The sequence below is a fragment of the Mycobacterium angelicum genome (assembly GCF_002086155.1).
Taxonomy (GTDB): domain Bacteria; phylum Actinomycetota; class Actinomycetes; order Mycobacteriales; family Mycobacteriaceae; genus Mycobacterium; species Mycobacterium angelicum.
Genome location: NZ_MVHE01000023.1, coordinates 1 through 57,671 on the forward strand (window position 1 = coordinate 1; position 57,671 = coordinate 57,671).

Annotated in this window: 53 protein-coding genes (1 of these 53 running past the window's edge); 15 read left to right on the plus strand and 38 right to left on the minus strand. The window is 66.3% G+C overall.

What is annotated here, in order from left to right:
• Positions 1-509 (plus strand): HNH endonuclease signature motif containing protein (locus tag BST12_RS15270; RefSeq protein ID WP_139801699.1); only part of this gene is annotated, 509 nt, incomplete at its 5' end.
• A gap of 16 nt (positions 510-525) precedes the next feature.
• Here BST12_RS15270 and BST12_RS15275 read toward each other — a convergent pair.
• From BST12_RS15275 to BST12_RS15305, 7 genes are all read right to left on the minus strand, one after another.
• Positions 526-1,914, minus strand: a complete 1,389-nt coding sequence (locus tag BST12_RS15275) for a WS/DGAT/MGAT family O-acyltransferase (protein ID WP_083113970.1) — start codon at positions 1,912-1,914, stop codon at positions 526-528.
• Positions 1,915-1,980: 66 nt separating this feature from the next.
• Positions 1,981-2,958, minus strand: coding sequence for a DNA-binding protein WhiA (gene whiA, locus BST12_RS15280; RefSeq protein WP_083114024.1), 978 nt, complete (start codon positions 2,956-2,958; stop codon positions 1,981-1,983).
• Positions 2,955-3,995: a uridine diphosphate-N-acetylglucosamine-binding protein YvcK gene (gene yvcK / locus BST12_RS15285; RefSeq protein WP_083113971.1), complete on the minus strand. Its 1,041-nt coding sequence runs from the start codon at positions 3,993-3,995 to the stop codon at positions 2,955-2,957. Before yvcK ends, whiA begins: the two co-directional genes overlap by 4 nt.
• On the minus strand, positions 3,992-4,876 hold the full coding sequence (gene rapZ, locus BST12_RS15290) for an RNase adapter RapZ (protein WP_083113972.1): 885 nt from the start codon (positions 4,874-4,876) through the stop codon (positions 3,992-3,994). Before rapZ ends, yvcK begins: the two co-directional genes overlap by 4 nt.
• Positions 4,873-6,825, minus strand: a complete 1,953-nt coding sequence (gene uvrC / locus BST12_RS15295) for an excinuclease ABC subunit UvrC (protein ID WP_083113973.1) — start codon at positions 6,823-6,825, stop codon at positions 4,873-4,875. Before uvrC ends, rapZ begins: the two co-directional genes overlap by 4 nt.
• A gap of 63 nt (positions 6,826-6,888) precedes the next feature.
• A complete protein-coding gene (locus tag BST12_RS15300) occupies positions 6,889-7,362 on the minus strand; it encodes an Rv1419 family lectin (protein WP_083113974.1) in 474 nt (157 codons plus the stop codon).
• Positions 7,359-7,832 (minus strand): Rv1419 family lectin, encoded by a 474-nt coding sequence (locus BST12_RS15305; protein WP_083114025.1) that lies wholly within the window; start codon positions 7,830-7,832, stop codon positions 7,359-7,361. The genes BST12_RS15300 and BST12_RS15305 overlap by 4 nt, the downstream gene beginning before the upstream one ends.
• 355 nt (positions 7,833-8,187) lie before the next feature.
• Here BST12_RS15305 and BST12_RS15310 point away from each other — a divergent pair, with 355 nt between their 5' ends.
• Positions 8,188-9,123 (plus strand): sulfotransferase domain-containing protein, encoded by a 936-nt coding sequence (locus BST12_RS15310; protein WP_083113975.1) that lies wholly within the window; start codon positions 8,188-8,190, stop codon positions 9,121-9,123.
• An 8-nt stretch (positions 9,124-9,131) separates the two neighbouring features.
• Here the strand turns inward: BST12_RS15310 and BST12_RS15315 are convergent, their stop codons facing one another.
• From BST12_RS15315 to BST12_RS15340, 5 genes are all read right to left on the minus strand, one after another.
• Complete coding sequence (locus BST12_RS15315) at positions 9,132-11,204, minus strand: MDR family MFS transporter (protein WP_083113976.1); 2,073 nt, start codon at positions 11,202-11,204, stop codon at positions 9,132-9,134.
• Between the two features lie 1,435 nt (positions 11,205-12,639).
• The gene (locus BST12_RS15325; RefSeq protein WP_083113978.1) at positions 12,640-13,122 is read right to left on the minus strand and encodes a PH domain-containing protein; all 483 of its coding nucleotides are present in this window, start codon (positions 13,120-13,122) and stop codon (positions 12,640-12,642) included.
• Positions 13,119-13,601, minus strand: coding sequence for a 6,7-dimethyl-8-ribityllumazine synthase (ribH, locus tag BST12_RS15330; RefSeq protein WP_083113979.1), 483 nt, complete (start codon positions 13,599-13,601; stop codon positions 13,119-13,121). Before ribH ends, BST12_RS15325 begins: the two co-directional genes overlap by 4 nt.
• The gene (locus BST12_RS15335) at positions 13,598-14,875 is read right to left on the minus strand and encodes a bifunctional 3,4-dihydroxy-2-butanone-4-phosphate synthase/GTP cyclohydrolase II (protein ID WP_083113980.1); all 1,278 of its coding nucleotides are present in this window, start codon (positions 14,873-14,875) and stop codon (positions 13,598-13,600) included. The genes ribH and BST12_RS15335 overlap by 4 nt, the downstream gene beginning before the upstream one ends.
• Before the next feature lie 82 nt (positions 14,876-14,957).
• The gene (locus BST12_RS15340) at positions 14,958-15,560 is read right to left on the minus strand and encodes a riboflavin synthase (protein WP_083113981.1); all 603 of its coding nucleotides are present in this window, start codon (positions 15,558-15,560) and stop codon (positions 14,958-14,960) included.
• A gap of 85 nt (positions 15,561-15,645) precedes the next feature.
• Here BST12_RS15340 and BST12_RS15345 point away from each other — a divergent pair, with 85 nt between their 5' ends.
• Together BST12_RS15345 and BST12_RS15350 are read left to right on the plus strand one after the other, a co-directional pair.
• Complete coding sequence (locus tag BST12_RS15345) at positions 15,646-16,347, plus strand: LppX_LprAFG lipoprotein (RefSeq protein WP_083113982.1); 702 nt, start codon at positions 15,646-15,648, stop codon at positions 16,345-16,347.
• A 5-nt stretch (positions 16,348-16,352) separates the two neighbouring features.
• Positions 16,353-17,903 carry an MFS transporter gene (locus tag BST12_RS15350; RefSeq protein WP_139801700.1) on the plus strand — a complete coding sequence of 517 codons (1,551 nt, stop codon included), beginning with the start codon at positions 16,353-16,355 and terminating at the stop codon, positions 17,901-17,903.
• Here BST12_RS15350 and ribD read toward each other — a convergent pair.
• The 4 genes from ribD to fmt are packed head-to-tail and all read right to left on the minus strand — an operon-like array spanning position 17,900 to position 21,950.
• On the minus strand, positions 17,900-18,934 hold the full coding sequence (gene ribD / locus BST12_RS15355) for a bifunctional diaminohydroxyphosphoribosylaminopyrimidine deaminase/5-amino-6-(5-phosphoribosylamino)uracil reductase RibD (RefSeq protein WP_083113984.1): 1,035 nt from the start codon (positions 18,932-18,934) through the stop codon (positions 17,900-17,902). The two genes, BST12_RS15350 and ribD, sit on opposite strands and share 4 nt — an antisense overlap.
• A gap of 7 nt (positions 18,935-18,941) precedes the next feature.
• Entirely contained in the window at positions 18,942-19,637 is a 696-nt protein-coding gene (gene rpe, locus BST12_RS15360; protein ID WP_139801705.1) for a ribulose-phosphate 3-epimerase, read from the minus strand.
• Positions 19,638-19,641: 4 nt separating this feature from the next.
• The gene (locus BST12_RS15365) at positions 19,642-21,021 is read right to left on the minus strand and encodes an RsmB/NOP family class I SAM-dependent RNA methyltransferase (protein WP_083113986.1); all 1,380 of its coding nucleotides are present in this window, start codon (positions 21,019-21,021) and stop codon (positions 19,642-19,644) included.
• Complete coding sequence (fmt, locus tag BST12_RS15370) at positions 21,018-21,950, minus strand: methionyl-tRNA formyltransferase (protein WP_083114026.1); 933 nt, start codon at positions 21,948-21,950, stop codon at positions 21,018-21,020. Before fmt ends, BST12_RS15365 begins: the two co-directional genes overlap by 4 nt.
• Positions 21,951-22,130: 180 nt before the next feature.
• Here fmt and BST12_RS15375 point away from each other — a divergent pair, with 180 nt between their 5' ends.
• Entirely contained in the window at positions 22,131-22,955 is an 825-nt protein-coding gene (locus tag BST12_RS15375) for a class I SAM-dependent methyltransferase (RefSeq protein WP_083113987.1), read from the plus strand.
• Positions 22,956-22,976: 21 nt separating this feature from the next.
• Here BST12_RS15375 and BST12_RS15380 read toward each other — a convergent pair whose 3' ends face one another.
• On the minus strand, positions 22,977-23,462 hold the full coding sequence (locus tag BST12_RS15380) for a MarR family transcriptional regulator (protein ID WP_139801706.1): 486 nt from the start codon (positions 23,460-23,462) through the stop codon (positions 22,977-22,979).
• Between the two features lie 215 nt (positions 23,463-23,677).
• On the opposite strand from BST12_RS15380, the gene BST12_RS15385 reads away from it, so the two are divergent.
• A complete protein-coding gene (locus BST12_RS15385) occupies positions 23,678-24,517 on the plus strand; it encodes a class I SAM-dependent methyltransferase (RefSeq protein WP_083113989.1) in 840 nt (279 codons plus the stop codon).
• A gap of 6 nt (positions 24,518-24,523) precedes the next feature.
• On the opposite strand, the gene BST12_RS15390 is transcribed toward BST12_RS15385, so the two are convergent.
• Complete coding sequence (locus BST12_RS15390) at positions 24,524-26,461, minus strand: primosomal protein N' (protein WP_083114027.1); 1,938 nt, start codon at positions 26,459-26,461, stop codon at positions 24,524-24,526.
• 58 nt (positions 26,462-26,519) lie between these two features.
• Positions 26,520-27,257 carry a lysoplasmalogenase gene (locus BST12_RS15395; RefSeq protein WP_083113990.1) on the minus strand — a complete coding sequence of 246 codons (738 nt, stop codon included), beginning with the start codon at positions 27,255-27,257 and terminating at the stop codon, positions 26,520-26,522.
• On the opposite strand from BST12_RS15395, the gene BST12_RS15400 reads away from it, so the two are divergent.
• A complete protein-coding gene (locus BST12_RS15400; protein WP_083113991.1) occupies positions 27,256-28,221 on the plus strand; it encodes an alpha/beta hydrolase in 966 nt (321 codons plus the stop codon). The two genes, BST12_RS15395 and BST12_RS15400, sit on opposite strands and share 2 nt — an antisense overlap.
• Before the next feature lie 25 nt (positions 28,222-28,246).
• On the plus strand, positions 28,247-29,203 hold the full coding sequence (locus tag BST12_RS15405; RefSeq protein ID WP_083113992.1) for an alpha/beta hydrolase: 957 nt from the start codon (positions 28,247-28,249) through the stop codon (positions 29,201-29,203).
• A gap of 7 nt (positions 29,204-29,210) precedes the next feature.
• Here the strand turns inward: BST12_RS15405 and BST12_RS15410 are convergent, their stop codons facing one another.
• Entirely contained in the window at positions 29,211-30,230 is a 1,020-nt protein-coding gene (locus tag BST12_RS15410; RefSeq protein WP_139801701.1) for a helix-turn-helix transcriptional regulator, read from the minus strand.
• Positions 30,231-30,306: 76 nt separating this feature from the next.
• Here BST12_RS15410 and BST12_RS15415 point away from each other — a divergent pair, with 76 nt between their 5' ends.
• Together BST12_RS15415 and BST12_RS15420 are read left to right on the plus strand one after the other, a co-directional pair.
• Positions 30,307-31,704, plus strand: coding sequence for a cytochrome P450 (locus tag BST12_RS15415; RefSeq protein ID WP_083113993.1), 1,398 nt, complete (start codon positions 30,307-30,309; stop codon positions 31,702-31,704).
• Positions 31,701-33,185 (plus strand): flavin-containing monooxygenase, encoded by a 1,485-nt coding sequence (locus BST12_RS15420; RefSeq protein ID WP_083113994.1) that lies wholly within the window; start codon positions 31,701-31,703, stop codon positions 33,183-33,185. The genes BST12_RS15415 and BST12_RS15420 overlap by 4 nt, the downstream gene beginning before the upstream one ends.
• On the opposite strand, the gene BST12_RS15425 is transcribed toward BST12_RS15420, so the two are convergent.
• A complete protein-coding gene (locus BST12_RS15425; RefSeq protein ID WP_083113995.1) occupies positions 33,182-34,546 on the minus strand; it encodes an alpha/beta fold hydrolase in 1,365 nt (454 codons plus the stop codon). The two genes, BST12_RS15420 and BST12_RS15425, sit on opposite strands and share 4 nt — an antisense overlap.
• A gap of 180 nt (positions 34,547-34,726) precedes the next feature.
• On the opposite strand from BST12_RS15425, the gene BST12_RS15430 reads away from it, so the two are divergent.
• Entirely contained in the window at positions 34,727-36,847 is a 2,121-nt protein-coding gene (locus tag BST12_RS15430) for a PPE family protein (RefSeq protein WP_083113996.1), read from the plus strand.
• 16 nt (positions 36,848-36,863) lie between these two features.
• Positions 36,864-37,436 (plus strand): pyridoxamine 5'-phosphate oxidase family protein, encoded by a 573-nt coding sequence (locus BST12_RS15435; protein WP_083113997.1) that lies wholly within the window; start codon positions 36,864-36,866, stop codon positions 37,434-37,436.
• Here the strand turns inward: BST12_RS15435 and metK are convergent, their stop codons facing one another.
• From metK to mihF, 5 genes are all read right to left on the minus strand, one after another.
• Entirely contained in the window at positions 37,437-38,648 is a 1,212-nt protein-coding gene (metK, locus tag BST12_RS15440) for a methionine adenosyltransferase (RefSeq protein ID WP_083113998.1), read from the minus strand.
• A gap of 127 nt (positions 38,649-38,775) precedes the next feature.
• A complete protein-coding gene (gene coaBC, locus BST12_RS15445) occupies positions 38,776-40,029 on the minus strand; it encodes a bifunctional phosphopantothenoylcysteine decarboxylase/phosphopantothenate--cysteine ligase CoaBC (RefSeq protein ID WP_083113999.1) in 1,254 nt (417 codons plus the stop codon).
• A 20-nt stretch (positions 40,030-40,049) separates the two neighbouring features.
• The gene (gene rpoZ / locus BST12_RS15450; protein ID WP_083114000.1) at positions 40,050-40,382 is read right to left on the minus strand and encodes a DNA-directed RNA polymerase subunit omega; all 333 of its coding nucleotides are present in this window, start codon (positions 40,380-40,382) and stop codon (positions 40,050-40,052) included.
• Between the two features lie 46 nt (positions 40,383-40,428).
• Entirely contained in the window at positions 40,429-41,058 is a 630-nt protein-coding gene (gene gmk / locus BST12_RS15455) for a guanylate kinase (RefSeq protein WP_083114001.1), read from the minus strand.
• Positions 41,059-41,073: 15 nt separating this feature from the next.
• A complete protein-coding gene (mihF, locus tag BST12_RS15460) occupies positions 41,074-41,391 on the minus strand; it encodes an integration host factor, actinobacterial type (protein ID WP_003407240.1) in 318 nt (105 codons plus the stop codon).
• 436 nt (positions 41,392-41,827) lie between these two features.
• On the opposite strand from mihF, the gene BST12_RS15465 reads away from it, so the two are divergent.
• On the plus strand, positions 41,828-42,238 hold the full coding sequence (locus BST12_RS15465; protein ID WP_083114002.1) for a TOBE domain-containing protein: 411 nt from the start codon (positions 41,828-41,830) through the stop codon (positions 42,236-42,238).
• Here the strand turns inward: BST12_RS15465 and pyrF are convergent.
• The 7 genes from pyrF to pyrR form a co-directional block, all read right to left on the minus strand.
• The gene (pyrF, locus tag BST12_RS15470) at positions 42,226-43,050 is read right to left on the minus strand and encodes an orotidine-5'-phosphate decarboxylase (protein ID WP_083114003.1); all 825 of its coding nucleotides are present in this window, start codon (positions 43,048-43,050) and stop codon (positions 42,226-42,228) included. The two genes, BST12_RS15465 and pyrF, sit on opposite strands and share 13 nt — an antisense overlap.
• Positions 43,047-46,400 (minus strand): carbamoyl-phosphate synthase large subunit, encoded by a 3,354-nt coding sequence (carB, locus tag BST12_RS15475; protein WP_083114004.1) that lies wholly within the window; start codon positions 46,398-46,400, stop codon positions 43,047-43,049. The genes pyrF and carB overlap by 4 nt, the downstream gene beginning before the upstream one ends.
• 82 nt (positions 46,401-46,482) lie before the next feature.
• Complete coding sequence (gene carA / locus BST12_RS15480) at positions 46,483-47,601, minus strand: glutamine-hydrolyzing carbamoyl-phosphate synthase small subunit (RefSeq protein ID WP_083114005.1); 1,119 nt, start codon at positions 47,599-47,601, stop codon at positions 46,483-46,485.
• Entirely contained in the window at positions 47,598-48,101 is a 504-nt protein-coding gene (locus BST12_RS15485; protein ID WP_083114006.1) for a PH-like domain-containing protein, read from the minus strand. The genes carA and BST12_RS15485 overlap by 4 nt, the downstream gene beginning before the upstream one ends.
• Positions 48,098-49,390, minus strand: a complete 1,293-nt coding sequence (locus BST12_RS15490) for a dihydroorotase (RefSeq protein ID WP_083114007.1) — start codon at positions 49,388-49,390, stop codon at positions 48,098-48,100. Before BST12_RS15490 ends, BST12_RS15485 begins: the two co-directional genes overlap by 4 nt.
• On the minus strand, positions 49,387-50,340 hold the full coding sequence (locus BST12_RS15495; protein WP_083114008.1) for an aspartate carbamoyltransferase catalytic subunit: 954 nt from the start codon (positions 50,338-50,340) through the stop codon (positions 49,387-49,389). Before BST12_RS15495 ends, BST12_RS15490 begins: the two co-directional genes overlap by 4 nt.
• A complete protein-coding gene (gene pyrR, locus BST12_RS15500; protein ID WP_083114009.1) occupies positions 50,337-50,897 on the minus strand; it encodes a bifunctional pyr operon transcriptional regulator/uracil phosphoribosyltransferase PyrR in 561 nt (186 codons plus the stop codon). The genes BST12_RS15495 and pyrR overlap by 4 nt, the downstream gene beginning before the upstream one ends.
• A gap of 325 nt (positions 50,898-51,222) precedes the next feature.
• On the opposite strand from pyrR, the gene BST12_RS32015 reads away from it, so the two are divergent.
• Together BST12_RS32015 and BST12_RS15510 are read left to right on the plus strand one after the other, a co-directional pair.
• Complete coding sequence (locus BST12_RS32015) at positions 51,223-51,381, plus strand: hypothetical protein (RefSeq protein WP_170062132.1); 159 nt, start codon at positions 51,223-51,225, stop codon at positions 51,379-51,381.
• A gap of 216 nt (positions 51,382-51,597) precedes the next feature.
• Positions 51,598-52,251 carry a class I SAM-dependent methyltransferase gene (locus BST12_RS15510; RefSeq protein ID WP_083114029.1) on the plus strand — a complete coding sequence of 218 codons (654 nt, stop codon included), beginning with the start codon at positions 51,598-51,600 and terminating at the stop codon, positions 52,249-52,251.
• A gap of 6 nt (positions 52,252-52,257) precedes the next feature.
• Here the strand turns inward: BST12_RS15510 and BST12_RS15515 are convergent, their stop codons facing one another.
• From BST12_RS15515 to BST12_RS15535, 5 genes are all read right to left on the minus strand, one after another.
• Positions 52,258-53,238 (minus strand): sulfotransferase domain-containing protein, encoded by a 981-nt coding sequence (locus BST12_RS15515; protein ID WP_083114011.1) that lies wholly within the window; start codon positions 53,236-53,238, stop codon positions 52,258-52,260.
• Entirely contained in the window at positions 53,232-54,146 is a 915-nt protein-coding gene (locus tag BST12_RS15520; RefSeq protein ID WP_139801707.1) for a sulfotransferase domain-containing protein, read from the minus strand. The genes BST12_RS15515 and BST12_RS15520 overlap by 7 nt, the downstream gene beginning before the upstream one ends.
• 57 nt (positions 54,147-54,203) lie before the next feature.
• Positions 54,204-55,382, minus strand: a complete 1,179-nt coding sequence (locus BST12_RS15525) for a type III polyketide synthase (RefSeq protein WP_083114013.1) — start codon at positions 55,380-55,382, stop codon at positions 54,204-54,206.
• Positions 55,379-56,854, minus strand: a complete 1,476-nt coding sequence (locus tag BST12_RS15530; RefSeq protein WP_139801703.1) for a fatty acid desaturase — start codon at positions 56,852-56,854, stop codon at positions 55,379-55,381. The genes BST12_RS15525 and BST12_RS15530 overlap by 4 nt, the downstream gene beginning before the upstream one ends.
• A gap of 154 nt (positions 56,855-57,008) precedes the next feature.
• Positions 57,009-57,671: the 3' portion of an LppX_LprAFG lipoprotein gene (locus tag BST12_RS15535; RefSeq protein WP_083114014.1), read on the minus strand. Its footprint extends 186 nt past the window's final position; the window shows 663 of its 849 coding nt (coding positions 187-849); the start codon falls outside the window, past its right edge; its stop codon occupies positions 57,009-57,011.

Here is a 57,671-nt window from a genome sequence, read left to right on the forward strand (position 1 = left end):
CCTCGATCATCGTCACCACCACACTCAAGGACTTAGAAGCTGCGGCCGGGCGCGGCCTCACCGGCGGCGGCACCATCCTGCCCATGTCCGACGTGATCCGCCTGGGCCGCCAGGCCAGCCACTATTTGGCGATTTTCGACGACGGCAAGCCCCTGGCGCTGTATCACACCAAACGTCTGGCCTCACCAGGACAGCGAATTGTCTTGTACGCCAAGGAACGTGGCTGCTCGGCACCGGGCTGCGATACGCCCGGGTACTACTGTGAAGTGCACCATTGCATCCCGTATGCCCAGTGCGGCAGCACCGACGTCGACCAGCTCACCTTCGCCTGCGGCGGCCATCACCCGCTGGCCGAAAAGGGCTGGGCCACCCGCAAGAACGCCCACGGCGACACCGAATGGATTCCGCCGCCCCACCTCGACCACGGCCAGCCACGAACGAACACCTTCCACCATCCGGAGAAACTCCTGGTGGAAGAAGACGACCCCGATGACGAGGACGACCCGTAGCCCGCGACTGCGTCGCCTAGAGCGCTTCGGCGGCGCGCTCGAGTTCGACCAATGCCGGCTCGATGAGATCGGCCATCTCGTCGATGTCGTTGGCGACCTCGGGTGTCGTCACAAAACCGAAGTCCAGGTGTTCCTGGTAGGAGAAGCAGGTGATGTTCAGTGCGACGTCCATGACGGGCGGCCCGAGCGGCACCAGCGATTCCAGCTTGGCGCCGGCCATGTACAGCGGGATCGGCGGCCCGGGAACATTGGAGATCACCAGGTTGATCGGGGCCAGGTTGTGCGAGAGTCCGGTAGCGGTGTAGGCGCGGGCAGCCAGCTGCAGCAGGCCGGGCGGCGTGGTTTCGGTGAGCCCCATGATCTGATGGGCCGACAACGCTTTGGCCATCTCCTTGGCGCTCTGCGTGCTTTCGTGAATGGCCCGGAGCCGCTCGGCCGGATCCTCCACGTCGGTGGCAAGCGACGCCGTCATCGAGCTGATCTGATTGCCGACGTCCTCCTTGGTCTGGTCGGTGCGGGTGGAGACCGGGATCTGGGTGATCAGCGGCTTGGTGGGCAGCTCGTTGCGTTTGATCAGGTATTCGCGGGCCGCCCCGGCCACCAGCGCGAGCACGACGTCGTTGAGTTTGACGCCGAAGGCATCCTTGACGGCCTTGGCCCGCGCCAAGTCGACGCGGGTTCCGGTGATCCTGCGGTGCGGCGAGACCGACGCATTGAACCGGGTCTTGGGCGCGTCGAAGTATCGCGGCGGCTTGCTGCGCACGCCGAGGACCGCGATCTGCTGGCGCACGGTTTGCTCCAGCAATCTGGCAATCCGGAACGGCGTCATGATTCCGACGTTGATCAGAGCGCTGATGGCGCGACGCTCCAGGCCGGGGATCTGGAACCCTACCAGCGATCCCACCTTCTCCGTTTGCGGCGGTCGTGGTTCCGGCGTTATGTCCAGCAGGATTTCGCCCAGCCCCGCGCCGGAAACGCCGTCGACAATGGCGTGATGCATTTTGGTCAGCGTGGCGAAACGGCCGCCCTCCACACCCTCGATGACCCACAGCTCCCACAACGGGCGGGAGCGGTCCAGCTTGTAGGACATCAGGCGGCCGACGAGCTCCTCGAGTTCGCGTCGGCCTCCGGGCGCCGGCACGCCGATGCGACGGACGTGATAGTCGACGTCGAGTTCCTCGTCCTCGACGAACCACGGGCGGTCCAGGCCCAACGGGGCGCCCGTCACCCGCCAGCGCAACTGCGGGAGCTCGGCAAGTCGCTCGTTGATCAGTTCGCGGAGTCGATGAAAGCTGTAGTCGGCCGCGTCAGTGGGATCGCAAACGGCCAGTGCACCCACGTGCATGTGCCAGCCTGCTGTCTCTGCTGACCAAAACGCCGCATCAACGCTCGAGAGCCGCTTCATGCCATGAACCGTAGCCCCGAACGGCTGGCGGCGGGAAGGCGGTTAGCTACGCGGCGCGCATCGTCGTTAGGCGTCTTCCAACAGATCCGGGGTCACCGCCGACTCAGTGTCCGGAATTCCCTCGACCTTCGCCTTGCGATCGGCCATCGACAACAACCGCCGAATACGCCCCGCCACAGCATCTTTCGTCATCGGCGGATCGGCGAGCCGGCCCAACTCTTCCAGCGACGCCTGGCGGTGCTCAACCCGCAACTTGCCGGCCGAGGCCAAGTGCTCGGGCACCGTATCCCCAAGGATCTCCAGCGCCCGCTCCACCCGGGCGGCCGCGGCGACCGCGGCCCGCGCCGAACGGCGCAGATTCGCGTCGTCGAAGTTGGCGAGCCGGTTGGCCGTCGCCCGCACCTCGCGGCGCATCCGGCGCTCCTCCCAGATCAGCCTGGTGTCCTGCGCCCCCATCCGGGTCAGCAATGCGCCGATCGCCTCGCCGTCGCGCACCACCACCCGATCGGCGCCACGCACCTCTCGCGCCTTCGCGCTGACTCCCAGCCGGCGGGCGGCACCCACCAGCGCCAGGGCCGCTTCCGGCCCGGGGCAACTGACCTCCAGCGCCGACGAGCGGCCCGGCTCGGTCAGGGACCCGTGCGCCAAAAAGGCTCCCCGCCAGGCGGCTTCGGCGTCACCGATGCTGCCGCCGACAACCTGGGCCGGCAGACCACGCACCGGCCGACCCCGCATGTCCAGCAGTCCGGTCTGACGGGCCAGCGCCTCACCATCATTGGCGACCCGCAGGACATACCGGGTGCTCTTGCGAATCCCGCTCGCCGACAACACATGCACCACCGCGTTGTAGCCGTACAGATCGAAGATGTCCTTGCGCAGCCGGCGGGCGATGCTGCCCAGGTCGACTTCGGCCTCGACCACCACACGGCCGGCCACGATGTGCAAACCGCCGGCGAACCTGAGCAGAGACGTGACTTCGGCGCGGCGCGCACTGACCGATTTGACTACCAGACGGCTCAGCTCGTCCTTGACTTCGGTCGTCATCGCCACGCGTCGTCACCCCTTGGTCGTCCACCGTCCATCGGCCGCTCTGCCGTGGCCGTCACCGGAGGCGTCGCCGGGTCTTTCTCGCCGACCCTGTCACGCGCCCGCACCCCGTCCAGCACGGCTGCCAGCTTGCCCGGGTCATGTAAAGGTGTACCAGGTCGGGCCACGTCGGCGAAGTGGACCTCGGCATGGAGCAACGTGGCGGTACGGCGCAGTTGCTCACGTTCCCTGTCGCTGGGCACTCGCTCGGCGTCGATGATGATCTCGTCCACAGTGAATTCCGGCGCGTGCTGAGCCAGCACGTGCAGATGGCGCTCCACCGAGAAGCCCGCCGTCTCCCCCGGCTCGGCCACCAGGTTGAGCACCAGCGCCTTGCGGGCGGTGGTGCTTTGCAGCGCGGTGAGCAGCCCCGGCACCAGCACGTGCGGGATCACGCTGGTGAACCACGACCCTGGCCCCAGCACCACCAGGTCGGCCGCCATGATGGCGTCCACCGCCTGCCGCGTCGCCGGCGGATCGGCGGGCAGCAGCCGCACCCGGCGCACCTTTCCGGGGGTGCTGGCAATCGCCACCTGACCCCGAATCAGCCGGAACATTCGCGGATCGGACTCCAGGCCGGAGACGTCGGCCTCGATCTGCAGCGCGATCGGGCACATCGGCAGGACCCGGCCCTTGACGCCCAGAATGCGTCCGAGTTCGTCGAGGGCCGCGACCGGATCGGCCAGCACCTCGTTGAGGCCGGCCAGCAGCAGGTTGCCGATCGGGTGGCCCGCCAGCACGCCGCTCCCCCCGAATCGGTGCTGCATGATGGTCGCCCACAGCCGGCCATAGGGGCTGTCGGATGCCAACGCCGCCAAGGCCATTCGCAGATCCCCCGGCGGTACCACATCCAATTCGCTGCGCAGCCGGCCGGACGAGCCGCCATCATCGGCGACGGTGACGATGGCGGTGACATAAGGAGTCAGCCGACGGGCCGCCGAGAGCGTCGCATACAAACCGTGTCCGCCACCCAGCGCGACAATGCTGTCCGTCATTCGCGGCCCAGATCCCGGTGCAGTACCCGTACCGACAATTGCGGGTTGGATCCCAATAGCCCCATCAGGGCCTCTGCGATCGCCACGCTGCGATGCTTGCCGCCGGTACATCCGATGGCGACCGTCATGTATCGCTTCCCCTCCCGGCGGTAGCCGTCGACAACCAGGGATAGCAATCGATGGTAAGTCTGCAGGAACTCAGCCGCGCCGGGCTGGCCCAGCACGTAGTCGCGGACAGCCGGTTGCTGGCCGGTGAGCGGCCGCAGTTCGTCAACCCAGTGCGGGTTGGGCAGGAATCGCACGTCCATGACCATGTCGGCGTCCATCGGCAGTCCGTACTTGAAGCCGAACGACTCCACGGTGACGCTCGTCGTCGCACCGCCGTTTCCGCCGAACGCACGCTCGATGCTTTCCCGCAGCCCCCGCACCGACAGCGTGGACGTGTCGATGATCAGGTCTGCGGTGGCGCGAACCTGCGCGAGCATCCTGCGCTCGGCGGCGATGCCCTCGGCCAGGGTCTGCTGGCCCTGCAGCGGATGGCTGCGCCGATTCTGTTCGTAACGGCGCACCAACATGTCGTCGGAGGCCTCCATGAACACCACGCGCGGGGTGATGTTGCGGGTGGCCAGTTCGTTGCGCACCTCGTCGAGGTCGCCGGTGAACCCGCGCGACCGCACGTCCATCACCACCGCCAGCTGTGTGATTCGGGATCCGGCCGCCAATCCGAAATCCACCATGCGGGTGATCAGCTGGGGCGGCAGATTGTCGGCGACATACCAGCCGAGGTCTTCGAGCACTTTGGCCGCCGTGCCGCGCCCGGCTCCGGATAACCCGGTGACCAGGACGACGTCGATGCCGGCGGGCACGTCTTCGCTGGTCATGCTCCGGCTCCAGAGGGTTCCGGCTCGTCTGGTCGCAGTGCCTCGAGCACTGCCGTGGCTGTGGCCAGGCCGATGCCCGGGACGGCGGTGATCTGGTCGACGGTGGCCTCCTTGAGGCGGGCTATGGATCCGAAGTGGGTGACCAGCGCCTTGCGCCGATGCTCGCCGAGGCCGGGCACCGAGTCCAGGGCCGACGCCGTCATCCGCTTGGATCGTTTGCTGCGATGGTAGGCGATGGCGAATCGGTGCGCTTCGTCGCGCACCCGCTGCAATAGATAGAGCCCCTCGCTGTTGCGCGGCATGATGATTGGATCAGGCTCCGCCGGCACCCATACCTCTTCCAGCCGCTTGGCCAGGCCGATCACCGCTACGTCGGTAATGCCGAGCTCGTCAAGCACGGCTTTGGCCGCGTTGACCTGCGGTGCGCCGCCGTCGACGACGTAGAGATTCGGCGGATAGGCGAACCGGCGTGATTTCCCTTCGGCCGAAAGCAGATTCGGATCGTTCTGGTCGCTCAGATGTCGGTAGAAGCGCCGGCGGGTGACTTCGGCGATGGAGGCGACGTCGTCGGAGCGGCCGTGCCCGGCGGCTTCCCGAATCCCGAAGTGACGGTAGTCGGATTTGCGCGGCAGGCCGTCCTCGAATACCACCACGGAGCCCACCACATCGGTGCCCTGCACATGGCTGATGTCGACACATTCGATTCGCAGTGGCGCATCGGCAAGACCCAACGCGTCCTGAATATTCTGCAGCGCAGCGGATCTGGCATTGAAGTCACCGGCGCGCTTCAGCTTGTGCTGCTGCAGAGCCTCTTTCGCATTGCGTTGCACGGTTTCGGCGAGGGCACGTTTGTCGCCGCGCCGCGGCACCCGCAACGCGACCCGTGCACCGCGCAGGTTCGACAACCAGCTGGCCAATTCGTCGGAGTTGGACGGCAGACACGGCACGAGTACCTCGCGGGGAACCGGGTTGACGGCTTCGTCGGCTGCGCCGCCGAGCTCGGCCTGGTCCCCGTAGAACTGCGTGAGGAACTGCTCGACCAGCTGCTCCTCACCGGATTCGCCTGGGCCCCCCGGCTTTTCGACGATCCAGCCGCGCTGGCCGCGAACCCGGCCGCCGCGGACGTGGAACACCTGCACGGCGGCTTCGAGTTCGTCGTCGGCAAAGGCCACCACATCCGCGTCGGTGCCGTCGCCGAGCACAACGGCCTGCTTTTCCATGGCGCGCTTGAGTGCGCCGAGATCGTCACGGAGGCGGGCGGCGCGCTCGAAATCGAGTTGGTCCGACGCGGCCTGCATCTGCTGTTCGAGCTCGCGGGCGAAGCGGTCGGTTTTGCCGGACAGGAAATCGCAGAAATCTGTCACGATCTGCCGATGCTGCTCGGCGCTGACCCGCCCGATGCACGGAGCCGAGCATTTGTCGATGTAGCCGAGCAGGCAGGGACGGTCGATCTGGTTGTGCCGCTTGAAGACTCCCGCCGAACAGGTGCGCGCCGGAAACACCCGGGTGAGCAGATCCAGCGTTTCGCGGATCGCCCACGCGTGGGAGTAGGGCCCGAAATACCGCACCCCCTTGCGTCGGGGGCCGCGATAGACCATCAACCGGGGAAACTCCTCGTTGAGGGTGACCGCCAGCACCGGATACGACTTGTCGTCGCGGTAGCGGACGTTGAAGCGCGGGTCGAACTCCTTGATCCAGTTGTACTCCAGCTGCAGCGCTTCGACTTCGGTGTTGACCACCGTCCACTCGACCTTGGCCGCGGTGGTCACCATCTGCCGGGTGCGTGGGTGCAGGCTCGCGACGTCGGCGAAGTAGGACGTCAGCCTGCTGCGCAGGCTCTTGGCCTTGCCGACGTAGACGACTCGCCCGTATTGGTCCCGGAATCGGTACACGCCAGGCTCGACCGGGATGGACCCCGGCGCGGGGCGGTACGTGGCGGGATCTGGCACGTATCCAGGCTAATGGTCGCTACGACAACGCCTAGCGCGGCGGTGTTCGCCGGGCAAGCCCGGTCACGGAACGCTGTCCCAATGTTGGTAGGGCGCGTCGGGGATGCAGAAGCCTATATACAAGGAGGCCCCCGGGGCTGGGGGGCCATTGACGGCTAGGCAACCACCAAATCCACTGCTGATCTGGCCATTGGGCTGGTAACTGAAATGCTGGGACGGCCAATTGGAGCAGGGCTGGAGGAATACGTCACGATGCTCGTAGGGTCTTGTCAGGCACTCTCCGGGAAAGGCCACGCTTTCCTGCTCGTCGCCGGTGGAATTCCAACGCTGGGAATCCGCACCGTTGCACGGGTTTATAACTACCGGGGTGTACCAGTCTCCGCTGGGGCCGTCCAGACAGAAATCGCCCAATCCGCTTTTCAGTTGGACCGGTTCGTCGGCGTGTGCCGCGGCAGCACTGAAGGCCGTGATACCGAATGATGTGCTGACTACGACTACGGCCTGGCGAACCCCGCCCAACGACCGCGCCCTGGTCATGGAACGCTGTCCCAACCCTGATCGATATTGCCGTCGCAAAAGCGGGTAGAAACCCAAGTCCCGGGGTCCGGCCCGCCGAGAACGGTGAGGCAGCCACTCAGGTCACCGGTGATCTGGCCGTTGGAATGAATCGTCCACTTCTGGGTGAACCAATTCAGGCAGCCCTGCAGGTGCGACACCCAACTCTCGCCCGGCTGCGACAAGCAATTCCCGGGAAAGGCCACGCTTTCAAACTGCCCGTCCGGGGTGATGTTCCAGCGCTGGAAGTCGGTCCCATTGCACGGGTTGATCACTATCGGGGTGAACCAACTACCACTCGGGGAATCCAGGCAAAAATCGCCCATTCGGCTCTTCAACTGGACGGGGCCGTCGGCATGTGCCGTGCCAGCGTTGAACGCGGCGACACCGAGCATTGTGCTGACTACGGCAAGGGCCCGGCACACGCGGGTCATCAATGGCGATCCACTCATTTCGGCGGCCATCGTTGCATCTCATTCCAGCCGACGCATCTCATCCGGCGCCACTTTCGTGCGCATGCGCCAGGTGTAAAGTCGCGCGTTGTGGATCATGATGCCAAATACCCTGTGGCACTTGATGATTGACGGACATCCCATGAGTTTGTGGGTTTCCTGTGGCTTGACTGGCTGAGTGTCGGCCGCATGCCCTCCGGCTCGCCAGCGCAGGCGCAGAGCTTCCGCAGACGAGGCGGCGAAACCCGGTGCGCAACTCCTGGAAACCGGAACAACAATGTCGTATCGTCGGTCGCGTCAGGGCCTTCAGCCTTTTGCAATTCACCTCGAGTCGTACCCACAGAAAGCAGGGTTGATGACGAAACCGTTGATTGCTCCGACCAGAGTGGTGCGGGATTATTTGTCCAGTTCGCTGGTGTGGGACGGTTTTTTGGCCCAGGGCGGGTTCGTCGAAGGCGATATCGTCATCGCCACCCCCGTCAAGTCCGGAACGACATGGACCCAGCGAATAATTCAGCAGATATTGCGCAACGGGGCCGAGAACGACGGAAGCCTTTCAGACAGCTCCCCGTGGCTCGACTCCAGCTGGGGCGATCACGCCGAGATGCTCGATGTACTCAATCAGCAGCGCGAAGCCGGTATCCGGCGAGTGGTCAAGTCGCATCTGCCCGCAGCTGCCCTGCCAATTGCCCCCGAGGCCCGGTACGTGTTTGTCGGCAGAAATGGCAAAGACACCGGAATCAGCTTTCACCATATGATCTACAACTATTCCGAATCGACGATGTCGAAGATCAACGAGATTCACGCTCAGTGGTCGGGTGACGCTACGCCGTTGGTGATTTCCGAGGACATGCAGGCATTCTTCGACCTGTGGCTGGAGACGGACGGCTATGGCTGTTGCGATCTGTTTGACCTGGTGAAGTCGTGGTGGCAGCTGCGCGATGAGCCAAACGTGCTACTGCTGCACTACCAAGAGCTCAAAGAAGACTTAGCGGGCCAAATCGTGCGGCTGGCAGAATTTTTGGGCATCGATCCCGGGTCGCTGCGCATGGACGTCATCGTCGAGCATTGCTCGTTCGAGTACATGAGCGGTCGAGCGGAAAAGATGGCTCCGTTCAACGGACAACACATGTCCAGCGCCAAAGCCTTCTTCCACAAAGGCCCCAACCGCGATTACCGCAGCGAGCTCACGGCGCAACAAGTTGCGCGCTTCGACGAAGTCGCCCAGCAAAAACTGGGTGCGCAGTGCGCCCGCTGGCTGGAAACCGGCAAACTTTCCGCCACCGGTTAGCCGGGACGCTATCGCGCGGCGGCGAGGTTGTCCGGCGGGGTCAGCTCGTCGATGTCTTCGTACCAGTCGCGTTGGATCAACATCCCGTCGGCAATGCGCTGCAACGCCGCGTCGAAATCCGCTTCGTCCGGCTGATCGGTGAAGCCAGGTGACAAGGTGAGATTGTCGACGAGCCAGGTCCGGATGGCGGCAGACACCGAGTTGACTTGCCGCAGCCCGTCCGGAGTAAGCGATAGCTGGTCGCCGTCGCGGGATACGTAACCCGTTTGGACCAGGCGGTCGAAGACGGGTTCGAGGACCTGCCGGGGCAAATGGAGGTGTATGGCGATGTCGGCGAGCCGTACCGTCTCGAAGAATCGCTGGTATTGATAAATGCGCAGCACTCCCCACAGCCCGGCGACATCGAGTTCACAACCGCGTTTCTTGGCGATATCGTCCAATTGCAATTTGGGCGCTTCGTCCAGCACGCGTCCGACCGCGATTTCCAGGACGTCCTCAGGTGTTTTGATTCTGGGCACGGCGAATCCGTCTCCGAGGCAGCTGGGGCTGTCGTGGATTCCGGTCAGTGGTGCCTCGCGCAAGAACAACGAGAGAACGAATCCCACCAGGGCGATAAAGGCGGCATAGAGGAACACTTGCGCCAACGACCCGGCATACGCCCGAACAATCGGGGCGGCAATGTGCTGCGGCAGTTGATGTATGGCAGTTGGCGAATGCATGGCCTCGGCGGACACGCCGGCCGACGTCAACGCCGAACCTATTCGCCGGCTGAGGAAGTTCGCGAACAGCGCACCGAAAATTGCGGCACCGAATGCACCGCCGACCAGGCGGAAGAATGTCACACCCGAGGTGGCGATGCCCAGGTCTTCAAAACAGGAGGTGTTCTGCACGATCAGGATGAGCACCTGCATGGCGAAGCCGATTCCGGCGCCCAGGATGACCAGGTAGCAGAACTGCACCGGCCACGGCGTCGACTCATCCATGCGCGCCATCAGCAAGAAGCCGACGGCCATCAGTGCCGTCCCCGCGAGCGGAAAGATCTTGTACCGGCCGGTCCGGCCGACCAGGATGCCGGCGGCCAGCGACGTGGTCAGCAGGCCGACCACCATGGGCAACGTGCGCAGACCCGAGGTGGTCGCCGAGACGCCGTCGACGTAGCGCAGATACATGGGCACGAAGGTCAGCGCGCCCAGCATCGCGAATCCGACCAGCAACGACAGAATGGAGCAGACCGAAAACACCGGGCTGCGAAACAGTCGGGGTGGCAGGATGCCGGCGGCGGCGCGGCTTTCCACGCCGACGAATACGACCAGGCCCACCGCGGCGCCGACGAACAACGCGATAATCGGCGCCGAACCCCACGCGTAGGTGGTGCCTCCCCAACTGGTGGCCATGATCAATGCCGTGGTGGCCAACGCGATCACCAGGATCCCGACGTAGTCGATAGCCGGTTTGGCGCGCCGGGGCAGCGCGGGGATGGCTACGGCGGCGACCGTGAGAACCGCGATGGAAGTGGGCACGTTGACCCAGAATGCCCAGCGCCAATTCAGGTAGTCGGCGAAGAAGCCGCCGAATAACGGACCGGCCACTGTGGCGACCCCGAATACCGCTCCGAGGATGCCCTGATAGCTGCCCCGGTCCCGCAGCGGAAACACCTCACCGACCAGCGCGGAGGCCGTCACTGAAGTGGCACCGGCGCCTATACCCTGCACCATCCGAGAGAGCGCCAGCATCGCCATGCTGCCGGACAAGGCGCACAACACCGAGCCGACCAGAAAGACCACGACGGCGATTTGCAACACCTGCTTGCGGCCCAGCAGATCACCGAGTTTGCCGGCCGCCGGGACAACGACAATGCCCCCGAGCAGATAGGCAGCGACAGCCCACGATTGCTGGCCGGAGTCACCTAAGTCTTCCGCGATCGTCGGCAGTGCAGGCACCACCATCGCCTGGTCCATAGCCGCTACCAAGACTCCGAGCGCAAGCGCCCCGAATATGACATTGCGACGTGCGGAGGTGATCGAATCGCTGGCCGAAGGAGGAACGGCGGAGGCGGTTGCCGGTGCAGTTTGGCTCGTCATACTCAGCTCCCATCGCTGTTGGAGCCCGCGTGCGAGGACTCGGACTACGCCGGTGACCGAAGGACACGCTGTTCTTGGAAACGGCGCCTCTTTCGAATTTGTCCATCAGTGCCAACTGCGCCTCGCCAGATTCGTTTTAGCAGCCCAGTGCTGACCGTGTCACGCTTTCCGCAGGAGAAGAACCGTTTCGGCTTTTGACGAGCAAGCACCTAATTGCCACTGCACTTTGCTCTTAGGACCTGAAAAGCACGTCGAGTCGGCGCGTTCGTGTGCAAACTAATTCGGTTTGGATCGTGTCCATGCTTACACAATCCGGTCCAACCGGCGTGTTTCGTCGCGGGGGCTCGGGGACGGCGCAGCCGACTGGCCCCACTCCCACCGGTGTGGCAACCTCGTGCGGCGCGCGGACTCCTGGGGGGTCAGCCTGCAATGGCCGGCGGGGCTGAGTGGCAATTGACTTGCTGTGGTTGCGCCAGCGCTGCGCGCTGCGTCCAAGATCGTCGCCGACCACGCCGCGCGAGTGGCCTCGTCCCTCGAACATTTGATCGGGTCGTCGGAAATATCAGGGGTAGCCGCTGCAGCCATGCATGTCGCATTGGATGAGTATTGCGCCGCATGCGACCAACGGCTTTCGTCGGCGTCGGCGGCGTTGACTGTGGCTTCTGGGGCGTTTGCCGCAACGGATGAAACCAACAGCGCGGCCCTGGCGTCGGTCAGATCCGTTCACCTCCTCTAGCCGTTTGCATGACCGACGTCGACGAGCCGCTGACACGTTCTCGCGTTGAGGCCTTTGCCCACACAGCGGACACGTTGACCGCTGCCGCCGCCCAATGGCGGGCCCGCGCAGCACCGTTGGAGGGCACCGCAGATGCATATGCCGGACAAATGAACTGCCCCAACGGGACTCGATGAGTTTGGGCAAACCGCCGAATCGGCGGCCCAGATGGCCCATGCGGACAAGCTTGCTGCGATTTCCGCTTCCAACCACGCACACCAAATGGCTGATATCGCGCGGCGCGGCGGCGATGTGCTGCGCGGTGCACGCGAAGATGCCTTAGAGGCAATCGCCGAAGCCGAGAACGACGGCTTTAGTGTGGGTGAAGATTTGTCGGTAACCGACAACCGTTTCGGGATTCCGCCGGCTGAGCGGATAGCGCGCCAACAAGCCGCGGCGACACATGGCAGCTTCATCACTCATCGAGTCGCTCGCGTGCAAGACGCAAACGCGAGCGTCGCCGCCAAGCTACACGCCGGAGCCGAGCAAATGGCGAATATGGCGGCCGCGCACTGGCGCGCCACCACCACACACCACACCCGCCCCCCTCGCCGAGCTACGCGATACCCAAGAACCAACCAGGCTCACCAGAATCGCATGCCCCTGCAGTCCAAGACCGCGACAGTGTCGCGGCCGATCGCCAACGTGCCCCCGGCCCAGCTACGCCGAGGAGGTCCCATCGGGCGACGGCACCAGGTCTGGCCGGTAGCGGCCGAGCAGCGAGCGCACAGTATCCATGGCAGCCACGGCACGCTCCTTGTCGACGGCCTGAATCGCCATCACCGGAATGTACTCGTCGTCGGGCAGATCGACGCGTGCCCACCGGCTGCCGCCGGGAAACGACACACCAACCACAGCGGACCACGGTATTAGCCTGTCTCCCAACAGGTTACGAACCAGCAGACCGGAAGCCCCCACCCGCAGCCGGGGCCGCGTGAAGAGCAACACAGCTCCGGCGAGGACCAGCCCCAGCGCAGCCATCGCCACCTGATCGGCGGTCTGGAAGATCACGCCGCTGGACCTCACTTTGAGCAGCAGGCCCACCACGATGTGTGCAGCTGCGATCACAAACGCAGCGATATAAGCGAATAACGGTGTCAGGCGGGGACGCAGTTCGGCATCCCATTCGGGCGGTGTCGTCACGACCGTGCGCGCAGATCACGCAGGGCCAGGGCGGTGGCAAGGGCCGCCGCGGTCGCCTGGGCGCCTTTGTCCTCGGCGGAGTCCGGCAGCCCAGCCCGATTCAGCGCCTGCTCCTCGGTGTTGGTTGTCAGCACCCCATTGCCCACCGGCGTGGACTCGTCGAGCGAGACCCGGGTCAAACCTTGGGTCACCGCGTCGCAGACGTAGTCGAAATGCGGTGTCTCGCCACGGATCACGACGCCGAGTGCAACGACGGCGTCATGATTGCGAGCCAATTCCTGCGCGACCACCGGAATCTCGATGGCCCCCAGCACGCGCACCACCGTCGGACTGCCGATGCCCGAGTCGTCGGCTACCTTGAGGGCACCGGCCAACAGCGCGTCACACACTTGGGTGTGCCACGTGCTGGCGACAATGGCCAGACGCACACTGGCGGCATCCAGTACCGGCATCTCCGGCACGCCGGCCCCACCACTCATAAGGCCCCGCCGAATTCGCCTGGCAAATGCACAGATTCGTGGAAATCGTCCAGACCGGTCAGGTCATGGCCCATTCGGTCACGCTTGGTCATCAGGTACCGGATGTTGTCGGCGTTGGCCCGCACCGGCAGCGGCACCCGCTCGATGATGTGCAGACCGTAGCCGTCCAGACCCACCCGCTTGGCCGGATTATTGGTCAGCAGCCGCATCGACCGCACCCCCAGATCAACCAGAATCTGGGCGCCGATCCCGTAGTCGCGGGCATCGGCGGGCAGCCCCAGCTTGAGGTTGGCGTCCACGGTGTCATCCCCGGCGTCTTGCAGCTGATAGGCCTGCAGCTTGTGTAGCAGCCCGATGCCGCGGCCCTCATGACCACGCATGTAGAGCACCACCCCCCGACCCTCGCGCGCCACCATCGCCATGGCGGCATCCAGCTGTGGCCCGCAGTCACAGCGGCGCGACCCGAACACGTCGCCGGTCAGGCACTCCGAGTGCACCCGCACCAGCACGTCGTCGCCGTCGGCGGTGGGGCCGGCGATTTCGCCGCGCACCAGCGCAACGTGCTCGACGTCCTCGTAGATGCTGGTGTAGCCGATGGCGCGAAACTCCCCATGACGAGTGGGAATCCGCGCCTCGGCAACCCGCTCGATGTGCTTTTCGTGTTTGCGCCGCCAGGAGATCAAATCGGCGATGGTGATCATGGCCAGGCCGTGCTCGTCGGCGAAGACCCGCAACTCGTCGGTCTGGGCCATCGAGCCCTCGTCTTTTTGGCTGACAATCTCACAGATGGCCCCGGCCGGCCGCAGCCCCGCCATCCGCGCCAGGTCCACAGCGGCCTCGGTGTGACCGGGACGGCGCAACACCCCACCGTCCTTGGCCCGCAACGGAACCACGTGACCGGGACGGCTGAAATCCTCAGCGACACTGGCCGGGTCGGCCAGCAGCCGCATGGTGGTGGCCCGGTCGGACGCCGAGATGCCGGTTCCCACACCGTTTCTGGCGTCGACGGTGACGGTATAGGCGGTGCCGTGCTTGTCCTGGTTGACCGCATACATCGGCAGCAGGCCCAACCGGTCGCAAACCGCGCCGTCCAACGGCACACACAAATACCCCGAGGTGTAGCGGACCATGAACGCCACCAACTCCGGCGTCGCCTTTTCCGCGGCGAAGATCAGGTCGCCCTCGTTCTCGCGGTCCTCGTCATCAATGACGACGACGGCCTTTCCCGCCGCAATGTCGGCAACCGCCCGCTCGACGGAATCCAACCTCGTCATCGCTGCTACCTTGCTGTGGAACCGGCTAATTGCCCTCAAGTATGAACCACGGCGCGGCCGCAGTTATTGCGATGACCTTTTCTCAGCTTGTTTGCATCAGCCGTTCGACATATTTGGCAATCACGTCCACCTCGAGATTCACCTGCGTTCCCACCGGAGCCGAACCCAGCGTGGTGAGCTCTCGCGTCGTCGGAATCAGTGACACCTCGAACCAGTCCCGCGGCTCGGCCCCCAAGCCGGAAACCGTCAGTGAAATCCCGTCGATGGTGATCGAACCCTTCTCGACCACGTAACGGGCCACCGTGGAAGGCATCTCGAAGCGCACCACCTCCCAATGTTCGGAGGGGCTGCGCGACACGATCTGGCCGGTGCCGTCCACATGTCCTTGCACGATGTGCCCGCCCAACCGGCTGTTGACCGCTGCGGCGCGCTCCAGGTTCACCCGGCTACCCGGACGCAGGTCGCCGAGATTGGAGCGATTCAGGGTCTCGGCCATCACATCGGCGCTGAATTGACCGTCGGCCATGACGTCGACGACCGTCAGGCATACGCCGTTGACAGCAATCGAATCGCCGTGTCGCGCGTCGGAGGTCACGGTGGGGCCGCGGATGATCAGCCGTGCGGCGTCGGTGAGGGTCTCCCGACCAGTGATCTCTCCGAGTTCCTCGACAATTCCGGTGAACATCGGACCAGGTTAATGGCTATTACCGCAGACCTGCACCCGACTGGCTCACCGGGCGCGTCACAGGCACCCTCTACGATGCAAAGTTATGCAGACCCCCCGCCGTCTCTTTGCGTTGCTCGCCGCCCTGAGCGCGGCAACCCTGTTGGTTGCCAGCTGTTCGTCGGAGTCGAAGCCAAGTGGTGGACCGCTCCCGGACGCGACGAATCTGGTGAAGCAGTCCACCGAAGTCACCAAGAACGTCAAGAGCGCACACATCGTGCTGACGGTGAATGGCAAGATCCCCGGACTGTCCATGAAGACGCTCAGCGGCGATCTGACCACCAACCCCACCGCCGCAAAGGGGAACGTCAAGCTCGTCCTCGGTGGGTCGGACATCGACGCCGACTTCGTGGTTTTCGACGGAAACCTCTACGCCACCCTGACCCCCAACAAGTGGAGCGATTTCGGTAAGGCTGCCGACATCTACGATCCGTCGCAGATTTTGAGCCCCGATAACGGCCTGGCCAATGTGCTGGCCAACTTCACCGACGCCAAGGCCGAAGGCCGCGACACCATCAACGGACAGACCACGGTCCGCATCAGTGGAAAGGTGACGGCGGCCGCGGTGAATCAGATTGCGCCGCCGTTCAATGCGACGGACCCGGTGCCGGCCACCGTCTGGATTCAGGAGAGCGGCGACCACCAACTCGCGCAGGTCAAGATGGAGCGCGGCGCGGGCAATTCCGTCCAGATGACGTTGTCGAACTGGGGCCAGCAGGTCCAGGTGACGAAGCCACCGGTGAGCTGATGACCATGCGGGCTGGACGTGGAGTCGCCATCAGCGCAGGCAGCCTCGCAGTGCTGCTGGGCGCGCTGGACACCTATGTCGTGGTGACGATCATGCGCGACATCATGAACAGCGTCGGGATTCCGGTGAACCAGCTGCAGCGGATCACCCCAATCATCACGTGGTACCTGCTGGGTTACATTGCCGCCATGCCGCTGTTGGGCCGAGCTTCCGACCGGTTCGGCCGCAAGCTGATGCTCCAGGTCAGCCTGGCCTTGTTCCTGGTCGGTTCGGTGGTGACCGCGTTGGCCGGGCACTTTGGCAGTTTCGACATGCTGCTGGCCGGCCGCATAATCCAGGGCATCGCCAGCGGTGCACTACTGCCCATCACCTTGGCACTGGGCGCCGACCTGTGGGCGCAGCGAAACCGCGCCGGTGTGCTCGGCGGGATCGGCGCGGCGCAGGAACTCGGCAGCGTGCTGGGTCCGCTGTACGGCATTTTCATCGTGTGGCTGCTCCACGATTGGCGAGACGTGTTCTGGATCAACGTCCCGCTGACGCTGATCGCCATGGCGATGATCCAGTTCAGCTTGCCGTCGCACGACCGCAGCGCCAACCCGGAGAAGGTCGACATCCTTGGCGGTTTACTGCTGGCCCTCACGTTAGGGCTCGCTGTCTTCGGGCTGTACAACCCCAGCCCAGACGGCAAACACATTCTGCCGCCCAATGGGTTGTTCCTGGTTATTGGGGCGGTCGTCGCCGCGATCGCGTTCTTCGTTTGGGAGCGGCTGGCCCGCACCCGGCTCATTGAACCGGCCGGCGTGCACTTCCGACCTTTCCTGGCCGCGTTGGGCTCATCGCTGTGCGCCGGCGCGGCGCTGATGGTGACATTGGTCAACGTCGAGCTGTTCGGCCAAGGCGTGCTGCAAAAGGATCAGACGCAAGCCGCGGGAATGCTGCTCTGGTTCCTCATCGCCCTGCCGATCGGGGCGGTGGTAGGCGGCTGGATCGCCACCCGCGCCGGCGACCGTTGGGTGACCCTGATTGGTCTGCTCATCGCCGCATGCGGTTACCTGCTGATATCGCACTGGCGGGTCGACTTGCCAGACCAGACCCACAACATCTTCGGACTCTTCACCGTGCCTGCGATGCACGCCGACCTGCTGGTGGCGGGTCTCGGGCTGGGTTTGGTGATCGGTCCACTGTCCTCGGCAACACTGCGTGCTGTCCCTGCAGCCCAGCATGGCATCGCCTCAGCGGCGGTGGTGGTGGCCCGCATGACCGGCATGTTGATCGGTGTCGCCGCGCTGAGCGCGTGGGGGCTATACCGGTTCAACCAGATCCTGTCGGGCTTGTCGGCGGCAATCCCGCCCGAGGCCACGTTGCTGGAACGCGCCGCCGCAATCGGAGGCATGTACCAGAAGGCATTCGCCCTGATGTACGGCAACATATTCACCGTTACGGCACTGGTGTGCGCGGTAGGAGCACTGCTGGGTCTATTGCTAAGCAGCCGCCACGTCCACGCCGAAGAACCAGACGTCCCCGAGCAGCAGGCCGTCGCGCCCCGGACCGGCTAACGCGCCACCAGGCTGAGCAGCAGATCCGGGCCGACCTGCTCGACACTGTCGAACTGCCAACGCAGAGCGTGCGCCACGCTGGATACCCCGACGTCGTCGACCGCGCTGATCGGGCCGCCCAACAAGATCGGCGCGACGTAGGCCATGATCCGGTTGATCGCCCCCTGACGCAGGAAAGCACCGGCCAGGGTCGGGCCGCCTTCCAGCAGCACATCGGTGCGATCCGAGAGCGCCCTGAGCACCTCCACGGGTTCGCGGGTGCGGATCACCATGGTGCGCGAATCGTCGTTGAGCACCTTGGCTTCCGGCGGGATGTCACGCATCCCCACCACCACCCGCAGCGGTTGCTGCGGGGCCAGCGACCCGTCGGGCAAGCGGGCCGTCAGGGTCGGATCGTCGGCCAGGACCGTGCCGGTTCCGACCACGATCGCGTCGGCGACAGCCCGACGGCGATGCAGGTGCTGCCGGGAAGCCTCGCTGCTGATCCACTGACTGGAGCCGTCGGCGGCAGCGCTGCGGCCGTCGATGCTGGTGGCGTACTTCCATGTGACATACGGCAGCCCGGTCCGCTGCTTGTGCAACCACTCCCGCAATGGACCGGCCGCAACCGCATCGGCCATCACGCCAGAGCGCACCTGCAACCCCGCAGCGGACAGTCGCCCCGCGCCGCCGCCCGCGATCCCGTTGGGGTCGTTGACAGCGAAGATCACCGTGCCGACCCTGGCTTCGATCAGCGCGTTCACGCACGGCGGGGTCTTGCCGAAGTGATTGCACGGCTCCATGGTGATCACCGCGATACCGCCGGCGGCCAAACCGCCGGCCCGGCGCAGCGCGATGACTTCGGCGTGATCGCCGCCGGCCGGCTGGGTAGCGCCGACACCCACGACCCGGCCTTCGGGGTCGACGATGACCGCCCCGACCGGCGGGTTCGGGTACGTGGTCCCCTTGACCTGATAGGAGTGCTCGATGGCGAGGCGCATGGCCTCATCGATGCTTTTGACCGTCTGAGTCTGGTCCAGAGGCTGGTTCATAAGCCGTTCACAAACCTAAGTGGGGGGACACGGCACCGGCCTGTCGCCGCAATGCCTCGACCGCCGCGCTGGGGTCATCCGCGCCGTAAACCGCGGATCCGGCGACGAAACAATCGACGCCGGCCTCGGCGGCCTGCTCGATGGTGTCTTCGTTGATGCCGCCGTCGATCTCGACGAGGATGGTCAGCTCCCCCGAATCGACCATCTTGCGCACCGTACGCACCTTGCTGAGTACCTCGGGGATGAAACTCTGGCCTCCGAAGCCGGGTTCGACGGACATGACGAGAAACGTATCGAAATGCCGCAGGATTTCCAGATACGGATCCAGCGGGGTGCCCGGCTTGATGCTGATCCCGGCTTTGGCGCCGGCGGCCTGGATATCGCGGGCCACCGAGACGGGGTTGTCGGTGGCCTCGGCGTGGAACGTCACATTGTAGGCACCGGCCTCGGCATACGGCGGCGCCCATCGGTCGGGGTTGTCGATCATCAGATGGCAATCCATCGGGATCTTGCTGGCGGCCAACAGACTTTCCACCACTGGCAGCCCGATCGTCAGGTTCGGCACGAAATGGCCGTCCATCACGTCGACGTGCAACCAGTCGGCGCCGTGTACCGCGGCCGCTTCGTCGGCCAGACGGGCGAAATCGGCGGCCAGGATTGACGGCGCTATCAGCGGTCCCCCCGTACGAGGCATGAGCGACAGACTACTAATCCCCGGGAAGCCGGCGCAGGGCAGCTGCGAACATGGCATCGGTGCCGTGTCGGTGTGGCCACAGTTGCACCTGGGGCCCCTCCCCCAGACCCTGGCTGACCGGCTCGAAGAACGGCCGGGCATCCAGCGCCGCCACCGGCTGCCGGCGCAGCGCGTCGGCCACCACACCCGAGGTTTCGGCCAGGTGCGGCGAGCAGGTCGCATAGAGCACCACACCGCCCGGCCGGGTCAGTGCGATCGCCGCGGCCAGCAGTTCGCGCTGCAGTTTGGCCAGCGCGGGTATGTCGGAAGGCTGGCGCCGCCAGCGGGCCTCCGGCCGTCGGCGCAAGGCGCCCAGCCCGGTGCAGGGCACATCGACGAGCACCCGATCGAATCCGGACTCGAGATCGGTGTGCCGGCCGTCAACCCGCAACACCTCCACCGGCAGTCCGCGGGTGTTGGCTGCAACCAGGTCCGCGCGGTGGGGGGCCGGTTCCACCGCGGTCACCCGGGCTCCCGAACTCACTCCCAGCGCGGCCAGCAGAGCGGTCTTCCCGCCCGGACCGGAGCACAGATCGAGCCAGCGGCCGCTGTCGTCGGCGACCGGCGCCAGCGTCAGCGCCCGGGCAACCAACTGGCTGCCCTCGTCCTGCACCAGCGCAGTGCCTTCCCGAACCGCCGCCAGCTCGCCGGGATCACCGCCCGGCAAGTACACCGCATACGGCGAATAGCGGCCCACGGTGCCGTGTACCTGCTCAGCCAGCTCACCGGCGGTCAGCACCCCGGGGCGCGCCGCCAAGTGCACCTGTGGCCGCTCGTCGTCACTGGCCAGCACGGCATCGAGTTCTCCCGCGTCTGCACCCAGTGCGTCGGCGAAGGCCTGGGCGATCCAGCGCGGGTGTGCGTGCACGAAAGCCGCGTGCCCGATGGGATCCCGCGCAGGGTCGGGAGCCAGCTCGTCCACCCAGGACCGCTCGTCGCGCGCGGAGATCTTTCGCAGCACACCATTGACGAAACCCGCTCGGGCCGAGTCGAATTCAATGCCGGCCTGATCGACGGTGGTAGAAACGGCGGCGTGTGCCTCGACGCGGGTGCGCAACAACTGGTAAGCACCCAGCCGCAGCAGGTCGAGCAGCACCGGATTGATCGCCTGCGCCGGCCGACCGGCGGCCGCGGCGATGACGGCGTCGAGCAGACCCTGCGTCCGGCAGCTGCCGTAGGTCAGTTCGGTGGCAAAGGCGGCGTCGCGGCCCGTGATCCCCCGCTCCCGCAGCAACGCCGGCAGTACCAGGTTCGCGTACGCATCGCGCTCAGTGACCGCCCGCAGCGCGTCGAAAGCGGCACCACGCGCGGGGTCGAGCCGCTTGCGGCGCGGCCCTTTTGGTTTAGGAGTCATGATGCCCGCGCGGCGGCGTCGAGCCGGGCACCGCGCGCCCAGTCGACGGCGTTCATGAGTTTCTTTCCCGGCGGCTGAATCTGGCCCAGCCGCACGGGATCCGATCCGGTGCCGACCCATACACTCTTACGATCCACGTGAATCCCGCCGGGCGGCAAGGCTTCTGGTGATTCAGCAGCAACTTGGACCGGCCCGACTTTGATCCGCAGGTCACCGATCATGGTCCAGGCGCCCGGATTGGGCGTGACCGCGCGAATACGCCGCTCGACCACTTGCGCGGGCAGCTCCCAGCGCACCCGGGCCTGCTCCACGGTGATCTTCGGCGCCAGGCTGATACCCTCGGCCGGTTGCGGCCGCGGGGTCAGCGTCTGATCGGCAATGCCGTCCAGCGTGGCCGACAGCAGCGCCGCACCCGAAACAGCAAGTCGCTCAAGCAAATCACCCGCGGTATCGGTCGGCTTGATGGTCTCGGTGACGACACCGTAGACCGGTCCGGAATCCAGGCTGGGCTCGATCTGAAACGTCGTGGCACCGGTGACGGTGTCGCCCGCAGCGATGGCGGCCTGCACCGGCGCCGCGCCGCGCCAGGCGGGCAGCAGCGAGAAGTGCAAGTTGACCCAGCCGTGCGCGGGCACGGCAAGCAGGCCGTCGCCCAGCAACGCCCCGTAAGCCACCACCGCGCAACACTGCGGCGCCAACTCCGCCAGCTCGGCGACGAATTCCGCCGCGTTCGGCCGCGCCGGGCGCAGTACCGGGATGCCACGCTCGAGCGCCTCCCGCGCCACCGGTGACGGCTCCGGCTTACCGCGCCGGCCGGACGCGGCGTCAGGCCGGGTCAGCACCGCCACCACGTCATGGCGGGGCGAGTCGATGAGGGCACGCAGCGCGGGCAGCGCGGGTTCCGGGGTACCGGCGAAGACGAGGCGCACCGACACAGTCTAGGAAGCCCGCAAAGGTGGCGAGGGTCACAAGCCGCGCGCCCGGGATTCTTAGCTAACTATAATATAGCCAATGCATACTATGTCCGACGGACATTTTCCGACGCTTTCCGACGACGACGTCGTAGTACGCAGTCCCTTCCCTTACTCCGCAGGAGATCAGGAGATCTGATGACAATCGACACCCCCATCCGCGAGGACCAGAACCTGGCGGCAGCGCACGCCGCGATGTGGGCCCTGGGCGACTACGCCCTGATGGCAGAAGAGGTGATGGCGCCGCTGGGCCCGATCCTGGTCGCCGCAGCGGGCATCAAGCCCGGCGTTCGGGTGCTCGACGTCGCCGCCGGCTCCGGCAACATCTCACTTCCCGCCGCCAAGACCGGCGCCACGATCGTTTCCACCGACCTCACGCCGGAGCTGTTGGAGCGCTCCAAGGCCCGGGCCGCGCAGCAGGGCTTGACGCTGCAGTACCAGGAAGCCAATGCCCAGGCTCTGCCCTTCGCCGACGGCGAGTTCGACATCACGATGTCGGCAATCGGCATCATGTTCGCGCCAGACCACCAGTGTTCGGCCAACGAGCTGGTGCGGGTGTGCAAGTCCGGCGGGACCGTCGGCGTGATCAGCTGGACCCCGGAGGGATTCTTCGGCCGCATGCTGGCCACCATCCGGCCCTATCGGCCGAGCCTGTCGGCGGCGCTGCCCCCGTCGGCGCTGTGGGGACGCGAGAACTACATCACCGGGCTGCTGGGCGACAGTGTCACCGACGTCAAGACGCAGCGCGCCGGCCTCGAGGTCAAGCGCTTCGACACCGCGCAGGCAGTGCACGACTACTTCAAGAACAACTACGGTCCGACGATCGAGGCGTACGAAAACATCGGCGACAACGCGGTGCTGGCCGCCGAGCTCGACGCCCAACTCGTCGAACTCGCCGCGGAATACCTGACCGATGGTGTCATGGAGTGGGAGTACTTGCTGGTCACTGCGACCAAGCGCTGACCGGGCCGATGGGCCCGGCGCTTACACGTGATCTAGATCGATGTGAGCGTCGGGCTCGCCGCCGGCTGCGGTGAACGCCGTAAGAGCACGGACCAGTCCCTGCCGCTCGGCGGCCGGCATCTGCTCCACGATGCGGGCGATTTCCACCCGCCGGTTCGCGGTGACCTTCGCGACGACTTCGCGCCCTCGCTTGGTCAGCGCGGCCAGCAGCTCCCGCCGGGAGGTGGGGTGCGGCAAGCGGTCGATCATCCCGGCGCTGACCAACCTGTCGACCATCCGGCCGGTCGCCGACGGCTGCACGCCGAGCAGCGTTGCCAGAGTCGCGAGATTTATCGGACCGCGATTGGACAGAATCACCAGGGTCCGGAATTGCGGGATGGTGATCGTGTCGTCGACCTGCGCGATGGAATAAGACGAGATGCCGACCAGTAGCCGAGACGCTGTCAGCAGTGAATCGGTGATGGCATCCAGCGACTCGACTTCGGTCGCATTGTCGGTTGGCATTATGGCCCCCTTTCCCGGTCTCCCCGGGCCGTCAACTTCGTTGTAGTAATACACGCGCTACAGCAGAGAAAGTGTAACAACGTCCTACAATCGTAGACTTTAATTATTTCCTTTGTATACACTTTGCGCCGGGCATGTTCGGATTTTGGTAGTCGAGTTTTAACTGCCCCGGCGACGACGACGTCGCAGTTGACCTCCCTCCCTCCGCAGGAGATCCGATGGCTATCGACGCGTCCACTGAGTGCCAAGTTCCGGCGACCACGCATCGGGACATGTGGGCACTGGGTGACTACCCCACCTACGCCGAGGAAGTGTTGGCCCCACTGGGGCCGATTCTGGTCTCCGCCAGCGGTATTCGCCCGGGCGATCGGGTGCTCGACGTAGCCGCCGGTACGGGTAACCTGGCGATCCCCGCAGCGGTGGCCGGCGCGCATGTCATCGCCAGCGACCTTACCCCGGAACTGTTGCGCCGGGCCCAGGCGCGGGCATCGGCCGAGGGCCTCGAACTCGGCTGGCGGGAAGCCAACGCCGAAGCCCTGCCGTTCGGAGCCGGCAGTTTCGATGCCGTGCTGTCGACGATCGGGGCGATGTTCGCGCCGCGTCACCAGCGCACCGCCGACGAGCTGGCCAGGGTTTGCCGGCCCGGCGGCAAGATCAGCGTGCTGAGCTGGACACCCGACGGTTTCTACGGCCAGTTGCTTTCCACCATCCGACCGTTCCGGCCGACCCTGCCGGCCGGCGCACCTCATGAGGTGTGGTGGGGCAACGAGGAGTACGTCAGCGACCTGTTCCGCGACCATGTCACCGATGTCCGCACCCAGCGCGGCACATTGACGGTGGACCGGTTCAACGTTCCCGAAGCGTGCCGCGATTACTTCAAGAACTGCTACGGCCCGGTGATCAACGCCTATCGCAACATCGCCGACCATGCCGCCCAGGTCGCCAAACTCGATGGCGAACTCGACGTGCTGTGCCGCGAATACCTCATCGATGGCGTCATGGAGTGGGAATACCTGATTTTCACCGCTCGCAAGCGGGGGTATCACCAGTCCGGCTAGCACCGCCTAGCCAATTTGCAATGGGTCGATCTGCACCCGCAATGATTGATGCGTCTGGCGCGCGCTGAGCACGCCGACGCCACGCCGCAGGCTGGCCGCCAACTCCAGCCCGTGCCGCCGGCCGACGCGGACCAGCATCCGGGTAACCGGCGCGCCAGCCGGCGTGCCCGCCGGGCGGCGAGCGCCCGGCGGCAGATCCACCGGACCCAAAAGCTCCGCATCATCGGGCAGCCCGGCCGCCTCCAGCAGTGCCGTCACAGCTTCAGCGGGACCGTCGACCGCGGCGATGTGCACACTCGGCGGCAGCCCGACTTCCATGCGAGCCACCAGTTCGGCTTCGGCGTTGCCCACCGGATCCCATCGGATCAGCGATTGCACTGTGCGAAGGGAGGATTCGGCGACGACGGTCACCACGCCCCCGTCAACGCGCGGTCGCACCAGCGCGGCCGCGGCCATCCACCGCGACAGGGCGTCCTCGGCCGCCCGCAGGTCTTGCCGGCCCAGCAGCGCCCAGGTATCGAGCAGCAGCGCGGCCCCGTAGCCGCCGGCCGCCCGGGGTTCGGCCCCCGGGGTGGCGACCACCAGCGCGGGCTTGGCCGCGACCTCCGGAACGACGGTGTCGTCGGCCGACGTGATGACCGCGGTGCCCGGAAATGCGCGGCCTAGCTCCTCAGCGGTGCGCCGGGCCCCGACGACGACGGCACGGATCGCGTCGGACCCGCACCGTGCGCAGCGCACCGTCGGATCCATCCGGCCACACCAGCGGCACAGCGGGCCCGTGTCCTGCAGTGACAGCGGACCGGTGCAATGCCGGCATCGCGCGATCGCGCGGCAACGCCCACACGCCAGCGACGGCACGTAACCGCGCCGCGGGACCTGCACCAACACCGGCGCCTGCGCCTGCAGCGCCAAGCGGGCCGCGCGCAGCGCGATGGACGGCAGCCGGGCGGTGCGGGCGGCCGGATCGCGTTCCTCGGCATAGCCGCTGTCATCGAGGGCAACCACGCGCGGAGTGCGCGCCCGCACCACCGTCCGTGCCGCTACCACGTCATGCGCCCACCCGCTGCGAACCAGCGCATGCGCCTCGGTGGTGCGGGCATAGCCACCGATCAGCGCCGCACAGCGCGCCTGATGCGCGCGCAGCATCGCCACCTCCCGGGCGTGCGGATAAGGTGCTCTCGGCTCGGCCAGGCTGTCGTCGCCGTCGGCCCACACCAGGACCAGCCCCAAGTCGCTGAGCGGCGCAAACACGGCGCTGCGCGTGCCGATCACCAGCCGCGCGGTTCCCCGCAGCACCGCCAGCCAGCGCCGGTACCGCGCAGCCGGCCCGAGGCCGGCCGACAACGCCACCAGGTGGTCGGCGCCCACCCGGCTGGCCGCCGCTTCGCGGAGCAGGTCCAGGTCGCGCTGGTCGGGCACGATCGCCAGCGCGGTGCGTCCAGCGCGCACAGTCTCGGCGGCGGCCTCGGCGAACCGGTCGGCCCACTGCTCACCCGGTAACGCCTGCCAAACAGCCCGCGCGGCCCGGCCTTCAGCGAGTGCGGTCAGAAATTGACCGCCCCGGCCGTAGCTCTCCCAGGCCGAGGGGTCGACGGGTGCGACGACGGGCAGGCCCGGCTGCACCGGCGTCTCACGCTCCACCCGGGCGTGCCGCGCCGGTACCGCCAGGCGCAGCACGTCGGGCCGCGTGCCGGCGTAGCGCGCCGCCACCGCGTCGACCAGTCGCCGAATCTCGGGGGTGAGGACGGGAACGGGTGATACCACGCGATCGAGCCAGCCCAGTTTGCCGTGATGGTCGGTGTCGTTGCGGCGTTCCAGAATGAACCCGTCGACCAGCCGGCCATGGAACCGCACCCGCACCCGCACCCCCGGCTGGGCGTCATCGGACTGCTCCGCGGACACCAGGTAGTCGAACTCGCGGTCCAGGTGCGGCACCGAAAGCATCGGCAGCACTCGCGCTATCGGTTCGACCTCAATGGGCAGTCGATCCCGAGATGCGTTGCTAGGCAATATCTTTCTCGGTGGACTCGGGGGCGCCGGCAATTCCCTCGCGACCGAAGAAGAACCCTGCGGTGATCAATATCTCCGCCGCGGCGTACAGCCACCAGATCGGTACGGCCAGCACCTCATTGCCCAGGATGAAGCGGCCGACGGCGATCATCGAGTCCGAAGCCGCAAAACATATCGCGCCCACCGCGATCCAGATCGTCGGCAACTGCGCCAACAGTGCCGCGCTCACCATGGCGCAGAGAACCGTGATGTACGCCGTCACCGGAATCGTCAGCTTCTGCTCAGCCAGGTGCGGCCACAACCAGGTCAGCATTGCCGCACACGCCACGACGATGATGGCAACACCACTCAGGCGCCACCGCGACGGCGCCGCGTGCGGCACCATCGCCCCCAGAAAACACAAGTGCGCCAACAGAAATGACCCTAGCCCGAACACGAACGACGGGCTCCACCACGGAATCGACAGGAACCAGTCGCCGGCGGCCGAGAACAGCAGCGCCGGCATCAGCCAGCGCCGCTCTCGAACCACGGGGTGCGCAACCGCGGCGACGGTCAACAGCACCGCCATCGACGCTTTGAACGGCGGCTGCAAGATCCAGTGTCCGGTGAGTTCGCCGCCCGGCGGAAACCGCATCGCGAGGACGGTTAGGTAGACGCCATAGGCGATTCCCGCCCAGCCGGCCGCAACCCAGAAACCGGCAACCAGACGAGATGCGTACGGTACCTCCATGCCCAACTTGGAGAACACCGACGAGGAAAAGCCCGCTGTCGATCCCATCATGCTGAAGGTACTGGATGCGGTTCCATTTCGGCTATCACCCGAGAACGGAATCGAAGCGATGCGCCAGCGATTGCGCGACCTGCCGCGGCGCGCGGTGCATCCGGAGTTGCGGGTTGAGAATCGGGCCATCACCGGCCCGGCGAGTAGCATCGGTCTCCGGATCTATTGGCCGCCAAGCGATTCCGATCACGACACGGATCCACCCGTGGTGGTGTATTTCCACGGGGGCGGCTTCGTCATGGGCGATCTCGACACGCACGACGGCTCCTGCCGTCAGCATGCGGTAGGCACCGGCGCGGTAGTGGTGTCGGTCGACTACCGCTTGGCACCGGAACATCCCTACCCCGCCGCCATCGAAGATGCCTGGGCCGCAACGAGTTGGGTGGCAGAACACGGTTCTGAGCTCGGAGCCGACAGCGGCCGGATCGCCGTCGCCGGCGATTCGGCGGGCGGCACCATTGCCGCGGTAATGGCACAGAAAGCCCGCGATGAAAACGCGCCGCCGCTTGCCTTTCAGCTGTTGTGGTATCCCTCCCTCATGTGGGATCAATCGCTGCCGTCGTTCACCGAGAACGCCACCGCACCGATCCTGGACACCAACGCCATCGCCGAGTTCTCCCGTTGGTACGGCGCTGAAGTCGACCTGTCCAACCCACCGGCCGGGCTGGCTCCGGGCCGAGCCGAAAACTTCGCAGGCCTGCCGCCCGCCTACATCGGCGTCGCGGGCCACGACCCGTTGCGCGACGACGGCATTCGCTACGGCGAGTTGCTGGCGGCCGCCGGTGTGCCCGTCCAGGTCGACAACGCCGACACGCTGGTACACGCCTATATCGGCTACGCGGGTGTGGTGCCGGCGGCCACAGCGGCGCTCGAGCGCGGGCTGGCCGCATTGCGCGTGGCGCTACACCCCTAGATCCGGCGTTGCTTAAAGTGGGGAAATGAGGGAGACAAATGCCCAACCCGGCATCGATCCCGTCTTCAAGGCGTTGCTCGATGCCGTTCCGATGACGTTCAACGCCGCCGACGGCGCCGAGGTCGCTCGCGCGGCGCTCGCCGCACTGAAGGTGCCCCCCGAATTGCTGCCGAAGCTGCGGACCGAGGACCGAACCGTCGGGTATGACGGGCGCAGCGACATTCCGATCCGGATCTACTGGCCGCCCATCGACGAGGACAACCTGCCCGTCGTCGTCTACTACCACGGCGGCGGATGGGCGCTCGGCAGCCTGGACACCCATGACCCGGTCGCCCGCGCACACGCCGTCGGCGCCGACGCCATCGTGGTGTCCGTCGATTACCGGCTGGCCCCCGAGCACCCTTATCCGGCTGGGGTCGACGACAGTTGGGCGGCTTTGCGCTGGGTCGGCGAGCACGCCGCCGAGTTGGGCGGCGACCCGACCCGGATCGCCGTCGCGGGTGATTCGGCAGGCGGCAACCTCGCGGCGGTCATGGCCCAGCTGGCCCGGGACAACGCCTCCCCGGACCTGGTGTATCAGCTGTTGTGGTACCCCTCGTGCATCGGCGACCTGTCGCTGCCGTCGTTCACCGAGCACGCGACGGCATACATCTTGGACCTCGAAGTCATCGACGCGTTCCTGGCCTGGTATCTGCCGGGCCACGACCTCAGTGACCACACGGTGCTGCCCGCCACCCTGGCCCCAGGCAACGGCAACCTGGCCGGGCTGCCCCCGGCGTTCGTCGCCACCGCCCAGCACGACCCGCTGCGCGACGACGGCGCCCGCTATGCCGAGCTGCTCAATGCGGCCGGCGTGCAAGTGGAGTTGTGCAACGAGCCGCAGATGGTCCACGGCTACGTCAACTTCGCCCTGGTGGTGCCCGCCGCGGCCCAGGCCACCAACCGCGGGCTGGCGGCGCTGCAGAAGGCGCTGCACGCCTAGTTTTTGGCTAGCCTCGGCGCGAATATGCGCTGGGCGGGGCGCCGTACCAGCGTTTGAAGGCGTGGGAGAACGTCGAGACTTCGGTGTATCCGAGACGGGTGGACACCTCCTCCACGGTGAGCCCCACATTGCGTAGCAAGTCCACGGCCACCGCGGCGCGCGCTTCGTTGAGCAACGCGCGAAAAGACGTGCCTTCTTCGGCAAGTCGGCGGCGCAGTGTGCGCGGATGCATGTCGAGCTCGTCGGCGACGTCGGACAGCGCGGGAAAGAGGCCGGAATCGCGAAACAGCTTGGTGCGCACCAGCGCTGTGATGCCCCGGCGCTGCTCGTTGCGCTGCATCAGCACGTCGCACTGCGCGATACACATCTCCAAGGTGTGCCGGTCGGCCTGCGGCAACGGCTCGTCGAACATGGCCCGCGGAAAGTGCAACCGATTGTGCGCGCGGCCGAAGGCGATGTCGTGCACCGGCATGAGCCCGAGCAGTGGGCGCAGCAGCTTTTCGTCGATCGCTACCTCCGCGGATACCTGTTCAGCGTATTTCTCGGCCACTGGCAACGCGAAACTCATTGTGGTGGTGATGATTCCGGCGACATCGCGTTCGATGAAGAAGCGCTGCACGTCGGCCGGCAGGTGGGCGGCGGCCAGGTCGACCAGGCAGTCGTCGGCGGTTTCGAACAACGTCATGTCGATGTGCAGCATGGTCAGGGCGAAGTACCGCATCGACATGCCGAACAGTTCGCGCAAGGTGCCACAGGACATCACGGCGAACCCGAACAAACCGAAATGGGTGAGCGTGAAGCGACTGCCCACATCGATGCCCACGCCGGCGTCGTCGGGCAGCCGGGCCAGCAGGCTGCGCACTGCGGTGATCTCGTCGAGCGCACTGACGACGGTGTCCGGCTTGTCCAGGTCGGCGGGGTCGATTGCGGTGCCGGCCAACACGTCGCAGGTGGACACCCCGCGTTCGTTGGCCACTTCGCACAGCACCCGGGTGGCATACACCGGGTGGGTCACCTCGGTTCTCACGGAATTGTCCTAAACTCCCAAGTCGGTGTCCCATAGTCTCATTACGGGCCGCCCGTGTCATCCATACAGTGGAGCTATGGCCACCCTGATCGCTGAGCGGCCCCAGAGGGGACCGGCCCGACGCCTGCGCACCTGGACGATGACCCGGGAAGCCATCACCGTCGGATTCGACGTCGGCGACGGCTTCCTGGGCCGGGTTCGCGGCAGTGATATCACTCGGTTCCGTTGCGCCGGAAGGCGTTTCGTCTCGATATGCCACCCGGATTATGTCGACCACGTGCTGCACGAGGCCCGGCTGAAATACGTCAAGTCCGACGAATACGGCCCGATCCGGGCCGCCGCCGGGCTCAACCTGCTGACCGATGAGGGCGACTCGTGGGCCAGTCACCGTGGGGTGCTCAACCCGACCTTCGCCCGCCGTCACCTCAACGAACTCGTCGACCTGATGATCGACCCGATCGTCGACGTCACCTCCGCCCTGCCGGCGGCGGGTGTGGTGTTCGACATGCACGACACGATGGTCGAGGCAACCCTGCGCGTCGTCGCCAACGCACTGTTCAGCCAGGACTTCGGGCCGTTGGTGCAGAGCATGAACGACCTTGCCACGCGTGGGCTGCGGCGCGCGGAAAAGCTGGAGCGTCTCGGGCTGTGGGGCCTGATGCCGCCGCCGATGTATGACGCGCTGATGCGGTGTACCTACGCGGGCGTTCGGCTACCACCACCGTTGCGAGAGATGCAGAAGATCACCCTGGCCCTCGACGACGCGGTCAACGCTGTGATCGATCGGCGGCTGAAAAGCCCGACCGACTCCCCCGACCTGCTCAATGTCCTGCTGCGCGCGGACGGCGGCTCCTGGCCTCACCAGCGGATCCGGGACGAAGCGCTGACCTTCATGCTCGCCGGCCACGAGACGACCGCCAACGCCCTGTCCTGGTTCTGGTATCTGATGGCCCTGCATCCCGAGGCGCGCGAGCGGATGCTCGCCGAGGTGGACGAGGTGCTGGGCAGCCGCCGCCCGACCGCCGCCGACCTGAGCAGTCTGCCGTGGACGACCGCGTGCCTGCAGGAGGCGCAGCGTTACTTCTCCTCGGTGTGGGTCATCGCGCGCGAGGCCATCGACGACGACGTAATCGACGGGCACCACGTTCGCCGCGGCAGCACCGTCGTCATCCCGATTCACCACATTCACCACGACCCGCGCTGGTGGCCGGACCCCGAAGAATTCGATCCCGGCCGGTTCCTGGACGCCGGCGCCGTCAAGAGCCGTCACCGCTCGGCGTATCTGCCATTCGGCGGCGGCCGGCGCATATGCATCGGGCAGAGCTTCGCTCTGATGGAGATGGTTCTCATGGCAGCAATCATGAGTCAGCGCTTCACCTTTGACCTGGCGCCAGATCACGTCGTCGAACTCGAGGCGACGCTGACGCTGCGGCCCAAGCACGGAATGCACCTCATTGGAAGCAGGCGGTCATGAGCACAACACCCGATTACCCGATAGTGATCGTCGGTGCCGGATTCTCCGGAATCGGCTCCGCGATCAAACTCGACGAGGCCGGATTTCACGACTACCTGCTGATCGAGGCCGGTGACGGCGTGGGCGGCACCTGGCACTGGAACACCTATCCCGGTATCGCCGTGGACATTCCGTCGTTCTCCTACCAGTTCTCGTTCGAGCAGAGCCCGGACTGGTCGCGCACCTATGCACCCGGCCGCGAGCTCAAGGCGTACGCCGAACACTGTGTCGACAAGTACGGCATCCGGAACCGAATCCGGTTCAACACCAAGGTCCTTGCCGCGGAGTACGACGACGAGCATGGTCTGTGGCGCGTACAGACCGACCCGGGCGGCGAGATCACCGCCCGGTACCTGATCAGCGCCAGCGGAGTCCTGACGACGCCGAAGCTGCCCGACATCGACGGGGTGGATTCCTTCGACGGCATCACCATGCACACCGCACGCTGGGACCACACCCAGGACCTGACCGGCAAGCGTGTCGCCGTCATCGGCACCGGCGCCTCAGCCGTCCAGATCATTCCCGAGATCGCGCCAATCGTCGCCCAGCTCACCGTGTTTCAGCGCACCCCCATCTGGTGCTTTCCCAAACTCGACGTGCCGCTGCCCAAGGCGGCCCGGTGGGCGATGCGGATTCCCGGCGGCAAGGCCGTGCAGCGCGCGCTCAGCCAGGCGTTCGTGGAAGCCACCTTTCCCATTGCGGCGCAGTACTTTACGGTGTTCCCGTTGGCACGGCGAATGGAATCGGCGGGACGGGCGTATCTGCGCAAGCAGGTCCACGACCCGGTGCTGCGTGAGCAGCTGACCCCGCGATACGCCGTGGGCTGCAAGCGGCCCGGCTTCCACAACACGTATCTATCGACCTTCAACCGCGACAACGTGCGGCTGGTCACCGAGCCGATCGACAAGATCACGCCCACCTCGGTGGTGACCACCGACGGCGGCGATCACGAGATCGACGTGCTGATCCTGGCGACCGGCTTCAAGGTGATGGACACCGACAACGTCCCGACCTTCGCCGTCGTCGGAAGCGGCGGGCGGTCGTTGAGCCGGTTCTGGGACGAACACCGGCTGCAGGCTTACGAAGGCGTCAGTATCCCCGGATACCCGAACCTGTTCACCGTCTTCGGGCCATACGGTTATGTCGGCTCGTCATATTTCGCGCTCATCGAAACGCAGACCCACCACATCATCCGGTGCCTCAAGCGGGCCCGGCGCGACGGCGCGACCCGGATCGAGGTCACCGAGCAGGCCAACGCCCGCTACTTCGCCGAGGTGATGCGGCGACGTCACCGGCAGGTGTTCTGGCAGGACAGCTGCCGGCTGGCCAACAGCTACTACTTCGACAAGAACGGCGACGTCCCGCTGCGGCCCACCACGACCGTCGAAGCCTATTGGCGCAGTAGACGTTTCGATCTCGACGACTACCGGTTCTCGGCTTAGCGCTGCCGGGCCAGGTGGCGGCGCAACCGGGGCAGGCTCCAGCGCCGCCAGGTCGTGCCGATTGCGGCGGCCAATAGCTGGCCCGGCGCCCACCACGGGGTGTCGAAGGCGATGCGATAGTCCAGTCGAGTGCGACCGCCCGCCAGGTCGGTCAGTTGGATGTGGCCGAGGTGATTGCGGACTGGGCCGCGAATGGTGCGGTATTCGATCAGCCGGGGCGGGCGGTAGCAGACGATCTCCTCCTGTATTGGCCAGAGCCCCAACACTTTTTGGGCCCGCACCGAACGCAGGCCGTCCGGTTCGGTGGGGTCCACGCCGTCGCGCACCCGGCGCTGGCGCACCGGCCACAGCGTGGACCACCGGCGGCTGAGAACACCGAAGACCGCTTCGGCCGGTGCCTCGAGTTCGACGGTGGACTGCACGCGATAACGGCGCGCGAGTTCGACCGTGCCGCTGCCGTGGGTGGCCGCGGTGGTCCTGGCGACCAGCCAGTCACGCAGGAACGGGAACACATCCGTGGTGGCGGCGGGGTGCAGCAGGGGTGACTCGTGCGAATGGTTACGGGCGAAGCCGGTGCGGCGGGCAGCCGACTGCACACGCGCGTCGGCGCCGGCGAACGGTCGCGCGAGCCGGGCGCACCGGGTAGCGGGCGCAATGGCATCGCGCGGCGCGGTGAAGACCAGGACCGGAACGTCGACAGCGCCCAGGACCGCCGATAGCCCGGCTCCGGTTCGTTCGGCGGCGCCCCAAGAGATCGCGTCGGCGAGGGCGGCGACCGGCTCGTCTTCGGGGCCCAGCCCGAACCGCCGCGCCGGAAACACACCGCGCCAGAGCCGAGCGCCCAGCGTCGCGGCAACGATCCGATTGGCAAGCAACGGGATGTCCACGGCCGAATTGACCAGCACCAGCCCCGCGATCTGCGATCGCTGCATGGTCTCGGCCGCGGCCCGGGCCAGTGCCACCCCGCCGAATGAATGACCGACCCAGAAGGCCGGGACGTCGGTTTGGGTGGCGATCAGCCGCTGGACGGCGGGCAGATCGACGCACACCACCTCCTCCCACCCCGCACGAGCACCCGTCGACAACGCCACGCCGCCCGTTCCGCGCCGCTCGACGATCCAAACCTCGAACCCCGCGTCGGCCAGCGTGTCGGCCAGCCCGCCCCCGCCCGGCCACAAATACAACCTGCGGTTGTCGAACATGCCCGGCACCAGAACCACCGGCACCCCATGACCGCCGGCCTCGCTGACTCGGGTAACCCGGAACCGTCCGCCGTCGGCAACCACTAACGCCGTGCTCAGCACATAACGCCGCGCGTACTGCTCACCCGTCCAGGTGACCGGTATGGTGAATTCCGTCATCGCCAAAGGTTCGTAGCACACAAATCGGACCGGCTTCAATGAATGTGCACTTTTACGAACGTGATTGGGCACATTGTCCCGCTTCGTGCGAAACACATTGCGAGACCTCGGCGCTTCGTAGGATCTCCTGTTTGTCGGTGTGTTTGGCAGCACCAGCATTATGGGAAGGCTTGCGAAAAGGTGAATTTCACGGTATTTCCGCCCGAGGTGAATTCGGGGCTGATCTGGGCCGGTCCGGGGTCCGCCCCGATGTTGGCGACGGCGGCAGCCTGGGACACGCTGTCCAGCGAATTAGACTCAGCCGCAAGCTCTTTCAGATCGACCGTCGCGGGGCTGGCCGAACAGGCGTGGCAAGGCGCCGCGGCGCAGGCCATGACACGCGTCGCCGAGACGTATGCGGCGTATTTGACGGCCGCGACGGGCCAGGCCGGGCTGGCATCGAGTCAAGCCAAAGCCCTGGCCGACGTCTTCGAAGCGGCGCGGGCGGCCACCATACATCCGGCGGTGGTGGCGGCCAATCGATCTGAGTTGGCGTCGTTGGTGGTCTCGAATCTGTTCGGTCAAAACGCGCCCGCCATTGCCGCCGCCGAGGCGGGCTACGAGGAGATTTGGGCCCAGGATGTGGCGGCGATGAGCGGCTACTACGCGCAGGCTTCGGCGGCGGTTGCGTCCTTGAGTCCCTGGCAGGCGGTGTCTGGTCTGTCGGCCGGAGCCAAGGGCATCTACATCTACATCCCATTCCTGGACGGCACCATCAACCTGACAATCGGCAATATCGGCAACCTCAGCCCCGGCATCGGCAACATCGGCAACCTGAACCTGGGCAGCGGCAACGTCGGCGACTTCAACCTGGGCACCGGCAACTTCGGCACGCTCAACCTGGGCAGTGGAAACGGCAGCTCGGGCAAGGGGGATTCGGCGGCACAACTTCCGGGCAGCTTCAACCTGGGCAGCGGCAACATCGGCAGCTACAACCTGGGCAGCGGCAACCTCGGCAACTTCAATCTGAGCAGCGGCAACCTCGGCAACTTCAACCTGGGCGGCGGAAACACCGGCAGCACCAACTTCGGCAGCGGCAACGCCGGGAGCAACAACATCGGCTCGGGCAACACCGGCAATCTGAACCAGGGCAGCGGAAACACCGGCGACGCAAATTTCGGTCTCGGCAATACCGGCACGGGCAACGTCGGCAGCGGAAACACCGGCTCGGCGAACTTCGGCGGCGGCAACCTCGGCAACGCCAATATCGGCTATGGAAACCTCGGCAGCAACAACATCGGCTTGGGGAACAAGGGCAGCAACAACATCGGCTTCGGGTTGACCGGCGACCACCAGATCGGCATCAATTTCAGCGCGCTCAACAGCGGCAGCGGAAACCTCGGACTGTTCAACTCCGGCGATGACAACATCGGTTTCTTCAATTCGGGCGACGGTAATTGGGGCGTCGCGAACTCCGGTCAGGGTGTAGGCCCGTTGAGCCTCGAATTCGGCACCTCGGGCGTTTGGAACACCGGGGTGGGAAGCTCGGGCACCCTCAATACGGGCCTGGGGAACTCGGGCAGCTACAGTACCGGCCTGTTCAACTCGGGCATGACGAACTCGGGCTTTTTCAACTCCGGCGATACCAACACCGGCCTGTTCAACTCCGGCGACACCAACACCGGTCTGTTCAACTCGGGCAACATCAATACCGGCCTATTCGACTCGGGCAGTACGAATTTCGGCAGCTTCAACGGCGGCAGCATCAACTCGGGCGGCTTCAACTCCGGCGACATCAACACCGGCTACGGCAACGCCGGCGGCGTCAATACCGGGCTGCTCAACGGGGGCAATCTCAACACCGGCCCCGGTAGCCCCTACGACCAAAACGTATTGAACTCAGGCTTTTCCAACTCCGGATCAGGTTTCGGCTACGGCGGTGTCAACCAGTCGGGCTTTGCGAATCAGGGTTTCAACAACTCCGGCATCGATTCCGGCGACAACATCGATCAAACTGTCGGGCCGCACAGTTTCATCGGCACCATCGGCTCTTCGGGATACGAAAACCACGGCAATTTCGGTTCCGGTTTCCTCAACGCCGGCGCCTACAGCTCGGGTTTCCGGAACACCGGCCCCACCTACATCGGGCCGGCCAATATGTCCGGCTTCATCAATAGCTCGGGCCAGTACATTTCGGGCGTGTTCAATGCGGCCACGCTCAACGGCACCACGGAAACCTTCACCTCGGGCCTGATGAATCTGGGCAACCAGGTCTCGGGGCTGTTCAACGCACAAAATCAGGAGTCGGGCGCTTTCCACTAACCGTTACGCTCGGACGATGGCGAAGGTGTTTGCGGGTATCGACGAGTCACTGCGGGCGTTCATCGGGGAACAGGCCGTGTTCTTCGTTGCCACCGCCCCGTCCGAGGGTGGCCGAATCAACCTCTCCCCCAAGGGATACGGCGACACATTCGCAGTGCTCGACGACCACACCGTGGCCTATCTCGATCTGTTCGGCAGCGGCGTCGAAACGATCGCACACCTGCGCGACAACGGCCGCATCACGATCATGTTCTGCTCGTTCACCCGCAACTCACGCATTCTGCGGCTGTTCGGCACCGGCCGGACCGTTCGCCCGGACGACGCCGAATTCGACCGCGTCCGAACACATTTCCCGCAGTTACGGCCGGGCATCCGGGCCGCCATCGTCGTCGACGTTGAACGGATCGCCGACGCCTGCGGATTCGCGGTGCCCTACTACGAGCTGGTCGACGACCGTCCCGTGCTGGACGCCTACCACGCCAAGCAGCCCGACGAAGCGTTCACCCGGCTGACCAAACGCAACCAGCACAGCATCGACGGCCTGCCGGGATTGGAACCCGACCATCCGCTGCCGCCCGGCCCAGTCTGACTAGATCGCGCGCTTGAGGTCGTCGACCTTGTCCAGCCGCTCCCACGGCAGATCCACATCGGTGCGGCCGAAATGCCCGTAGGCAGCGGTCTGCGCGTAGATCGGCTGCAGCAGGTTCAGGTCGCGAATGATCGCACCGGGCCGCAGGTCGAACACCTCGCCGATGGCCTTCTCGATCTTGACCGGGTCGACGGCCTCGGAACCGAAGGTCTCCACGAACAGACCGACCGGGGCAGCTTTACCGATGGCGTAGGCCACCTGCACCTCGACCCGCTGCGCCAGCCCTGCGGCGACGACGTTCTTGGCCACCCAGCGCATCGCGTACGCCGCCGAGCGGTCCACCTTGGAGGGATCCTTGCCGGAGAAGGCACCGCCGCCGTGGCGGGCCCAGCCGCCGTAGGTGTCGACGATGATCTTGCGGCCGGTCAGCCCGGCGTCACCCATCGGGCCACCCAGGACGAACTTGCCGGTCGGGTTCACCAGCACCCGCGTTGCCGACGAGTCCAGGGTGTCGTGGGCCAGCTCCTCGAGCACGCTCTGCAGCACGTGCCGGCGGATGTCAGGGTCCAGCGTCTTCTCCAGGTCGATGCCGTCGGCGTGCTGGGTGGACACCACCACGGTGTCCAGCCGCACCGGGACGTTGTCCTCGTAGGCGATGGTGACCTGTGTTTTGCCATCGGGCCGCAGATAGGGCAGCACGCCGTTCTTGCGGACCTCGGTGAGCCGCCGCGACAGCCGGTGCGCCAGCGCGATGGGCAGCGGCATCAGCTCCGGGGTGTCGTTGATCGCATAGCCGAACATCAGGCCCTGGTCACCGGCGCCCTGGGAGTCCAGCGGGTCGGCGGCGCCCTCGACGCGCGCCTCGTGGGCGGTGTCGACGCCCTGGGCGATGTCGGGCGACTGCGCGCCAATGCCGATGTTCACCCCGCAGGACGCGCCGTCGAAGCCCTTGTCCGAGGAGTCGTAGCCGATGTCGAGGATGCGGGCGCGAACGGTGTTGGTGATATCGGCGAAGGCCGATTTGGCCGTCGTCGTCACCTCACCCACCACGTGCACCTGACCTGTCGTGACCAGCGTCTCGACCGCGACACGTGAGCGGGGATCCTCCGCCAGAAGCGCGTCGAGGACCGAGTCGCTGATCGCGTCACAGATCTTGTCGGGATGTCCCTCTGTCACCGACTCACTGGTAAACAGCCGACCCTTTTCGCTCACAACATCTATCCTTCCGATAATTAGTTAGCCGAATTATATCCTCCGGCAACAATTTCCTCGCGTCCAGTCGAGCAAGGGATCGTCCAGCACCTATTCAGGAGCCGCACAGACCGGCCTCGCCGATCCGCTACCCGCTCCCACCCTCCAAGAACGTGACGATTGCGTCCACAATACGGCTCGCCATCAGCGTTTTCGAACCGTGCTGCAGCGCCGATTCGGTCCCGTCAGAGGCCAGCAGCCAGCCGTCGTTGCTGTCCACCTCGAACGCCCGGCCATCGCCGACGGCGTTGACGACCAGCAGGTCGCAGCCCTTGCGTTGCAGCTTTGCCCGGGCGTGAAACAGCACGTCACCATTTGCGTCACCAGTCTCGGCGGCAAAACCGACGATGGCCTGCATGTTGGGCAGCTGGCCGTGGGCGCGGGCCTGGACCGCGCCGGCCAGCACGTCCTCGTTGCGCACCAGTTCGATGGTGGGCGGCCCCTGCTCGCCTTTTTTAATCTTGGCGGTGGCAACCTGCGTGGGCCGGAAGTCGGCGACCGCCGCGGCCATCACCAGTACATTCGCGTCGGGCGCGTGTTTGGAAACCGCATCGGCAAGCTGCTGGGCGGAGCTGACATGGACCACGTTGACCCCGGCCGGGTCGATGAGCCCCGCAGTATGCCCGGCGATCAGCGTGACCTCAGCGCCGCGCTGGGCGGCGACTCGCGCCACCGCGTAGCCCTGCTTGCCCGAACTGCGGTTTCCGATGAAGCGCACCGGGTCGATCGCCTCGCGCGTGCCACCCGCGGTCACCAGCACCTTGCGGCCGGCCAAGTCGTAGGGCAGCGCGTCGCCACGCTCCAGCAGCAGGTGGGCCAGCGTGGTGATCTCCTCGGCCTCCGGCAGCCGGCCGGCCCCGCTGTCGGTGCCGGTGAGCCGCCCGGACGCGGGCTCGAGAACCACCGCACCGCGACGGCGCAAGGTGGCGACGTTGTCGACGGTGGCCGGATGCAGCCACATCTCGGTGTGCATGGCCGGGGCGAACATGATCGGACACCGCGCCGTGAGCAGGGTGCCGGTCAGCAGGTCGTCGGCGCGCCCGGCCACGGCGCGGGCAAGCAGGTCGGCGGTGGCCGGAGCCACCACGACCAGGTCGGCCTGCTGGCCGAGGCGAACGTGCGGCACTTCGGGGACGTCTTCGAAAACGCCGGTACGCACCGGCTCACCCGAAAGCGCCTCGAAGGTGGCGGCGCCGACGAAACGCAGCGCGGATTCGGTGGGGATCACCCGGACGCGGTGGCCTGCCTCGGCAAGCTGACGGACGACCGTGCAGGCCTTGTACGCCGCGATCCCTCCGGAGACGCCGACGATAACCCTTTTGGGGGTCCGGTTGCTGTCCACAGCGCGCCCGGCCCTGCCTGTTACTCGCCCTCGGTGTGTTCGAGCAGGTCGGCGTGGATCTCGCGCATCGCGATGGACAGCGGCTTCTCCTGCAGGCCGGGCTCTACCAGGGGCCCGACGTACTCGAGGATGCCTTCGCCGAGCTGGTTGTAGTAGTCATTGATCTGCCGGGCCCGCTTGGCGGCGTAGATAACCAGGGCGTACTTGCTCGAGACGCGGTCCAGCAATTCGTCGATGGGCGGGTTGGTGATGCCCAGCGGGGTGTCGTAGGCGCCCGCGCCACCTGACGACGGATCGAATTGATCGACGGCAGAAACGGCGGCCAACGACGCGTCGGACTGCGGAATAGTCACTTCAGAATTTCTCCTGGCTGCGCACAGCGGCTTAGAAGGTTTGGAGTTACGCCGGGTTCGGCGAGGTTTTCACCAGCAAGGATACCAATTCGGCGCACGCAGACTCTAATCGACTGTTCACCACGACCTCGTCGAAGTCGCCCTGGGCGGCCATTTCCACCCGTGCGGTATCCAGTCGGCGTCGAATCACCTCCGGCGTTTCGGTGCCGCGGCCCACCAGCCTGGCCTCCAGGTCCTCCCAGCTGGGCGGCGCCAGGAACACCGTGACGACCTCCGGCATGGCCTTCTTGACCGCCCTGGCGCCGGCCAGATCGACCTCGATGAGCACCGGAACCCCGGCTGCGGTGGCCTTGCGCACCGGCTCGGCCAACGTGCCCGACCGGTGCAGACCACCATGGATCTCGGCCCATTCCAGCAGCTCACCCTGGTCGATCAGCTGCTGGAACCGGGTCGGACTGACGAAGTGGTAATCGACGCCGTCGACCTCTCCGGGCCGCGGCGCTCGCGTCGTTGCTGAGACGCTGAAATGCAGGTCCGGGATCCGCTCTCGCAGACACCGGACCACTGTTGACTTGCCGACCGCGGAGGGACCGGACAACACGACCACACGTCCCGTGCCCGGTCCCCCGTCGGCGGGGGCTGGATTGCCGGCCTCCTCAGGCCTGGCGGCCTGCATCGTCGGCCGGGTGGACTAGGCGGAGCCGAACTTTTCCAGCAGGGCCTTGCGCTGCCGGTCACCGAGGCCGCGCAGGCGACGGGTCGGTGCGATCTCCAGCTCGGTCATGATTTCCTGCGCCTTGACCTTGCCCACCTTCGGCAATGCCTCGAGCAGTGCAGACACCTTCATCTTGCCCAGAACTTCGTCGCTCTCGGCGTCCTTGAGCACCTGGGTGAGGTTGGTGCCGCCACGCTTGAGCCTGTCCTTGAGCTCGGCTCGTGCTCGACGTGCGGCAGCAGCCTTCTCCAACGCGGCCGCGCGCTGCTCGTCGGTCAACTGGGGAAGGGCCACGATTCCTCCGTATCTCATCGATAACCATCGATATTTGTTTGTCTTCGGCCGGGTACTCCAGCCAGCGCAGACGACCGTACTCACGCTTCCTGACGAAATCTAACCCGACCCCCCGGTTTGGGGGACATTTGTCCAGCATGGACCCGCCGAGAGCCCGGCTCGAGCCACCTGTTCACGGCCGTCCAGGCAGCGCTGACACCGGCCCGACGGGCCGTCCAACCAAAGCCGTGATGTCCAGCTTCGGGCCGCCGATATGGCTTTCTAGCTGCGGTTTTTCGGTTAGTCGTCCGATCGGCGGGCTGCGGCGCCGAAATGGCCCTGGCCGCTTGCGGCGGACATCGGCGGCCCGCAGCGCACCGGATCACGATTTTCCTGGCACGTCGCGCGTGTCGCGCCCGGCTTCGCACGTGCCGGTTACGCAGCTAGGATCCAGCCCGTGCCGAATCTGCGGATCCGTCAGGCGGCTGAGCTGCTGGGGGTCAGCGACGACACCGTTCGCCGATGGATCCAGCAAGGCGCGTTGCCGGTCACCCACGACTCGTCGGGTCGCAAGGTCATCGACAGCGAACTGCTGGCCGAGTTCTCCCGCAACAACGCCCCGGCTCCCCCGCCGGATCCGCTGGGGGTGGCCCGCTCGGCCCGCAACCGCTTCGTCGGGTTGGTCACCCGGGTGATCAGCGACAAGGTGATGACCCAGGTGGAGATGCAGTGCGGCCCCTTCACCGTGGTGTCGCTGATGAGCACCGACGCGGCCGAGGAATTGAAACTACAGCCCGGCAGCGTCGCCGTGGCCGTCGTCAAGGCCACCACCGTGATCGTCGAAACCGCCGGCGACTACGCCGACTGAAGGTAGGCAACGGCGTCGCGCATCCGTTCGCTCGCCGCACGCAGTTCGGCCACGCTCGGGCCGGCCCGCAACACTTCGCGCGACACCGCGGGCAACAACAGGTCCGCTGGCGCCCCGCCCAGGCCGGCCAGCTGGTCGGGCCGTCCACCCTGCACGCCCAGCCCGGGCACCAGAACCGGTCCGCTCAGGGCGCTCAGATCCGGCGACTTGAAAACCGTCGCACCCACCACCACGCCGACCGAACCGGGCTCTTGCGGTGCCGACCCATTGATGGCCGCGACGTGGTCGACGATCAGCTGGGCCACCGTGCGGCCGTCGGCGTCGGCGCCCTGCACGGTCATTCCCTCCGGGTTAGAGGTCGCTGCCAGCACGAACACCCCGCGATCGCGCGCTGCGGCCAGTTCCAGCAGCGGTCGCAGCGAACCGAACCCCAGATACGGCGATGCGGTCACGGCGTCGGCGGCCAGCGGCGAGTCGCCCGCCCAGGCGTTGGCATAGGCGGCCATCGTCGACCCGATGTCGCCACGCTTGGCGTCGGCCAGCACCAGCACGCCGTTGTCACGCAGGGCCGCGATAGTGCGCTCCAGCACCGCGAATCCGGCCGCTCCGTACGCCTCGAAAAAGGCCACCTGCGGTTTGACCACCGCGAAGCCGGCGTACGCCTCGACGCAGACATCGCAGAAAGCGGCCAACCCGTCGGCAGTGGCCGGCAGGTCCCAGGCCCGCAGCAGTTCGGGATGCGGATCGATGCCCAGACACAGCGGCCCCCGAGATGTCTTCGCCTCGGCCAGCCGCACGCCGAAGCTGCTCACCGTTGCGCACTCCGGGAATCGATGGCGCGGTGCAGTTCCTGTAGCGAGCGCACCCCGATGTCGCCGCGGATTCCCGCCTCGATGCCCTGCACGGCAGCCGAGGCGCCCTGCACGGTCGTGACGCAGGGAATGTTGACCAATACCGCGGCCGAACGGATCTCGTAGCCGTCGACGCGCGGCCCGGAATTGCCGTACGGGGTGTTGATCACCATGTCGACCTCGCCGGCGCGGATCGCGTCCACCGCGGACATCGCCGGACGGCCCTGCTGGGGGGACTCGAAATGCTTGCGCACCTCGTCGCACGGAATTCCGTTGCGGCGCAGCATTTCTGCGGTCCCTTCGGTGGCCAGCACCCGGAAGCCCAGATCTGCCAGCCGCTTAACCGGGAACACCAGCGATCGCTTGTCCCGGTTGGCGACCGACACGAACACGGTGCCGCGCGCCGGCAGCGACCCGTATGCGGCGGTCTGGCTCTTGGCGAAGGCACTGCCGAAATCCCGGTCGATGCCCATGACTTCGCCGGTCGATTTCATCTCCGGACCGAGCAGCGAGTCGATGGCAGCCCCGTCGGCGCGGCGGAACCGGTGGAAGGGCAACACCGCTTCCTTGACCGCGATCGGGGCCTGCGGCGCCGCGTCCGCCCCATCTCCGGACGCTGCCAGCATCCCTTCGGCACGAAGCTGAGAAATGGTGGTGCCCAACATGATCCGCGAACATGCCTTAGCCAGCGGGATCGCCGTTGCCTTGGAGACGAAGGGCACCGTGCGACTGGCGCGCGGGTTGGCCTCCAAGACGTAGAGCACGTCGTCCTTGAGCGCGTACTGCACATTGAGCAGACCCACCACGCCGATGCCGTGCGCGATCGCCTCGGTGGCCTTGCGCACCTTCTCGATGTCGCTGCGGCCCAAGGTAACCGGCGGCAGGGCGCAGGCCGAGTCGCCGGAATGGATGCCGGCCTCCTCGATGTGCTCCATGATCCCGCCGATGTAGACCTCGGCGCCGTCGCACAGCGCGTCCACGTCGATTTCGACCGCGTCTTCGAGGAAACGGTCGACGAGTACCGGATGCTCGGGCGAGAGCAGGGCGGCGCGGGTGATGTAGCCCTTCAGCGTCTCCTCGTCGTAGACGATTTCCATGCCCCGGCCGCCTAGAACGTACGACGGCCGCACCAGAACCGGATAGCCGATCTCGTCGGCGATTCGTCGCGCTTGCGCGAAAGTGGTTGCGGTGCCGTACTTCGGGGCCGGCAGGCCGGCGTTGTTCAGCAGGTCGCCGAAGGCGCCGCGATCCTCGGCCAGATCGATCGCCTCGGGCGGGGTGCCGACGATCGGAACCCCGGCGTCGGCCAGGCGTTGCGCCAGGCCCAGCGGCGTCTGGCCGCCCAGCTGCACGATGACCCCGACGACACCGGGACCACCGGCCGCGGACTCGGCTTCGGCCCGGTAGACCTCGAGGACGTCTTCGAACGTCAGCGGCTCGAAGTAGAGCCGGTCGGCGGTGTCGTAGTCGGTGGACACCGTCTCCGGGTTGCAGTTGACCATTACGGTCTCAAAACCGGCTTTCGACAAGGTGGTTGCGGCATGCACACAGCTGTAGTCGAATTCGATGCCCTGACCGATCCGGTTGGGTCCGGAGCCCAGGATCAACACCTTCGGCTTCTCGGTCTGCGGAGCCACCTCGGTCTCGGCGGCCGGGTCGAGTTCGTAGCTGCTGTAGTGATACGGCGTCTTTGCTTCGAATTCGGCCGCGCAGGTGTCCACCGTCTTGTACACCGGGCGGATGCCGAGGCGCTCGCGCAGCGAGCGCACACCGGCTTCGCCGGCCAGTTCCGGTCGCAGCGCGGCGATCTGGCGGTCGGACAGGCCACTGTTCTTGGCCTGCCGCAGCAGGTCCGCGTCCAGCACGGGCGCGTCGACGAGTTCGGAGCGCAGCTCGATCAGCTCGTTGATCTGCGCGACGAACCAGGGGTCGACACCACTGGCCTCGGCGACCTGTTCCACCGGGGCGCCCTGCCGCAGCGCCAGCTCGATGTCGTAGAGCCGGCCTTCGGTGGGGGTCCGCAGCCGGGCGAGGGTGTCTTCGACACCGCCGTCCGGATCGGCGGCCGTCCAGAACCCGGCGCGGGTGGTCTCCAGCGATCGCATCACTTTGCCGAGGGATTCGATGAAGTTGCGGCCCAACGACATTGCCTCGCCGACGGACTTCATCGTGGTGGTCAGGGTCGGGTCGGCGCCGGGGAATTTCTCGAACGCGAACCGTGGCGCCTTGACCACTACGTAGTCCAGGGTGGGCTCGAAACAGGCCGGCGTCTCCTTGGTGATGTCGTTGAGGATTTCGTCCAGGGTGTACCCGACGGCCAGCTTGGCGGCGATCTTGGCGATCGGGAAGCCGGTGGCCTTGGACGCCAGCGCGCTGGACCGCGACACCCGCGGGTTCATCTCGATGACGATCAGCCGGCCGTCTTTCGGGTTGACGGCGAACTGGATGTTGCAGCCGCCGGTATCCACCCCGACCTCGCGTAGGATCGCGATGCCCAGGTCCCGCATCCGCTGGTATTCCCGGTCGGTCAGCGTCATAGCCGGTGCCACGGTGACCGAGTCGCCGGTGTGCACGCCCATCGGGTCGAAATTCTCGATCGAGCACACCACCACGACGTTGTCGTTGCCGTCGCGCATCAGCTCGAGCTCGAATTCCTTCCAGCCGTAGATCGATTCCTCGATCAGCACGTTGGCGCTGGGGCTGGCCGCCAGCCCGGCGCCGGCCATGCGGTCCACCTCTTCGGCGGACTGCGCCATGCCCGAACCGAGGCCGCCCATGGTGAAGCTCGGTCGCACCACCACCGGCAGGCCGACTTCCTTCACCGTCTCGCGAACCTCGTCCATGGTGAAACACACACGGCTGCGGGCGGATTCGCCGCCGACCTTGGCGACGATGTCTTTGAACCGCTGCCGGTCCTCACCACGCTGGATGGCCTCGAAATCGGCGCCGATGAGCTCCACGCCGTATTTCTCCAGGGTGCCGTTCTCGTACAGCGCGACGGCGGTGTTGAGTGCGGTCTGACCGCCCAAGGTGGCCAGCAGGGCGTCGATCTTGTTGCCGCGCTCTGCCTGCTGGGCGATCACCCGCTCGACGAAGGCCGGCGTGATGGGCTCGACGTAGGTGTGGTCGGCGTACTCCGGGTCGGTCATGATCGTCGCCGGATTCGAGTTGACCAGGCTGACCTGTAGCCCCTCGGCGCGCAGCACCCGGCAGGCCTGGGTGCCGGAGTAGTCGAATTCGCAGGCCTGGCCGATGACGATGGGCCCCGAGCCGATCACCAGCACATGGTTGAGGTCAGTACGCCTTGGCACTAACGGCCTCCTTTCCGGGCGCGAGCGTGCGCAGTTGTACAGGTTTTACGGCGTGTGGCTGTACAGACACGCACGGTCGCGGTCATTGGTGACCTGCCATCAGCTCGACGAATTGGTCGAACAGATAGTTGGCATCGTGTGGGCCGGCCGCGGCCTCCGGGTGATACTGCACCGAAAACGCCCGCCCGTCTTTGAGTTTCACGCCCTCGACCACCCCGTCGTTGGCGCAGGTGTGGCTGACCACGGCCGGGCCGAACGGGGTGTCGAAGGACTGGCCCGCCTCCCCCTCCAGCGCGAAGCCGTGGTTCTGCGCGGTCACCGCGACCCGGCCGGTGGCGTGGTCGATGACCGGGATGTTGATCCCGCGGTGACCGAACACCATCTTGTACGTCGACAAGCCCAATGCCCGGCCCAGTATCTGATTGCCGAAACAGATTCCGAACAACGGGATTCCGGCGTTCAGCACCTCACGGGTGAGCGCGACGACATGGTCGGCCGTGGCCGGGTCGCCCGGACCATTGGACAGGAAAACCCCATCGGGTTTGAGGTCGGCGATCTGGTCGAAAGTAGCCGACGCGGGCAGGATGTGGGTGCGCATGCCGCGCTGGGCGAAGTTGCGTGGGGTGTTGGTTTTGATGCCGAGGTCCAGGGCGGCAACGACAAACCTGTGCGGGCCTTCGGGTTCGACGATGTAGACGTCGTCGGTGCTGACCTCGCCGGCGAGGTCAGCACCCAGCATCGGCTGCTGGGCGCATACCCGCTCGACGAGCTCGTCCGGCTCCGCCAGCGCAGCGCCGGAGAATACCCCCGCTTTCATCGAGCCGCGACTGCGCAGATGGCGCACCACGGCCCGGGTGTCGATGCCGGCGATCCCGACGATGTGCTGGCGCACCAGCTCGTCCTCCAGCGTGCCGGTGGCCCGCCAGTTGGAGGCGCGCGGCGACGGGTCGCGCACCGCATAGCCCGCCACCCAGATCTTGTCGCTGCGGCTCTCGGCGTCCTCGTCGTTCCAGCCGGTGTTGCCGATCTGCGGCGCCGTGGCCACCACAATCTGACGGTGATAGCTGGGGTCGGTCAGTGTCTCCTGGTAGCCGGACATGCCGGTGGAGAACACGGCTTCCCCGAGCGTCTGGCCGATCTGGCCGAACGGCTTTCCGGTGAAGACGCGGCCGTCCTCAAGTACCAGCAGAGCTTTACTCATGAGCGGCGCTCCTCCTGCAACCAGTCCGTGTAGTCGTCGCGGCTGTTGGCCCGAAACCCGGTGTCGATCTCGATGTCCGACGGCAACCGCCAGCGGATCGCCAAGATCCCGTGCCGGGCCACCACCTTGCCTGCGATGCCGCGCTCCATGCGGATCGCCGAAATCGATTCCCGCGGAATCCAAATCGGGCGGGCCCGGACGCGCTGCAACATGATCCCCTCGGGATAACTGGTCAGCACCGCCTTGCTGCGGTAGCCGAGATCCCCCGCGGTGACCCGCTCGTTCCACTCCGGCGCCAACGTGCAGCCGCAATAGATTCCGCGAGTGGTCACACTGGCCGAGCCCAGGGTTTCGGGCACATCGGGCAGGGTGCCGATGACCTCGTGCTGCCGCTGCGCCTTGCGCCGCCAGCCCCGCGTCATCAACTGGATTACCACCGCGATCACCACTACCAGCACCGCCGCGAAGATCAGCGATCCCAACAGCGTGCCGGATTTCATACCGGGCTCTTCCCGTCCCGAGCAGTGATCTTTCCGCGCAGCAGAGTGGCGGTCACCGTCGCCGGCAGCGTCATCGACTCGAATGGCGTATTGGCTGACCTGCTGGCCAGCTCGGTTCCGCTGACCGTCCACGTCGCGTCGGGGTCCACCACCGTGAGGTTGGCCGGCTCCCCCACTTCCAGCGGACGGCCCTGGTCGGGCAGGCCGACGATGCGCGCCGGGTTCTCACTCATCACCCGCGCCACATCACGCCAACTCAACAAGCCGGGCTCGACCATCGTTTGCACCACCACCGACAACGCCGTCTGCAATCCCAGCATGCCGGGCCGGGCCGCGGCGAACTCGACGCACTTCTCGTGCTCGGCGTGCGGGGCATGGTCGGTGGCCACACAGTCGATCCCCCCGTCGGCGAGCGCCTGCCGCAACGCCGTCGCGTCGGCGGCTTCGCGCAGCGGCGGGTTCACCCGATTGACCCCGTTGTAACTGGCCAGTCTGCTGTCGTCGAGCAGCAGGTGATGCGGCGTGACCTCGGCGGTGATCGAAATGCCTTGCGCCTTAGCCCATTTCAGAATCTCAACGGTACCGGCGGTGGAGGCGTGGCAGATGTGCACGCGGGCGCCGGCATCGCGCGCCAACAAGGCGTCGCGGGCGACGATGGATTCCTCGGCGGCCCTGGGCCATCCCGAAAGGCCCAGCCGTGCCGCCGTCGGACCCTCGTGCGCGACCGCGCCGACGGTGAGCCTGGGCTCCTCGGCGTGCTGGGCGACCAGCACGCCCAGTCCGGTGGCATATTCCAGCGCGCGGCGCATCACCAGCGGATCCTGCACGCAGCTGCCGTCGTCGGAGAACATCCGCACCTGGGCGGCACCGGCGTTCATCATGCCCATCTCGGTCAGCTCGACTCCCGCCAAGCCGACGGTGACCGCGCCGACCGGGTGCACGTCGACCAGGCCGACCTGCTGGCCGCGGTGCCAGACGTGGTCGGTGACCACCGGGCTGTCGGCGACCGGGTTGGTGTTGGCCATCGCAAACACCGCGGTGTAGCCACCCAAAGCCGCTGCGGCCGAACCTGTTTCGATGTCTTCGGCGTATTCGCGGCCGGGCTCGCGCAGATGAGTGTGCAGGTCGACGAAGCCGGGCAGCAGCACGTGACCGGTGGCGTCGATGACGTCGGCCGTATCGGGAATGTCGAGCCCGGGCCTGATGTCGGCGATCTGACCATCATCGGCGAGGACATCTACCCGGTCCCCTTCGCCGTACAAACGCACACCGCGGATCAGCACACTCACGCTGCCACCTCTTCCGCACCGACCAGTACATGGAACAGCACCGCCATGCGCACGTGGACGCCATTGGAAACCTGTTGCAGCACAGCCGATTGCGAGGAGTCGGCCACCGACGAGGAGATCTCCATGCCGCGTAGCATCGGCCCGGGGTGCAGCACCACGGCGTGGCCGGGCAGCAACGCCTGACGCCGAGCCGACAGCCCGTATAGCGACGAGTACTCGCGCACGGACGGGAAGAAGCCACCGTTCATCCGCTCGGCCTGGACCCGCAGCATGAGCACGGCGTCGGCCGCGGGCAGTTCGGCATCGAAGTCGTTGGACACCGTCACCGGCCAACCGTCCACCCCGACGGGCAGCAGTGTCGGCGGTGCCACCAACACCACCTCGGCGCCCAGCGTGTGCAGCAGCATCACGTTGGAACGGGCCACCCGGCTGTGCAAGACGTCGCCGACGATGACGACCCGCCGGCCCTCGATGCCGCCGAGGCGCTGCCGGATGGTCAGCGCATCCAGCAGCGCCTGCGTCGGGTGCTCGTGGGTGCCGTCACCGGCGTTGATCACCGACGGGCCGGAGTCGTCTGCGGCAAACGAGCCAGTCCAGTCGGCCAGTAGCTGGGCGGCGCCGGAGGCGGGATGGCGGATGATCAACGCGTCGGCGCCCGCGGCCCGCAACGTCAGCGCGGTGTCGCGCAGCGACTCCCCCTTGCCCACCGAGGAACCCGCGGCACTGACGTTGACCACGTCGGCGCTCATCCACTTGCCGGCAACCTCGAACGACACCCGGGTACGCGTGGAGTTCTCGTAGAACATGGTGATCACGGTGCGCCCGCGCAGCGTGGGCAGCTTCTTGATCTCGCGACCAACGAGCGCCTCGGCGAAGCGGTCGGCGTCGTCGAGGATCGCCGTGGCGTCGTCGCGGGACAGGTCGCCGGCGGCCAGCAGGTGTCTGGTCACGACGCACCTCCGCGGTCGATCATCACGGCATCGCGGCCGTCGGACTCGAGCAGCTGCACGTGCACGCTCTCGCTGCGGGAGGTGGGCACGTTCTTGCCGACATAGTCGGCGCGCACCGGCAATTCGCGATGGCCCCGGTCGACCAGCACGGCCAGCTGGATCGCCCGCGGGCGGCCCACGTCGCGCAGCGCGTCCAGGGCGGAGCGCACCGACCGGCCGGAGTAGAGCACGTCGTCGACGAGGATTACCAGCGCGTCGTCGATGCCCCCGGACGGGATCGTGGTCTCGGCCAGCGGACGCGGCGGCTTGATCATCAGGTCGTCGCGGTACAGGGTGATGTCCAGGGCGCCATGGCCCACGTCGACTCCGCTGTATTCGCCGATGTTGGTGGCCAGGCGGCTGGCCAGGATCACGCCGCGAGTCGGGATGCCCAGCAACACCACGCGCGGCGAATCGGGATTGTCCAGCGCGGTCTTTTCGATGATCTGGTGCGCCATGCGGGAAACGGTGCGACCGACGTCGGCCGCTGACATCAATTCTCGCGACTCAGCACCCATGCGAGAGCTTGACCTCCTTCTCCGCCTCTCTGGACGGATCGTTAAAGGGGGTTTGTAGAACATTCTCATGCCCTACCCGCTAGGAGGGTATCAGTCGCGTACCAGCTTGAGCCGCCTTCACCGCCGAGCTACGCCGGGGGGCTTTCTCCTTTTAGGCGAGGGCTGTAGATCCAGTGCGTTCTGGCGCTGGCAGCCCGAGAGTCTCACCCTCGCGGGAATCCCCGCCGCGCTCAGTCAAGTCGCTGCCGGTACGGTGGCGGTCGCTGACGGCCTGGATGCGGCCAGCAAATGCCTAGATTGAACCGCGCAACTGGAATGATGGCTAATGGTGATGGCTTCGCTATTCGCGGCGCTGTTCGTAGTGAATGCGTGCAACCCCCACGGCACGATGCTGGGCGCAATCAGTACCGGCGGCCTCGCCGTCTTGATGAGCTACAGCGCCTACCGTGCCTGGTTCAGCAAGCGCCGCACGAATCAGCAATAGCGGGACTCTCATGGCTAGTTCTTGGGTCGGGCTGCGAGTACAAGTAATCAACACGCTCAGCACCAAATCCGTTCGGCGGGTTGCCGTTCCGATTCTTCCTGTGATGGCCGCAGCTGAGCTGTACCTTACTTCCGGTTCGGCGGCGGTCTACTGGTGGTCGGTGCGATCTTTATGTTCGCGGCTACTCTCGACGCTGCCCGGACTACCCTGACTGCAATGACAGGTCCCAGCTCCTCCCAGCGCATTGACTTCGACGCCCTCTACCGCGGCGAAAGCCCGGGCGCAGGCCGTCCCGCGGTAGCCACTCCGCCATGGGATACCAAGGCGCCCAAGGACAGTGTCGTCAGCTGGCAAGCCAACGGCTGGGTCAGCGGTGACGTGCTGGACATCGGCTGCGGGCTGGGCGACAACGCGATCTACCTGGCGAAGAACGGACACCGGGTGACCGGTCTCGACATCTCCCCGACCGCGCTGAAAACCGCCGAACGCCGCGCCGCGGACGCCGGGGCCGAGGTGACGTTCGCGGTGGCCGACTCCACCAAGCTCGACGGCTACACCGGGGCGTTCGACACCGTGATCGACAGCGGCATGTTTCATTGCCTCGACGACGACGGCAAGCGCAGCTACGCCGCCGCGCTACACCGCGCCACCAAGCCGGGTGCCAACCTGTTGCTCAGCTGCTTCTCCGATGCCAACCCGCCCGACGAGGAGTGGCCGCGCCCGTCGGTATCCGAGCCGACCCTGCGCGAAGTGTTCGGCGGCGCCGGCTGGGACATCACGTCGCTCGAGCCCGTCACGGTGCGTCGCGAGGTGGACGGCACCGAGGTGGAGATGGCGTTCTGGAACCTGCGCGCGCAGCGTCGCAACTAGGCGCGACTAGGCGGGGTCCAGACCGCGACGGCCCTCGTGCGCCCACGCCAGTAGGTCCGGCGGGGCGAGCTGGTTGATCCGGTCGTAGTAGCGCCGGTAGACACGCTCGTCGAAGAAGTCCCGCCATTCGCCGCTGCCGCCGGCCCGGAAGAAGCGCTCGTTGCTGCGCCAGACCCCTTCGGCGGAGTCGGGTGCCAGATCGGCGGCGCGTGCCCGCATCGCGTCGAGGGTGGCGTGCTGCGCCAGCTCGGCGGCGCGGCCGCGGCTGACGTGTAAGCCGAGAACCCGTGCGAGACGCACGATTTCGGCCACCAGATCCGTCCGGTAGTCGGTGTAGTGGAACATCGCCACGTTGGGCAGCTGCCGACGGGACCAGATGGTGTGGAAGTGGTGCAAGATGTTGGCCAGTGAGCCCATGTGCCGAGCGAGCGGTGGGTGCGCCGGCCCGCCGCGGGGCCCCAGGAACGGCGGCGGCGTGCCCGGAATCTCGGGCGGCATGATGGGCCCTTCCATCCATGCCTGAAAGGCGCGAACCGGGCTGGGGTCATCCAGCCGGCCACCCCGTAGCCGCCGATCGAGGTTGGTGTCATTCATGTTGTCCCACTGGAACAATTCCGACATCGCGGCGTCGCGCGGATCGCGGCCCACCCCGATGTAGGTGACCCGCTCGTCGAGGACCAAGCCGTCCAGCGGCGTGTGGGTCTTGATGAACCGACGATGGCGCTGGGCGTCGAGGGTGGCGACGACCTCCTCGATGGGCCGCGCGGTGCGGTCGAGCCACGGCGACACCGCCGACAGCGGCCCCGGCAGCTGCGGTCCGTCGAAGACGAGCAGCGAGATCAGCCGCTGGGTCAGGGTTACGCCACACTTCGACGGCGCGGAGATGACGATGTCGCCCTCGCGCAACGCCAGCGCGTCCCAGCGCAGATTGTCGCTGATCCAGGTGCGGTACAGCGTTCGGCCGGTGGTCCCGCTGGTGGTCACCATGGCGCCCCCCGGCGGCCCTCGTGGGCCCAGCCGAGCAGCTCGGGCCCGCCGAGCTGTCCGGCGATTTCGGCCGCACGCTCGGGGTAACGCCGATGCTCGGCCTCGGTGAAGATCTCCGGCCACCGTCCGCGCCCGCCCGTCCGGAAGAACGGATCGTCTTCGCGCCGAGCGTCTTTGGGGTGCAGGCCGGGTGTGGCGCGCGGCGCGAGCTGGGCTGCCTGCGAGCGCATCGCCGCCAGCGTGGCGTGCTCGGCAAGCTCAGCGGCGCGATCGCGGCCAAGGTCCACGCCGAGTACCACGGCCAGCCGCATCAGCTCGCCGGCGAGATCGGCCTGGTAGTCGGCATAGTGGAACAGGGCCACGTTGGTCAGCTCGCGGCGGGACCAGAACGAGTCGAAGTGATGCAGGATGGTGGCCAGCGACGCGATCCCCTCGGTGGGCGTGACCGGCCCCTCCATCCAGATGCGCAGCACTTCGAGGGGACCGAACTCGCCGCCGAAGTCGCGGCGAATGGGCGGCCATGGTTCGCCCCCGGGTCCGGCGGCCTCGCGCAGGGCGCGCATCCGGTCGTGCTCGGCCAGCATCGACATCGCCGCGTCGCGCGGATCGCGGCCCACCCCGATGTAAGTGACGCGGTCGTCGCGCGGCAGACCGTCCAGCGGCGTGTGGGTTTTGATGAACCGTCGGTGCCGCTGGGCACCGAGTGCGGCGACGACGTGCTCGACCGGCTGAGCCGTCAGGTCCAGCCACGGCGACACCAGATGCAACGGCCCCGGCAATTGCGGCCCGTCGAATACCAGCAGCGACACCAGCCGCTGCGTCCAGGTGGTGCCGCATTTGGGCGGGGCGGAGATAACGATGTCGCCGTCGCGCAATTGCAAAGCGTCCCAACGCAGGTTGTCGCTCATCCAGGAGCGGTACAGAACCCGGCCTTTGTCGGTAAGCGAAGACACGATGACTCCTGTTCAGCGGCAGATGATGTCGAACAGCATGCCCTCGATAGTGACGCCCGGCGCGAACGCGAACGCCACGCCCGTGCGGATGGGCTTGGTGAGAGCCGAATCCGCCTGCTGCACCATCAATTCCAGTACAAACACCAGCGACACACTCAGCATGTTGCCGAACCGGGCCAGTACCTCCCAGCTGGGTGCGGCCAGTTGCGCGGGAATGGCCAGCGAGCGCGCCGATTCCTCGATGATCTTGGGTCCGCCCGGATGGATCGCCCACAGATCGATGTCGGATGTGGCTAAACCGTTGTCCCGCAACATCTCTGCGATCACCGGTTCGACACCGGCATAAATGTAGTTCGGCAGATTCTCGGAGAGCTCGCAGGTGATGCCGTTGTGGTTGACGCCCAGCACGATGCCGTCTTCGGCGTCGTCGAGCAGCTGGCTGAAACTGCTGCGGATCACCACCTTGCCGGGTTCGAGTTTCTCGTGGACCTGGCTGGCGCCGATCACCACCGCCGCGCAGCCGTCGCCGAACAGACTGTGGATCACCACGTCGTTGATGTCGTCGGCGAAAACGGCGTTCACCGAACATAATTCGAGGCACACCACCAGAGCCTTCATGGCCGGGTGGGAACGCACGTAGTTGGTGGCCGTTCGGATGGCGTTCATGGCGGCCGCGCATCCCATGAAGTTGACCACGACCCGCGATATCGACCGGGACAGCCCCAGCTGCTTGACGATCGCGGCATCCACGCCCGGAGCGATGAATCCGGTGCTGGTGACGAACACCAGCATCCCGATCTCGTCGACCCGGTGCTCAACCCCGGCCAGGGCACGACCGCTCACCTCGACCGCCAGCGGAACCGCATGGCGATAGAACAGCTCCATCCGCTCCCGGATGGTGGCCGGTTGCCGACGGAATGCGTCGAAGCCGGCGTCGAGCGGGTCGACCGCCATCCGGCGGGTGTCGATCATCGTCTTCTGATAAATCCGGGAAATTCGTTCGTGCTGTTCGGGATTGGTGAAACACCCGGCTACCCGGACGGCGGCGTCGGACTGCTTGACCGCCTGGGGCGGCGTACCGGTCGCGATGCTTTCGATCACCGCGATCGTGGTCGGCGGTGCGGGCGGCAGCTGGGCCAGGTCGAGGAGAGGGTCGACTCGCGGGACGCCGCCTTCGGCTGTGGTGCTCATACCGACCCGATTCCGGCAAAACCGGAAACCACGTAGCCGGCGCTGGCTTTGACGGCCGCGGGCGACAAATGCTCGCGGATGAAGCCCCACTTCAGCTCTTCGGCCTGGCGGGAGGGCGCCAACAGGTAGGTCCGGCACAGCTTGGGCAGCCGGTCGGTGAGGAAACTCTTCGCCGGAAGCCATTCGACACCGAACTTCGCCGCTTCTTCGCGCAACACGTCCTCGGTGACGATGTTGGCGAAACCGCTGCGCTGGAACGGCAGCACGTGATGGACCCGGTGCGAACTCAGGCCCGCGGACAAGAAGCAGTCGACGTAGCGGTTCCCGACGACGGTCAGGTCGTTGGCGTGCTCGACCTGGTCTACCGCCCAGTCTTGGGTAAGCGCCAAATCGTCGTCGTCCTCGAACTCGTGGCTGGCCACCACCAGGAACGTGCTGACCCACAGTGTCACGACGAATTGCAGTGCCCAGGCCCAGAAGTCGCCGGCAAGCGCGAAGGCGACCATTTCACCGAGCAGCAGCAGGCGCACCCCGGAAGACCCGAGGAAATGCGGCAACGCGTTGCGCCAACTTCCGTAGCCCTGTTCGACGCCCACCTTGCGCGTCATGTTCCACACGTCGGCGAGGCGGATCGTCATGCCGGTCAACAGATGGCCGAACTTGTGCAGGGTATGGACGGGAATCCGATACAGCCGCGGCAGCCGCATCATCATCGTGAACACGTTCTTCTTGATGTCCACGTCGCTTTGGGTATACGGGTGGTGCAGCAGGGTGTGTCCATCGGCGACCACCAGGGCCAGCGCGATGTAGTTCAGGTCGAAGGCGTTGGCGAACGCCCGGTTGAGGCCACGCTGCGCGCGATGCAATGCGTAATGGCCGTACCCGACCAGCGAGCTGCGCAACAGCACCATCGCAATCACGAAGGCCCACAACGGCATCCAGCGCGGTTCGGCCAACCGCACGCCCTGAACCGCGAAATAAGCGAGGGCAAGCAGCACGACCACGATGTTGAACAGCCGGTCCATCCGCTTGATTCGCGCGGCCAATGCGGGTTCTGCCAGCCGCGCCTTGACCCGGTGCATCAGGTCGTTGTTGTCGTCGAAGGCGTACTGCGGGGTGTCCCGCCAACTGTTGAAGCCGTCTTTGAAAAGGAACGGCGGCGCATTGTGTTTCGGATGAATGTCGCGGGGAGTCGCGTCGCGGCCCAGCGCATACCGCTGCTGCAGAATCCGCTCAACCTTGGCGGGGTCCTTGTGATACGACTGGATGATTGCGGTGATGTCACGGTTCTTGGTTCGCCCGATGAAGAAGGCGCCGCCGGGATGCTTTGCGATCCAATCACTTAGGTCGTAGGCACGCCCTTTGTAGACCCACACGTCCGACAGCACGGGCGGCCTGCCCGGGGGCGGTCCAGGGCGCGGGCCTGCCAAGGGTAGGCCACGCTCCTGAACTTCAGGGAGGTCGTTAGGCATTCGTGTTTCCTCCAGGTCTGATCGGCTGCACCGATGTTGGGGCCACGGCCTTGGAGAATTCTCAAAGGATTTTCGGCGAGAACCGGCCCGCAGACCAGCGGCCTTGCGGGCCGGTTCTCAATCCGCTTCGCACGCTTGCGCGTTGCGATACCTACTAGGGCGTCGGGTTCGGGATCGTCACCGGCGCACCCCAATTCGACAGGGTGATCGTGACGTGGCCCTGGTCCTTGTCGAGGACCATCCGCACCAGATAGGGCTGGGTGGGCGTGGAGCCCCCGGCCTTCACGTCAGCGACGTACAAGGTGATCGGGAGCGTTCCCCCGCCCTTGCCGATCTGCGGCACCAGGGGATCGACCACTGCGGCGTCTATGGTCCCGGTCACTTTCACCGTCGCCACGCCGTCGATCGTTTCGTTGCCGGCAGCTTGCGGATTCTGGACTTTGCCGATGACGGCCCCCAAGCCCTTGTCCCGATCCAGGACCACACCCGGGTCGTAGATCTTCACCGCGGGCCCCACCGAGGTGTAAGCGCCGGACTCGTTCTTGGTGTACATGGTCTTGTTGGTGACCAGGAACTGCTTGGAGACCGCCGGGGTCTGTGGCTGCAACCTGATCATGGCATCGCCGACGGCCTGGCCATTGCCCTCGGGCTGGTTGGTGACGTCGGCGTTGACACTCTCCATCGGGAGCGTGGTGATGTTGGTGGTCTGCAGATTGACGTGAATGGAATGCAGACCCTTGGTCGCCTTCGAGCTGTCCTGCAGGGTCTGTGCGGCCTGCCCCGACGGCGCACCCGAGGTCGCCGATGTCGAGCTCGC

Excerpts from the sequence above, each read along its gene's own strand:
- BST12_RS15275 (WP_083113970.1), bottom strand. The coding sequence starts at position 1,914 with ATGAAGCGGCTCTCGAGCGTTGATGCGGCGTTTTGGTCAGCAGAGACA.
- whiA (WP_083114024.1), bottom strand. The coding sequence starts at position 2,958 with ATGACGACCGAAGTCAAGGACGAGCTGAGCCGTCTGGTAGTCAAATCG.
- yvcK (WP_083113971.1), bottom strand. The coding sequence starts at position 3,995 with ATGACGGACAGCATTGTCGCGCTGGGTGGCGGACACGGTTTGTATGCG.
- rapZ (WP_083113972.1), bottom strand. The coding sequence starts at position 4,876 with ATGACCAGCGAAGACGTGCCCGCCGGCATCGACGTCGTCCTGGTCACC.
- BST12_RS15300 (WP_083113974.1), bottom strand. The coding sequence starts at position 7,362 with ATGACCAGGGCGCGGTCGTTGGGCGGGGTTCGCCAGGCCGTAGTCGTA.
- BST12_RS15305 (WP_083114025.1), bottom strand. The coding sequence starts at position 7,832 with ATGAGTGGATCGCCATTGATGACCCGCGTGTGCCGGGCCCTTGCCGTA.
- BST12_RS15310 (WP_083113975.1), top strand. The coding sequence starts at position 8,188 with ATGACGAAACCGTTGATTGCTCCGACCAGAGTGGTGCGGGATTATTTG.
- BST12_RS15315 (WP_083113976.1), bottom strand. The coding sequence starts at position 11,204 with ATGACGAGCCAAACTGCACCGGCAACCGCCTCCGCCGTTCCTCCTTCG.
- ribH (WP_083113979.1), bottom strand. The coding sequence starts at position 13,601 with ATGAGTGGTGGGGCCGGCGTGCCGGAGATGCCGGTACTGGATGCCGCC.
- BST12_RS15335 (WP_083113980.1), bottom strand. The coding sequence starts at position 14,875 with ATGACGAGGTTGGATTCCGTCGAGCGGGCGGTTGCCGACATTGCGGCG.
- BST12_RS15340 (WP_083113981.1), bottom strand. The coding sequence starts at position 15,560 with ATGTTCACCGGAATTGTCGAGGAACTCGGAGAGATCACTGGTCGGGAG.
- BST12_RS15345 (WP_083113982.1), top strand. The coding sequence starts at position 15,646 with ATGCAGACCCCCCGCCGTCTCTTTGCGTTGCTCGCCGCCCTGAGCGCG.
- BST12_RS15350 (WP_139801700.1), top strand. The coding sequence starts at position 16,353 with ATGCGGGCTGGACGTGGAGTCGCCATCAGCGCAGGCAGCCTCGCAGTG.
- ribD (WP_083113984.1), bottom strand. The coding sequence starts at position 18,934 with ATGAACCAGCCTCTGGACCAGACTCAGACGGTCAAAAGCATCGATGAG.
- BST12_RS15365 (WP_083113986.1), bottom strand. The coding sequence starts at position 21,021 with ATGACTCCTAAACCAAAAGGGCCGCGCCGCAAGCGGCTCGACCCCGCG.
- BST12_RS15375 (WP_083113987.1), top strand. The coding sequence starts at position 22,131 with ATGACAATCGACACCCCCATCCGCGAGGACCAGAACCTGGCGGCAGCG.
- BST12_RS15385 (WP_083113989.1), top strand. The coding sequence starts at position 23,678 with ATGGCTATCGACGCGTCCACTGAGTGCCAAGTTCCGGCGACCACGCAT.
- BST12_RS15390 (WP_083114027.1), bottom strand. The coding sequence starts at position 26,461 with ATGCTTTCGGTGCCGCACCTGGACCGCGAGTTCGACTACCTGGTGTCC.
- BST12_RS15400 (WP_083113991.1), top strand. The coding sequence starts at position 27,256 with ATGCCCAACTTGGAGAACACCGACGAGGAAAAGCCCGCTGTCGATCCC.
- BST12_RS15395 (WP_083113990.1), bottom strand. The coding sequence starts at position 27,257 with ATGGAGGTACCGTACGCATCTCGTCTGGTTGCCGGTTTCTGGGTTGCG.
- BST12_RS15405 (WP_083113992.1), top strand. The coding sequence starts at position 28,247 with ATGAGGGAGACAAATGCCCAACCCGGCATCGATCCCGTCTTCAAGGCG.
- BST12_RS15415 (WP_083113993.1), top strand. The coding sequence starts at position 30,307 with ATGGCCACCCTGATCGCTGAGCGGCCCCAGAGGGGACCGGCCCGACGC.
- BST12_RS15420 (WP_083113994.1), top strand. The coding sequence starts at position 31,701 with ATGAGCACAACACCCGATTACCCGATAGTGATCGTCGGTGCCGGATTC.
- BST12_RS15425 (WP_083113995.1), bottom strand. The coding sequence starts at position 34,546 with ATGACGGAATTCACCATACCGGTCACCTGGACGGGTGAGCAGTACGCG.
- BST12_RS15435 (WP_083113997.1), top strand. The coding sequence starts at position 36,864 with ATGGCGAAGGTGTTTGCGGGTATCGACGAGTCACTGCGGGCGTTCATC.
- gmk (WP_083114001.1), bottom strand. The coding sequence starts at position 41,058 with ATGCAGGCCGCCAGGCCTGAGGAGGCCGGCAATCCAGCCCCCGCCGAC.
- carA (WP_083114005.1), bottom strand. The coding sequence starts at position 47,601 with ATGAGTAAAGCTCTGCTGGTACTTGAGGACGGCCGCGTCTTCACCGGA.
- BST12_RS15485 (WP_083114006.1), bottom strand. The coding sequence starts at position 48,101 with ATGAAATCCGGCACGCTGTTGGGATCGCTGATCTTCGCGGCGGTGCTG.
- pyrR (WP_083114009.1), bottom strand. The coding sequence starts at position 50,897 with ATGGGTGCTGAGTCGCGAGAATTGATGTCAGCGGCCGACGTCGGTCGC.
- BST12_RS32015 (WP_170062132.1), top strand. The coding sequence starts at position 51,223 with ATGGTGATGGCTTCGCTATTCGCGGCGCTGTTCGTAGTGAATGCGTGC.
- BST12_RS15510 (WP_083114029.1), top strand. The coding sequence starts at position 51,598 with ATGACAGGTCCCAGCTCCTCCCAGCGCATTGACTTCGACGCCCTCTAC.
- BST12_RS15515 (WP_083114011.1), bottom strand. The coding sequence starts at position 53,238 with ATGGTGACCACCAGCGGGACCACCGGCCGAACGCTGTACCGCACCTGG.
- BST12_RS15520 (WP_139801707.1), bottom strand. The coding sequence starts at position 54,146 with ATGAGCGACAACCTGCGTTGGGACGCTTTGCAATTGCGCGACGGCGAC.
- BST12_RS15525 (WP_083114013.1), bottom strand. The coding sequence starts at position 55,382 with ATGAGCACCACAGCCGAAGGCGGCGTCCCGCGAGTCGACCCTCTCCTC.
- BST12_RS15530 (WP_139801703.1), bottom strand. The coding sequence starts at position 56,854 with ATGCCTAACGACCTCCCTGAAGTTCAGGAGCGTGGCCTACCCTTGGCA.